This window comes from Phyllobacterium phragmitis, assembly GCF_002980495.1.
Lineage (GTDB): Bacteria > Pseudomonadota > Alphaproteobacteria > Rhizobiales > Rhizobiaceae > Paramesorhizobium > Paramesorhizobium phragmitis.
This window is the reverse complement of the sequence record NZ_PVBR01000007.1, coordinates 54,956-111,542: the sequence shown is the minus strand read 5'-3', so window position 1 is coordinate 111,542 and position 56,587 is coordinate 54,956. Positions and strand designations below refer to the sequence as shown.

The following is a 56,587-nucleotide window of genomic DNA, read 5'->3' as shown; positions in this document are numbered from 1 at the left end:
TCCGCGAATAGGTCAACGGGCGGGGTGTCCCGGTGTATCGCTTGCTTCGGGTGTTCTTCATTCGCTTTTCGGCATGCGTGCGCTTGAACATTCCCCGCCGCCATCATCGGGGATTTTGATGCGTACTGCCGGACTTCAAGCCAAAACGATCGCGGAACATCGTGATACCGCGCAAAAAACACCGGAAGATATCTTTCTCGCCTGGCTGCTGTGGTTGCCGAAAGAAGCCGACATGGCCGCCGCCGCCGCGGAAGAGGTGCGCAAGCTCGACCGCTATCGCGGCAATCTGGCCGGCCCGCATCAATTGCGGGCCATGTTCCTTGCCTTGATCGCCACGCTCGCGGGACCGCTGCGGAATTAGGGCATTCAGTGAGGGCGGTTCGCTTATTTTCCGCCCTCTTTGCCGCGCCCAGCAATCATGTTTCGTAGCGGAAACGACACTGTTGAGGAATCCTCGCCCTATCCACCGCGTAGACAGCGCAGAACAACTCATGCCACCCGATGCCATAAACAGGAACCACTGACAAAATTCCCCTGCTTCCCACCCACCTTTCTATCAAAGTGCGGGCCGCTCTGCCTCGCCCGGAATTTGGTCTGCTTATTTGACATAAACATATCTTTATGTCATTAAGTTAGTTCATCCGATCCGATTAGCAGGCACAGCGGGTAATTTGTTACAATGAGTTCCATTGACGATCTCTTCGGTCCCGAAGCGCCAAAGCCGGACGGTTCGGAAGTTCTCGCTGCGCTGACCGAGGCGGCGCGGGAGCGTATCCTCATTCTCGATGGCGCGATGGGGACGCAGATCCAGGGGCTCGGCTTCCACGAGGAGCATTTTCGTGGGCAACGCTTCGCCGCCTGCGAATGTCATTTGCAGGGCAACAACGATCTTCTCACCTTGACCCAGCCGGCGGCCATCGAGGAAATCCACTATGCCTACGCCATGGCGGGCGCGGATATCCTCGAAACCAACACCTTTTCCTCCACCTCCATCGCCCAGGCCGATTACGGCATGGAGGCGGAAGTCTATGATCTCAACCGCGACGGCGCGCGCCTTGCCCGCCGTGCTGCGCTACGTGCTGAAAAGACGGATGGCCGCCGCCGCTTCGTCGCCGGCGCGCTCGGGCCGACCAACCGCACCGCTTCCATGTCGCCGGATGTCAACAATCCCGGCTATCGCGCCGTCTCCTTCGACGAACTCAAGGTTGCCTACGCCGAACAGCTCCGGGGTCTGATCGACGGCGGCGCGGATATCATCCTGATCGAGACCATCTTCGACACGCTGAACGCCAAGGCGGCGGTTTTCGCATGCGAGGAAATCTTCACTGAGAAGGCCATGCGCCTGCCGGTGATGATCTCGGGCACCATCACCGACCTCTCCGGCCGCACGCTTTCCGGCCAGACGCCAACGGCATTCTGGTATTCGCTGCGTCATGCCAGCCCTTTCACCATCGGGCTCAATTGTGCTCTTGGCGCCAACGCCATGCGCGCCCATCTGGCGGAGTTGTCCACCGTCGCCGATACCTTCGTCTGTGCTTATCCCAATGCCGGCCTGCCCAACGAATTCGGCCAGTATGACGAAAGCCCCGAGGCGATGGCGGCGCAGATCGAGGACTTTGCCCGCGAGGGTCTGGTCAATGTGGTCGGCGGCTGCTGCGGCTCGACGCCTGATCATATCCGCGCCATTGCGCAAGCCGTCTCCCCTCACAAGCCGCGCGCGATTCCAGAAATTCCGCCGTTGATGCGGCTTTCCGGCCTTGAACCGTTCACGCTGACCAAGGACATTCCCTTCGTCAATATCGGCGAGCGCACCAATGTCACCGGCTCGGCCAAGTTCCGCAAGCTGATCACGGCGGGTGATTTTTCCGCCGCCCTCGATGTTGCCCGCGACCAGGTGGAGAACGGCGCGCAGATCATCGATATCAACATGGATGAAGGCCTGATCGATTCGCAGAAGGCGATGACCGAGTTTCTCAATCTCGTCGCCGCCGAGCCGGATATCGCGCGGGTTCCGGTGATGATCGATTCCTCCAAATGGGAGATCATCGAAGCGGGCCTGAAATGCGTTCAGGGCAAGCCGCTGGTCAATTCCATCTCGATGAAGGAGGGCGAGGAAGCCTTCCTGCATCATGCCAGACTCTGCCGCGCCTATGGGGCGGCGGTCGTCGTCATGGCTTTCGACGAGCAGGGCCAAGCGGACACACAAGCGCGCAAGGTCGAGATATGCACCCGCGCCTACAAGCTTCTGACCGAACAGGCTGGCTTCCCGCCGGAAGACATCATCTTCGATCCCAACATCTTCGCGGTGGCCACCGGCATCGAGGAGCACAACAATTACGGTGTCGATTTTATCGAAGCCACACGCGAAATCATCGCGACCTTGCCGCACGTCCATATCTCGGGCGGCGTGTCGAACCTCTCGTTTTCGTTTCGCGGCAATGAGCCGGTGCGCGAGGCGATGCACGCCGTTTTCCTCTACCACGCCATCCAGGCGGGCATGGATATGGGCATCGTCAATGCCGGCCAGCTCTCGGTCTATGAATCGATCGAGCCTGACTTACGCGATGCCTGCGAAGACGTGGTGCTCAACCGCCGTGAGGATTCGACCGAACGCCTGCTGGAACTTGCCGAGCGCTTCAAGGGCGTAGCCGGCAAGGAGGCCAAGGAACGCGATCTGAAGTGGCGCGAATGGCCGGTCGAAAAGCGGCTGGAACATGCGCTGGTCAACGGCATCACCGAATATATCGAGGCCGATACCGAGGAAGCGCGGCTTCAAGCCAAGCGCCCGCTGCATGTCATCGAAGGGCCGCTGATGGCGGGCATGAATGTGGTGGGCGATCTCTTCGGCGCGGGCAAGATGTTCCTGCCGCAGGTGGTCAAATCCGCCCGTGTCATGAAGCAGGCCGTGGCCGTTCTCCTGCCCTACATGGAGGAAGAGAAGCGCCTCAATGGCGGCGTCAGCGAGCGCCAGAGCGCCGGCAAGGTGCTGATGGCGACCGTCAAGGGCGATGTGCACGATATCGGCAAGAACATCGTCGGCGTCGTGCTCGCCTGCAACAATTATGAGATCATCGATCTGGGCGTCATGGTGCCCGCGACGAAGATTCTTGAGACCGCGCGTGCCGAGAACGTCGATATCATCGGCCTGTCCGGCCTGATCACGCCGTCGCTCGATGAAATGGCGCATGTGGCTTCAGAGATGGAGCGCGAGGGCTTCGACATTCCGCTGCTGATCGGCGGCGCCACGACCAGTCGCGTCCACACGGCGGTCAAGATCCATCCGCGCTATACCAAGGGCCAGACGGTCTATGTCGTCGATGCCAGCCGCGCCGTCGGCGTCGTCTCCAGCCTGCTATCGCTGGAGACCAAACAGAATTATGTCGAGACCGTGCGCGGTGAATACGCCAAGGTGGCCGCCGCCCACGCGCGCAACGAGGCCGACAAGCAGCGCCTCCCGCTCGCCCGCGCCCGCGCCAATGCGCAAAAGATCGACTGGGATGCCTACACGCCGCCAAGGCCGGCTTTCCTCGGAACCCGTACGTTTGAAAGCTGGGACCTGGAAGAGCTTTCCCGCTATATCGACTGGACGCCTTTCTTCCAGACATGGGAGATGAAGGGCCGCTACCCCGCGATTCTCGAAGACGAGAAACAGGGCGAAGCGGCGCGCCAGCTCTTTGCCGATGCGCAGGCGATGCTGAAGCAGATCATCGACGAGAAATGGTTCCGGCCAAGGGCGGTCATCGGCTTCTGGCCGGCCAATGCCGTTGGCGACGATATCAGGCTTTTCGCCGACGAGAGCCGGAAAGACGAACTGGAAACCTTCTTCACCCTGCGCCAGCAGCTTTCCAAGCGCGATGGCCGGCCGAACGTGGCGCTATCCGATTTCGTCGCGCCTCTCGATACGGGCAAGACGGATTATGTCGGCGGATTTGTCGTCACCGCGGGCATCGAGGAGGTGGCGATCGCCGAACGCTTCGAGCGCGCCAATGACGATTATTCCTCGATCCTGGTGAAGGCGCTTGCCGACCGTTTCGCCGAAGCCTTCGCCGAATTGATGCATGAGCGCGTGCGCAAGGAATTCTGGGGCTATGCCGCAGACGAGACGCTTGCGCCTACCGATCTGATCGGCGAATCCTATCGCGGCATCCGTCCGGCGCCGGGCTATCCCGCCCAGCCGGATCACACCGAAAAGACCACGCTCTTCCGCCTGCTCGACGCGGAAAACGCGACGGGCGTGACGCTCACCGAAAGCTATGCGATGTGGCCGGGCTCCTCCGTTTCCGGCCTCTATCTGGCGCAACCCGATAGCTATTATTTCGGCGTCGCCAAGGTCGAACGCGATCAGGTCGAGGATTATGCCGCGCGCAAGAACATGGACGTGGCCGAGGTCGAGCGCTGGCTTGGACCCATCCTCAATTATGTGCCGGCCAATCGCACCGCATCCGCGGAAGCGGCGGAGTGACACCAGCGATTTCGCGAAGCCCGCGACCCGCCACATTACCGATGTTTAATCCCGTCATTCATGTTCCATTCATTCCCCTGGAGCGATGTTGAGCACGTGAAATTCGTGGCATCAACAAAGGAAATCAGGATGAAAAATCTTGTCATAGCTGTCACCGCTCTCTCCATTCTCGCTCCCACGGCAGCCCTTGCGCAATACCAGCCGAAACACGGTTACGAGCATCGCGTCGAAAAATCCTATGGCAAGCGTCATGACGACCGCCGTGATATGCGCCGCCATAACGACAAGCGCGATATGCGCCGCCATGATGACAAGCGCCAACGCTGGTCGCGCGGCCGCTCGCTGCCACGCAACTATCGCCGCAATGTCGTGCGCGACTATGGCCGCCATCATCTGCGCAAGCCGGCGCGCGGACAACAGTGGGTGCGGGTGAACAATGACTATCTCCTGATCAGCATCGCCAGCGGCGTGATCGCTTCGATCGTGGCGGGGCGGTAATCACGCCTCCCAGGCGAATATGACGCAAGAGATGAAGGCGGTCCCGAAGACCGCCTTCATCCGTTTGGAGCCTTTCACTTTCAGGTGAAAACGACGCGTTCAGGCGGTCCTCAATCTCTACGGTGGCAAACATCCTCTTCCGACTGTAGCAACAGCGGCATCGCCATCTCCACAGTTCCGACGGTGCAGGATGCTGTAAGGCCAGGCGATTCCATTGAATTGGCAACCGCTCCAGCCATCAATGGTTTTTACCATTTCACCTTGAATCCGACATTTCCGGCGAACCTGTAGCTTTCGCCGATATTGGCGAGGCCTGTTCCTGCGGTGAGGGTTCCAAACAGCACGTAATGATCGTCATTCCAGTTGTAGGTGCCGCCGCCGCCGATTTCAGTCCACGTCCTCTCTTCATTGTTGGCGAGCCGATGGCCCTCGATCTTCATCTTGATCTCGTCGAGGAATTCCTGTTGGAGATTGATGACGCCGTAGAGGTCGGCGCGGCGCGCATAGCCGTACTGGTCCTGCCAGGCGGTCTGATAGTTGGCGGCAATGCCGATGCGCCCCGTCAGCTTGGCGTTGCGCTCATAGCTCACCCTTGCGCCATAGGGATCGGTGAAATCGTCGAGCAGGATCTGGGCATAGGTGAGTTGGGCCTGCGGCGTCAGCGTCCAGCTGTCGTCCATGCTGTAGCGGATGCCGGTTTCACTGCTCAGGGCATAACCGAGCGCCTTGTCGCCATCGAGGAGGGTGCGGTCCAGGGTCGACGAGTTCAGATCGCTGTCGAACCAGGTGACCTGGCCCTGCGCGTCGAGATAGTAGCCGGCATCGTCATACCATGTGAGCGCGCTGCCAAGGCCGTAGCCGTCGGTCTCGATCTTGCCGTCGCCGTAGAAGGCATTGATATCGGCGGAAGCATTGCCGTAACTGACCCAGACGCTGCCGATCAGCCGGCCGCGCTCGTCCTCGTAGAACTGACCGTCGATGCCCGTCTGCATCTTCCACATATCGATGTCGTATTCGGCGCCGGTGGTCGACGTGTCGGGCCGATGGTGCGCATGCGCGGCCTCGATGCGGTTCCAGATGATGAAGCCGGTTTCGATGAAGGCTTCGGTGCGGGTATCGGCCGGATCCTCGGGCGGGTAGGGGATGGGATCGATGGTTCCCGGCCCGTCGCCCTGTGCGATCGGGACATAGCCGGCACCGGCCCAGTAGCGGTTGCCGGTGCGCTCGCGCAGCGTCGGCAGCCTGTTGAGATGATTGAGCGTCTGGCCATAGACTTCGTAAAGCGGCGCACCGGGCTGGAAGATATATTCGCTGCGCAGGTACCAGTCGCCGTCACCCTTCTGGGTGGCGAGGCCGTTCTTGTGCAGCGTGTAGGCATAGGCGCCGCCGATGACCGCGCTCTTGCCGTCCTTGGTGGTATAGTCGCCGATAAGCGTGAAGCCGCCATCGGACTGGCCGCCGACATCGATCACCTTGATGCCCTTGTCGGTCTGGGCGCCGAGCCCGCCGCGGTTGATCACCCGGACATTGGTTTCGCCCGATGTGTTGCCGGCAATTGCCAGCATGTCGGTCGGCGAATCGTCGCCGCCGAGCACCGTGTTGAGCCGGATGAGACCGCCATCACCGGCATAATTGCCATTGATGGTCAGCGTGCCCAAGTCCTTGCCGCCATTGCCGGGCGCGATGGTGCCGGCATTGACAGTCGAACCCACCGTGCCTTCACCCTGCAGATGACCGCCGGCAAGCACATTCATCGTCCCGCCGAGCATTTGATCGACCTGCAGCGCCCCGGCGCGGATATTGGTGGTGCCGGTGAAGCCGGAATTGTCGGAGGTGAGCATAGTGGTGCCGCTGCCGATCTGCTCCAGCGTACCGCTGCCGAAAAGTGCATTATCGGCGGTGAACATATCGGAGCGGTTGAAGGCGAGCAGGCCGTCTATGGCAATGCCGCTCTTGACGCTGCCGCTGGTGCCGCCATTGCCGATCTGCAGCGCAGCATTCTGGGCGATATGGGTGCCACCGGTATAAATGTTATCACCCGACAGGATTTGCCCGCCGCCGGTGACGTCAAGGCCGCCATCGCCATCGATGACGCCCCGGAAGATATCGTTATCGGCGGCGGTAATGGTGAGCTCCTTGCCGCCGAGATGGACGCTGCCGTCCGACCCGCCCGACAGGCCCTTGATGCTGGTCATATCGGCAGCGATGCCCGAGATGTCGAATGTAGCGTCCGCCGTCACCCCGCCTGTCGCACTGATGTCGCCATCGCCGACCAGCGCCAGCGTACCTTGTTTGACGATGCTCCTGCCGGCATAAGTGCCGGTTCCCGCCAGGCTGAGCCGTCCCGTGCCGGTCTTGGTCAGCGAGCCCGGTCCGTCGATGCTGCCTGTCAGCGTGTTGTTGTTGGCTTGCGTGTCGATGGTGCTGTCGGCTGCGGCGAGCGTCACGGCGTGGCCCGTCTCGAAGGAAGCACCGGATTGCAGCGTGCCGCCATTGATCGTCACACGGCTCGCGATATCGCCGAGATTGCCGCTGGATGAGACGTTGAGAATGCCGGCAAGGATATCGATGCCGCCCTTGTAGCTGTTAGCGCCGGCAAGCTTCGTCGTGCCCGTCCCCGCCTGGACGAGCTTGCCGTCGCCCGAGATGATGCCACTGAGCGTCATCGCGTCCGAGCGATTGGCGACCAGTTTGGTACCGTCGGCAAGTGCCACGGCGCCCGAGATGCTGCCCGATGTGCCGCCATCGCCGAGTTGCAGCACACCTGCCGCAACCGACGTTCCGCCGCTATAGCTGTTTTCGCCGGTCAGGATCAGCGTGCCGAGATCCTGTTTGACCAGCTGCGCAGCGCCGGTGAGCCGGGAAGCGATGGTGGCATCGTAGCCGGCACCTTTCGCGGTGCCGTCGCCGACGCGGATCGTCGCCGGTTCGCCGCCGAGGGCGATATCGCCGCCAGTGATGACATAGCCGTCGACGGCGAACTGCATGCCCTCGGCGCGCACATCGCCCTTGCTGGTGTCGACCGTCACCGTGCCGGCCTTGCCGGTGAAGATGGCAAAGTTGCTGTCGGTGAACGGCACGTTGATCGTGCCGTCCTTGTCGGTCCAGTTGTCGTTGCCCCCGGCAGCCTGCCAGATGCCGTCGCCGCCTTCGATCCGCCTATTGTTGCGTGCGCCGCCCGCCCCGTCCCAGAAATTGGCGTCGATGCCGACATAAGAGACCAGATTGACCTGATGATCCACCGAGGTCTGCACGAAATAGTCGTTTGTCGTCGGGCGGGCACCGAGCACCACGCCATTATCGGTCAATGTGCCGGCATAGTTGATCAGCCGGTAGAGACCGGGCATCGGGAAGGCGGCACCCGAGCTGTTGTTGATGTTGATCGTGCCGTCAAGGGTCAGATCGCCGCCGACATTGACCGCCAGCACATTGGCCGGTACGCCGCCGGCCGTCTGGCCGTAGCCATAATCGATCGTCGAGGTCTGCTGCAGGGAAAGGCCGCCCTTGATGGTCAGCACCCGTGCCCCGCCCGCATCGCTGGAGACGCTCAAGGTGCCGCCATCGCCGATCGCGACATCGCCGCCGACGACCCCCTTGCCGGAAAGCGTCGCGCCGTTGGTGACGCTCACAAGCCCCGTCGCCGCCGAATGGTTGCCGTCGATGACCAGACCGCCGGCGTTGACGAGGGTTTCACCCTTGTAGCTGTTTTTCCCGGTCAGCGTCAGCGTGCCATTGCCGATCTTCGCCAGGCCGCCGGCACCGTCGATGGTGCCTTCGATCGCGCTGTCATTGTCCATCGTGTCGATCGTGCCATTGCCGGCTGCAAGCGTCACATCGTGCTTCATGGAGAAGGCCGCGCCGAATTGCAGCCCGCCGCCATCGAGCGTCACGCCGCCTGACAAAGCGCCGAGATTGTCGTCCGAGGACACGTTCACAAGCCCGGCTTTCACCAGCGTCCCGCCTGTATAGGGATTGACCCCCGTCAGCGTCAGCCGGCCCGCATCTTCCTTGATCATATGCCCCGTACCCAAAATGGAGCCCCCATAGGTTCCATCATCGGTCTGCAGGAAACGCACCGTGCCGTTGTTGTTGTGCACCGTCGACGGCAGGCTCTGGGCTCGCGCGGCCAGGAAAGCCCCGTCGTCGATGGTGATGACGCCGGCTGCATCGGAATTGTTGCCGGTCAGCACCAGCGTGCCTTCCTTGATCTCGACCTTGGTGAGGCCCGCGATCGTGCCGCCCAGTGTCCATGTGCCGGAGCCTCGCTTGGTGAATTCCTCGAAACCGTCGAGATTGCCGTCAAGGGCATCATCCCCGTCTCCTTCCAGGAATATCTGGTCGGTCCCGTCGCCGCCATTCATGTTGCCGGTAATCACCGAGCCGGCAAACAGATGCATGATGTCATCGCCGCCCGCGAAGAGCAGACTGCCTTCGATCCGGCCCTTGTTGGTGAATTCCGTGCTGCCGTCCTGGCTGGAACCAATCACATTGCCGCCTGCCACGGCCGTGCTGATCACGCCGGTCTCATTGTTGATGATGGTATTGCGCCCTGCAGTATCATTCTCGAACCAGATGGCTGCGGTGTACTCCGAATGGATCCGGCCGCTATTGACGATCGTGGTTCCTGCCCCTGTGTAGTTGATCGCTTCTGCATTTCCTGCGGTCCCCAGCGCCAGGACCTCGGCGCCTTCCTCTATCGTCATTGTCCCTGCGGTGAGGAAATCGATGGTGTTGGAGCCCAGCCAATTAGGGCCGACCCTTCCATCTGTATTTGTCGTACCGCTGACCTTCGCGCCGCTTTTGATGGTGATGTTGGCGTTGTCACCGAGCGATATCCCGACTTTTTCACTGACATTTATCTGCGAGCCGGTTTCAACGATAACGATTCTGTTGTCTTCGTCGTCCGGGGCGTCGATGCCGCCTATACCTATTGTTTCGGTCCAAGGATTGGGAGCGGCAGTGTCGCAGTTCGTCGTCAGTCCCGACGTGATGCAGGCCGCCTCGGCCGGCATTGGCAGGAAAACCGCGGCACCGATGACGGCTGAAACGGATGACAGTAATTTCTTTTTGGTAAACAGATAATGGGAAATCAAGGCAGCCTCCGACGGTGCTGGATTCAGGTTAAAAAAACGCGGAGAACAACTGGAAATAGCCACACAGATCGCGCCGCATATTGAGGGCGCTGATTCGGCTGAAACGCAGAACATGTTGATTAAGAAGGAAAAAATTCAGTGCCGTCTTTCTGGAAACGATGGCATTTCCAGAATTTGGACAGTGCTCATAAAGTTTTCGACTGCTGAAACCGCTTTATCTCGCCCTGGAGTTGCATATCCGCAACAGGCGGAGAACTGGTCCAGGAAAATGGGACTGCTTCTCTGTGGGGCCTTGTGCTACGGCATGCCGAGGGCGCGCTGCCGTGCGCCGAGGATGTGGCGTTCGAGCGCCGCCGCTGCTGCCGCCGGATCGCGTTTTTCAATCTCCGCGATGATCCCCAGATGTTCATGCATCACCGGCACGACATGACCGTCGATCCGGATCAGTTCCTGGCGGATGAGGCGGATCTTCAGCGAATTCACCCGGTAGGTGCTGGTGACGATGTCGTTGCCGAGCGATTCGATCAATATGTCGTGGAAGCCCCAGTCGACCGCCTGTGCTTCATTGACGATGTCGGCCGTCGCGCCCTCTGTCTCGACCCGCTGGAGGATGTTCTCATGGCTGGCCCTGATCGCGGCGATGGCCTCGTCGCCTGTCGTCGTGGTGAAATGCCGGATGGCTTCCTTCTCCAGGATCAGCCGGAACTGATAGGCGTCGCGGACGAGGCTGTAATCGATCGGCGCGACCTGCATGCCGCGCTGCGGAATGGTGGTGATCAACCCTTCCGCCTCGAGCCGCGGCACCAGCTCGCGGATCGCGCCGAGCGGCATCTGCGTCAACGCGACGAGCTCGCGCTGGGAAATGAACTGGCCCGGGCGGATGTCGCTCGCCAGGAGATGGCGCGTGAACGAACGGTACGCCTGATCGCGCTGTTTGGTGGACTCGCCGTCATTGTTGCGCATGCCGGTTCCCTGTTGGTTTTGATCAGGCCGCGTTCTGGGCCATGATGGCCTGCAAGCTCTTGACCAGCGTGTCGGCGCTCGCATCGGCATCGACCAGCGGCGCCCGCACCCTCGACCATCCCGCATGACCCGACATATGCGCCATCAGCACCTTGATGGCCGGAACCACGGGATAGTGCAAGACCAGTTCGACAAGCGCGCGGATGCGCGGGTCATCGCGACCGTCGATGGCAAGGCCGCGCATTTCCGCCGGGAAAAGATTGGCGATACCCGAGATCGCGCCCTGGCCGCCGCGCCTGACGGCGGCTGCAAGATGGCGCTCGTCGCCGACCAGAATGGCGATGTCGCCATGGGCGTCGAGCAGCCCTTCGGTGTATTTCCAGTCGCCGCCGGAATCCTTGACGCCGGAGATGACGCCGCCGAACGCCGCGCGCAGCCGCGCCAGCACATCCTGCGAAACGGTCACCGACGTGACGGAAGGAATGTTATAGAGGATGGCGTCGCGCGCATCCGGGCCGATCTTTTCCAGAAGGCCGGCATACCAGCCGAACACGCCGTCGTCGCTCACGCCTTTGAAATAGAAGGGTGGCGGCAGGAGCAGCGCCTTGCAGCCGAAGTCGAGCGCCTCGCGGCACTGCCACGCCGCATCGTCGATCGCCGTTGCCGCGATGCAGGCGACGACCTGTCCGGGCCTGATGGCGGTGCGGCCGATATGGTCGAGGATCTGACCGCGCTCGCCAGCACCGATCGACGCGCCTTCACCTGTCGTGCCGAACACGGTAATGCTGTCGCAGCCGCCTTCGATGCTGGCGGTCGCATGCTCGCCGAGCCTGATGAAATCGATGCTTCCATCGCGGTTGAAGGGGGTCGCCAGGGCGACGGAAAGGCCGAATCTCTTGCGTGCAGTCACGGTGCGTTTCCTGTTGAGTTGTGACTGACATGTTACTGTGTGTTTTTTATGTTGCAAGAGGGCGAATGCCGTGTAACATAAATTATCGAGTGATCGGCATCTCGGGTGGGAGACCCTTTGCCGGTTGTTGGAATAATGGTTTTGAAGCATTCAGGGAGGAAACGATGAACATAACCAGACGCATTGCGATGATCGCCGCCGCAGGCGCATTGATGGCAGGCGCCATGCCGGCTCTTGCCGCCGATGCGATCAAGCTGCGCATCTCCACACCGGCCGTCGAGTCCGACTGGCATGCCAAGATGCTGCCGGTATTCAAGGACGAGCTGGAAAAGCTGGCGCCGGGTCAGTTCGACGTCGAAATCCATCTCAATGCGACGCTGTTCAAGCAGGGCACCGAGCCGGCTGCCATGCAGCGCGGCAATCTCGATATGGCGATGATTTCCGCGCAGGACATTGCCAAGCAGATCCCCGAATGGTCCGTCTTCACGGCGGGCTATCTGATCCGCGATCCCGAGCACCAGAAGAAGGTGTTCCGCGGCGAGATCGGCAAGCAGTTCTATCGTCTGGTCGAGGATCAGATGGGCATCAAGATCCTCGATGTCGGCTATCTCGGCACACGCCAGCTCAATTTGCGCGGCGACAAGAAGATCGAAACGCCTGACGATCTGAGCGGCGTCAAGCTGCGTATGCCGGGCTCGGATGCCTGGCAGTTCCTCGGTTCCGCCCTGGGCGCGAACCCCGTGTCGATCGCCTTCGGTGAAATCTACACCGCACTGCAGACCGGCGTCGCCGACGGCCAGGACAATCCGCTGCCGACGGACAAGGCCGCGAAATTCTACGAAGTGACCAAGCAGATCGTGCTGACCAATCATCTCGTCGACGCCGTCTTCCTGTCCATGTCGTCGAAAACATGGGACAAGCTTTCCGACGATCAGAAGGCGAAGGTCGCGGAAGCGGCTGAGAAGGCTATCGCCTATAATGACGAGAACCGCATCCGGGACGAGGCGGAACTGGTCGCGTTCTTCAAGGAACAGGGGCTGTCCGTCTACGAGCCGAACCGCGATGCCTTCCGCGAGCGGGTGCAGAAGGCCTATCAGACCTCGGAATTCGCCAAGAGCTGGCCCGAGGGCATCGTCGACAAGATCAACGCCGTCAAGTAAAGGCGGGATAATGCTGTCCAGAGCGCGCAAGCTCGCCGAAATCGTGGCCGTGGCATTGCTCACGGCCATGTTCGCGGCTTTCCTCCTCCAGATATTCATGCGCTACATCCTCAACCATCCGCTCGGCTGGACGTCTGAGGCGTGCGTCATCCTCTATATCTGGACCGTCTTCTGGACCTCCGCCTTCCTGCTGGATGAAAGCGACCATGTCAGCTTCTCAATGCTGAGCGATGCAGTCAACGCGCGGACGCGCCGGGTGCTCACCATCATCGGCCATGTCATATTGGGGCTGGTCTTCGCCAGCGCGCTTCCCTCCATCATCGACTATATCAGCTTCATGAAGATCGATTCGACACCGGTGACGCGCATCCGTTTCGATCTCGTCTATTCCATCTTCCCGGTTTTCGTGGTGGCGGTCGTCATCCGCTCGGTGCTGGCGCTTTATCGTGCCTTCCGTGGCCGGGATGATGTCCACACGGCGCATACCCCGGAGGCTCTATGAGCACTGCCTTTCTTGTCGCGCTCGCGGGCTTCTTCATCCTCGCCGGCGCCAATGTGCCGATCGCCTTCGCCATGTTCGCGGCTGCCATCGCCTATCTCTTCGCCACCGGCCAGGACGTGGCGCTGGTTGCCGAGCAGAGCCTTAACGGGCTCTTCGATTCCTTCGTGCTCCTGTCCGTGCCGCTGTTCATTCTCGCCGCGAATTTCATGAATGCCGGCAGCATCAGCGACAGGCTGCTTGCCTTTTGCGTGGCGCTGGTCGGTCGCTTTCGCGGCGGCCTCGGCCAGGTCAATATCGTCGCCAGCCTCATCTTCTCCGGCATGTCCGGCTCCGCGATTGCGGACGCCGCCGGCATCGGGCGTGTCATCATCGACATGATGCGCAAGAACGACCGCTACCCCGCAGGCTATGCGGCGGCCCTCACGGCGGCGTCCGCCGTCATCGGTCCCATCGTTCCGCCGTCGATCCCGATGGTCCTCTATGCCCTGATCTCGGGCTCGTCGGTGGGCTATCTCTTCCTCGGCGGCATCATCCCCGGCCTCATCATCGCGCTGTGCCTGATGGCGCTCAACTGGTATATGGCGGTCAAGCGCGGCTTTCCCGCCGATGAAATCGTGCCGCTCAAGGCGATGCCCAAGACCACGGCTCGCGCCTTCCCGGCACTGTTGATGCCGGTAATCCTGCTGGCCGGCATCTATGGCGGCGCCACCACGCCGACGGAGGCGGCGGCGATCGCGGCGGCCTACGCGCTCATTCTGGCGGCGATCTTCTATCGCTCGCTGAGCCCGCGCGAATTCTACCGCATGGTGCTCGATTCCGCGAAGTCCACCTCCGTCGTCGGCATGATCATCGCCTCGGCGCTGGTGCTGAATTACGTCGTCGCCAGCGAAAACATCCCGAGCCTCGTCGCCGCAAAGCTGAGCGGTCTGGAGATGTCGCCGATCCTGTTCCTGATCGGCGTCAACATCATCTTCCTGCTGCTCGGCTGCCTCTTCGATGCCGCGACGCTGCTGCTCGTGGTGGTGCCGCTGTTCCTGCCGGCGGCGCGCGAACTGGGCATCGATCCCGTTCATCTCGGCGTGGTTCTGGTCGTCAACATCATGATCGGGTTGGTGACGCCGCCCTATGGCGTGTTGCTGTTCGTCATCAATGCGGTGACGGGGATACCGTTGGGCGAGATCATCCGGGAGATCTGGGCGTTCCTGGTCATCCTCCTCACAGCCCTCCTCATCATGATCCTGTTCCCGGAAACGGTGCTCTTCCTGCCCCGCCTGTTCGGCTATCAATGATGGTGGGTCTTCTCCCTCACGGGGCGATCCCCTGGCCTTCCAACTGCCGCTCGATGCCGAAACGCTTGCCATCGCTATGAAGGTCGATGGGGAACGTCGGCCCCGCCATATCGTTCCCATGCGAGACACCAGGCTTCGTCGGGATCAACGTCCGTCCGTTCTCGCCCATTCGATGATCCGGCGCAGAAGCGATCTTTTCAACACGCGGAGCGCTTCGTCACGGCTGATCCCCACATCGTCCAGCCAATGGTCGCCATGCTTGGCGAGAATATCGCCAAGCGCGCGACGCCTTTCCGCTTCCTCACGAAGAAATACCCACAAAGCCTTCATCCGCTCGGGCAGGGGAGCATTGCCGCGCCTTTTTCGCTTATCCATGTCGCTCTTCCGGGGCCCTCTCATCGGGCCATGATCGGGAAAATTTGACATCACACAAACGAATAGTGACAATGTCAGCCATATAAAAATCGAATGGCTCTTACCATGTACGCTCCCCTCGACAGCGATCTTCTCAGGACGTTTCTGGTCGTCGCCGAAACCGGCAATTTCACCAAAGCCGCGGAAGACGTCGGGCGCACCCAGTCGGCCGTCAGCATGCAGGTCAAGCGGCTCGAGGAGAGCCTGGGCGAGGCCTTGTTCGAGCGCGGGCCGCGCGGCGTCGTCCTGACCAGGCGCGGCGACCAGCTCGTGCCCTATGCACGCCGCGTCGTCGGGCTTCTCGAGGAGACGGCGGCCGCCATGCGTGTCAAGCCGCTCGATGGGCCTGTGCGTATCGGCATTCCCGAGGAATACAGCCAGACCGTGCTGCCACGGGCGCTCGCGGCCTTCGCCGAGCGCCACCCGGCGGTGGAGGTCACGGTCAGATGCGATTATACGTTCCGCCAGATGACGGCGCTGGAGAACGACGATCTGGACCTCGCCGTGGTGTTCGACTGGCACGAGCGGGCCGCCGGTGAGATCCTTCTCATCGATCCGACGGTCTGGGTGACCTCACTCGTCCACCGGCTGCATGAGCGCACGCCCCTGCCGATCGCCGTCTACGGAAACTCCGACTGGTGCACCGAATTCGCCATCCGCTCGCTGCAGCAGCACGGGCTTGAATACCGCATCGCCTTCACCTGCGACACCAGCGGCGGGTTGAAGATCGCCATCTCATCGGGTCTTGCCATCGCGGCGCTGTCGCGCAGCAACATCTCCGCGGATTGCCGGGAACTCTCCGCGGCCGACGGCTTCCCGATGGTCGATTCCTCGCGCGTCGTGCTGCGCCGCAACCCCTATCATTCGAGCCCGGCGGTTGAGGGGATGGCTGAAATGATCCGCGAGGCCTTCCGTCCGATGTCGCTGCTTCATCCGCGGTAGGGTTAGGATGCAACCTTCCAAAGCCTGACCGTTATCAGCCGAGCATGATGGTGGAGAGTTCGCTAGGTCGGTCGGCGCGAGCGGTAGGCGCGACCCCCACGATCCACGCACCACCCGATGAACAGCCCGACCGGTACGAACAGGATCAGGTTAGCCATGGGAGCAAAGAGCAGGCTGATCGGTGCGGTCGAATGGGTGGGGGCTATGAATACATCGTGAAATACGATCATGTCATCGATCAATGCGGCGAGCGCGCCGAAGAATCCCGCCAGAGGATTGATCAGAGCAGCGATGGTCCAGCAAATAACGTAGGAAAAACAGGAATAGAGGAATATCTTCCAAGAGAGGTAAGAATATCCTTCATGCATCACGAAGGCGGTATATCCGTGCAGCAGGATGCCGGCCAATGCGGGAGAGGAAGCAAGAAGACGAAAAAAATGTTTCATTGAAATTATATGCCTGCTGAAAACCGGCAGCGTACAACGTAAGGGAGCATGGAGAAAGAAAAAGGTTGCATAAGCACAGTTTTCGCTGACTGAAAGCAGGATGCGCCCTGCTTCGTGCGAAAGGCTGTGCCAGTCCTGCGAAACTCGAAGAGCGAAGCAGGATGGCGGAGAGAGCGGGATTCGAACCCGCGATACGGTTTCCCGTATACACACTTTCCAGGCGTGCGCCTTCAACCACTCGGCCACCTCTCCATTCATCTGTTTCCACAAGCCGTGAGGCCGAGGATACGGATAAATAAATGCACCGGAGAATCGAAGGCGCTGGTTAGTCGCCTATCATCCGGTGCGGCGCGCACTATAATCAGAAAAGCCGTGGGTTCAACCGCTATTTCGCATGAAACTGAAAACAGTATAATCCATGCGATGGCGATTGCTTCCCGCGCCGCCAATCCCTAATTCTAGGGAAGAACTTTACCGAAAGAATGCAGCGTTTTTCGGATAGGACCATGCGAGAATTGAACGATTGAAACGCTTATTGCGTTCCATGGAATGCAGGGTGCTCCAAACCGGACGGTAGGAGAAAAGCGTTTGCAGAAGCGCAACGTACCGGAAGTAAGTGCCGGAAATAGTGAGAGTGTAGAGGCATACGCCATGTTCCGTTTCATGTTTCGCGCGCTGGCCGTGGCGGCCCTGGCTCTCGCGGTCATCTCAGCGGTGCTGGATGCGGCGCGTTCCATCGGCGCATCGAAATTCATCGCGACGCCGCTCCTCGGCATATGGGCTTCCGCCTCGCCGCAGACGCTGGCCGATGCGAAAGCGCTGACGACGCACTATATCAGTGCCGTGGCATGGGATCCGGTGCTGATCTGGGTGCTCGGTCAGCCAGCCTGGCTGATCCTGGCGGTTCTGGCGCTGCTGTTCTATGCCGTGGGTCACCGCCGCGAACGAGGTTTTGGTCGTTTCGCCGCCAATTGAAGGTCCGATTGAAGGCCTTCTCAGGAGAAGATTGATGTCCCTGATCGAAAAACTCAGCAAGAAATTGAAGATGCCGGCGCCTGACGAGGCGTTGCCCGGCCGCCCCGAGCCGATCCCGACAGCTGCGACGAATTTTGTCACGGGAAGACCGCTCAAGGGCCCTTGGCCTGACAATATGCGGAAGATCATGTTCGGCATGGGCTGCTTCTGGGGTGTGGAGCGCCTGTTCTGGCAGGTGCCGGGCGTCCATGCGACAGCGGCCGGCTATGCCGGCGGCATCACGCCCAACCCGACCTATGAGGAGACCTGCACGGGCCGGACCGGGCACAATGAGGTGGTGCTGGTGGTCTATGATCCTGATATCGTCAGCCTCGGCGAACTCCTCAAGATATTCTGGGAGGAGCACGATCCGACGCAAGGCATGCGCCAGGGCAATGATATCGGCACGACCTATCGTTCCGGCATCTACACCTTTTCGCCCGAGGACCGGCAGGTCGCCGAAGAAAGCCGCGACGCCTATCAAAAGGCGCTCGATGCCAAAGGGCTGGGCCGGATCACGACGGAAATCCTCGATGCGCCGGAATTCTATTATGCCGAGGATTATCACCAACAATATCTGGCCAAGAACCCGAACGGCTATTGCGGCCTGCGCGGCACCGGCGTCGCCTGCGCCGTGCCCCAGTCGACAACAGCCTGATCTGGAGTCGGCGCATTCGGGTGGAGTCGCTGGCGGCTGCTTCACCCCCCTCTGGCCTGCCGGCCATCTCCCCCACAAGGAGGGAGATCGGCTGACATCAACTTTTATCACTCATCCTTCAACGTCTGCGATTGGTCTTCAACGTCGATGAAGATGCAATCTCCACCCTTGTGGGGGAGATGGCCGGCAGGCCAGAGGGGGGTGAACCCCGCAAGATTTTTCCAACCAGTCAAGATTCCGCGTGAAATTTGTTCGCCGGCATGCCAAATTGAAAAGAAGTGTGCGGGCGGGTTCTGCGCGCTGTGCATTCAGTAATCCAGAGGGTTCTTAAAAAAATGAAACATCTTGTCCTAGGCCTGATGGCCGCAACCGCCCTGTCCGTGGCCGGCATGTCGTCCGCCGCTGTGGCGGCCGATGAGAAGCCGGCCGTCGTCTATGATCTCGGCGGCAAATTCGACAAATCGTTCAACGAAGCGGCCTATGACGGCGCCGAGAAATACAAGGCCGACACCGGCATCGCCTATCGTGAATTCGAGATCCAGAACGAGGCCCAGCGCGAGCAGGCGTTGCGCAAATTCGCGCAGGACGGCAATTCGCCTGTCGTCATCGCCGGTTTCTCGGCGACCGCCGCCATCGAAAAGGTCGCCGACGAGTTCCCGGATACCAAATTCGTCATCATCGATGCCGTCGTCGACAAGCCGAATGTCCGCTCCGTCGTCTTTAGGGAAGAAGAGGGCTCCTATCTGGTCGGCTTGCTCGGGATCATGGCGTCCAAGACCGGCACTGTCGGCTTCGTCGGCGGCATGGATGTGCCGCTGATCCGCAAATTCGCCTGCGGCTATGTCGCTGGCGTCAAGGCCGGCAAGGAAGACGCCAAGATCATCCAGAACATGACCGGCGACACGCCTTCGGCATGGAACGATCCGGCCAAGGGTGGCGAGATTGCCAAGTCGCAGATGGATCAGGGTGCAGATGTCATCTATCACGCCGCCGGCGGCACCGGCATCGGCATGCTGCAGGCGGTTGCCGACGCCGGCAAGCTCGGCATCGGCGTCGATTCCAACCAGAACGGCCTGCATCCCGGCTCGGTGCTGACATCGATGGTCAAGCGCGTCGATACGGCTGTCTATAACGCTTTCAAGGACGTGGCCGACGATACGTTCACCGCCGGCGTCCAGGTGCTCGGCCTCAAGGAGAACGGCGTCGACTACGCCGTGGACGAGAACAACGAAAAGCTGATCAGCCCGGAAATGAAGCAGGCGGTGGAAGCCGCCAAGGCCGATCTCATCGCCGGCAAGATCACCGTTCACGATTACATGACGGACAATAAGTGCCCCTATTGATCGGCCGGCTTGCGTCCTGATTCTGCCAGATACTGAATGTGAAACCGCCGGGCGATTTTCCGGCGGTTTTGTTTTGGCTGCAAGGAAATGATCTAGGGCGGTTCCTGTTTTAATGGAATCGCGAGGCACCCCCCTCTGCCCTGCCGAACATCTCCCCCGCAAGGGGGGGAGATTGGCTGACGCGACCCTCTTGCCCATTCTGGAACATCTGCAATTGGCGCCGAACATCCATGAAGGCGTAATCTCCCCCCTTTGCGGGGGAGATGCCCGGCAGGGCAGAGGGGGGCGCTGTCCCGCCAGCGTTTCCACTTCAATGTGAAATGCTCTAACGCAAAGACTTGCTCATGATGAAGAGTTCGTCTTTCCCGTCGATCCAACTCTCATGGTTTTGCCAGCCGAAACGTTGGTAGTAGCCCGGCTTGGCGGTGTAGAGATGGGCTTCGCCGAAGCCGAAGCCATGTGCAGCGCGTTCTATGGCGGCGACCAGTTCGCGGCCGACGCCGCGGCCGCGGAAATCCGGCTGCACCAGAACGCTCGCGACCCATGGCTTGAGATGGCTATGGCTCGGCAGATCGCAATCGATCAGCAGAGCCATCCCGCATGGCACCGTATCCACCAGGGCCACCAGGGCTTCCTGCTTGTCGTCCATGATGATCTGCTGGAGGCCAGCGATCGACTCCTCCAGGCTCCGTCCGTCATGCTTTCCCCACTCTTCATGATTCCAGCGGGCGCATAGGGAAATCAATTCCGGATGCAGGCCCAAGGCCTCGATCTTGATCATCTTCATCCTACCAATGCGGCGGTTTCGTTATCGGAATATCCGGCGCCGCCTGCTCCTCCAGAACGAGGAAGCGGTCCGTCAGCGCATCGAGCTTCTTGCGCATCGCTTCGATGGTCTTCCACTGTTCGGTGATCTGGCCGGAAAGCTCCTCGATGGTCTTTTCCTGCTCCGCAACACGGATTTCCAGTTCGACGATTCGTTCCGCATCGGTCCCGCTCATCGGTTTCTCCTCACCAGGCAGCTTTGTAGATGGCGTAGGCGTCAGCCTCGCTGACATCACGCGGATTATTGACGAGAAGCCGCGTCTGTTTCATGGCGTCCGCCGCCATATCAGGCAGATCCGTTTCCGCGATGCCGACATCGCGCAGCCGGCTCTTCAGACCGAGCCTGGCCGAGAGTTCGGCAAGTCGGTCGATGAAGCGGGCGCAGACAGCCTGCATGCCGCTTTCGCCATCGGCGTCGAGATCAGGAAAGACATGCGGGGCAAGCGCCGCATAATGGGCGAAAGAGCCGTTCGCCGCATCGGCGGCGTTGAAGCGCAGCACATGCGGCAGCACCAGCGCATTGGAAAGCCCGTGCGGCACGTGGAAACGTCCGCCGATGGGATAGGCAAGCGCGTGCACGGCGGCGACCGGCGAATTGGCGAAGGCCTGTCCCGCCAGCATCGAGCCGATCAGCATGGCTGAGCGGGCGGCGCGGTTCTCGCCGTTGAAGACGGCATCTTCGATGTTGCGACCGAGAAGCCGCAGCGCCTCCACCGCGAGATTGCGCGACATCGGATTGTTGTTGGCGTTTTTCGAGGCGTAGGATTCGATGGCATGGACCATGGCGTCGATGCCCGTCGCGGCGGTGATGTGCGGCGGCAGGCCCGTCGTCAGCGCCGGATCGAGAACGGCCACGTCAGGGAGATTGAGAGGCGAGGAGACGCCGCGCTTTTCATCCTCTCCCACCGTGATGATGGCGACGGGCGTCACCTCCGAGCCGGTTCCCGCCGTCGTCGGAATCAGCGCCAGGGGCAGGCGCGGCCCCTTGGCGTTGTTGACGCCCCAGGCCGTGTCGATCGCCTGTCCCGAACCGGCGAAAAGCGCCGTGAGCTTGGCGACGTCCAGCGACGAACCGCCGCCGAAACCGATCACGCCGGTCGCGCCGAAATCAAGCGCCGTCGCAATGGACCGTCTCAATGTCACAAGCGACGGATCGGCCTCGACCTCGCCGAAGATCAGGACATCGGCGCCGGCATTTTTCAGCGAGCGGACCGCCGGCTCCGCCAGGCCGAGCCCGAGAATCCCGGGGTCGGTGACGATCAGCAACCGGTCCTGTGCCGTCGTGCCGAGATGATGCGCCAGTTCACGCGCCGCTCCCTCCGAGAAAACGATGCGCGGCGTGGTGTGGAACGAAAAGGAAGGAATAGCATGGGCCGTTGTCATCGCCGGACATTGCCAGAGACGGACCCGTGAATCCACCGCTCATTCCAGTCAATTCAGGTCTTTGATGTTGACACGGGCAGCGTCCCTGGATGATGCGTTTATAGGCTGGAAACCGCGGGTACACGTGCTAGGTTTGACCATCCGGAAAAGAAAATCATCAACGGATGGGGACATGGCGGAAGCTGCAATCGAACTGGTCGGCATCGACAAGCGTTTCGGGATGGTCCACGCCAACCGCGATATCCATCTGCGCATCGAGCGGGGCACCATTCACGGCATCATCGGCGAGAACGGTGCGGGAAAATCGACGCTGATGTCGATCCTCTATGGCTTCTATCAGGCTGATCGCGGCGAGATCCGCGTCGATGGCAAAAAGGTGGTCATCGCCGATCCCAATGCCGCCATCGCAGCCGGCATCGGCATGGTGCATCAGCATTTCATGCTGGTGGAGAATTTCACCGTTCTGGAAAATGTCATGCTCGGCGTCGAGGGCGCACCGCTGCTCTCCAAAGGCATTGCCAAAGTCCGCGCTGAACTGAAGCGGCTCGAGGAGGACTACGAGCTCGAGGTCGATCCCGACGCGCTGATCGAGGATCTGCCGCTCGGCCTGCAGCAGCGCGTGGAAATCCTCAAAGCCCTTTATCGCGGCGCCGATATCCTGATCCTGGACGAACCGACGGGCGTGCTGACGCCCGCCGAGGCCGATCATCTCTTTCGCATCTTGCGGCAACTCAAGGAGCAGGGAAAGACCATTGTCCTCATCACCCATAAGCTGCGCGAGATCAAGGCCGTGACCGACAATGTCTCGGTCATGCGCCAGGGCGAGATCGTCGCCACCCTGAAGACGGCGGATGCAAGTGTCGAGGAACTGGCCGAACTCATGGTCGGAAGGCGCGTGCTGCTGCGCGTCGAAAAGGGCGAGGCGAAGCCCGGCGCGGTCAAGCTGACGGTCGAAAATCTCAACGTGCGCGACTCCAGGGGGTGCCCTGCCGTCGATCATGTCTCCTTCGAGGTACGCGCCGGCGAGATCGTTGGCATTGCAGGGGTGGCCGGCAATGGCCAGTCGGAACTGATCGAGACGATCGCCGGCATCCGCCGTGCGGTTTCGGGAAAGGTGACGCTCGACGGCTTGGCCGTAGACGTCACCGGCAAAGCCAATCCGGCCGAGTTGCGTCAGCGTGGGCTCGCCCATGTGCCGGAGGACCGCCACCATATGGGGCTGGTGCTCGCATTCGACGAAAGCGAAAACGCCATCCTCGGCTATCAGGATGACAAGCATTTTCTAAAAGGACCGTTCCTCGACGTCGACGCGATCCGCGCCGATGCGGAAGCGAAGATCGCCCAATACGATATCCGCCCGGCCGATGCCCGCCTGAAGACCGCCAATTTTTCCGGTGGCAACCAGCAGAAGATCGTGCTGGCGCGGGAACTGGAACGCGATCCCTCGGTGCTGATCGTCGCCCAGCCGACGCGCGGCGTCGATGTCGGCGCCATCGAGTTCATCCACCGTCGCATCATCGAGATGCGCGATGCCGGCAAGGCCGTGCTGCTCGTTTCCGTCGAGCTCGACGAGATCCGCTCACTCTCCGACCGTATCCTGGTGATGTTCGCCGGCCGCATCGTCGGCGAATGCGGACCCGAGGCAAGCGAAGGCGAAATCGGCCTGCTGATGGCGGGTGTCGAGCAGAAAGCGGCTGCGGAATGATCGAAGGCCTATCACATATGACCTTCATCGTGCGCGATCTCGACCGGATGTCCGAAATCCTCGAAAATGTGCTGGGAGCAAGGGAAATTTATTCGAGCGACGGGGAGCAGTTTTCTCTTTCGCGAGAAAAATTCTTTCTCGTCGGGGATATCTGGATAGCGATCATGCAAGGCGAGCCGCTTCCGTCCCGCAGCTACAATCATATCGCCTTCAAGATCTCCGACGACGATTTCGACAGCTATGTGGAAAAGGTGGAGGCACTCGGTCTTGAGATGCGCGCGCCGCGTTCTCGCGTCGAAGGCGAGGGACGGTCGATCTACTTCTATGACGAAGATAACCATATGTTCGAATTGCATACTGGAACGCTTGCCGAACGGCTGGCGCGATACACGACAGGGCGGGTGACAGGATGACGGCTCCGATGCGGTATCTGGACCCTCATGTTCCTCGCCCTTCGAGGCTCGCTTCGCTCACACCTCAGGGTGAGGAACATGAGGTGCCTCCGCTGCCTTCTCAGGATGAAGAACATGAGGCGCCGCCGCAGCACCCTCATCCTGAGGTGCGAGCGAAGCGAGCCTCGAAGGGCGAGGGTGCGGGCAGGAATTGGAAGAAGAATGTTCCTCTTGTACCCGACAATAAAACAATTCCAATCGAGGCCCTGCCATGAGCCAGCCTTTCGCCAAATTGCCCGCATGGGCGGATTATGGCCTCATCCCGCTCGTCAATCTCGTCGTCGCCTTTCTCGTCGCGGGGCTGGTGGTGCTGCTTGTCGGCGAAAATCCGATCCAGGCGGCGGGACTGATGGTCAAGGGCGCCTTCGGTTCCGGCGAGGGCATCGGCTACACGCTCTATTACGCGACGAATTTCATCTTCACCGGCCTGTGCGTGGCGGTGGCGTTCCATTGCGGCCTGTTCAATATCGGCGGCGAGGGGCAGGCCTATCTCGGCGGCCTCGGCGTCTCGCTGGCCTGCCTCGCCTTCGGCGATTTCCTGCCGTGGTGGCTGACCTTTCCGCTCGCCATTTTAGGCGCAGCCCTTGCCGGCGCGCTGTGGGCGCTCATTCCCGCCTGGCTTCAGGCGCGGCGCGGCTCGCATATCGTCATCACCACCATCATGTTCAATTTCATTGCCGCCAGCCTCATGGTCTATCTGCTGGTCGGCGTCCTGAAGCCGCTCGCTTCACAAGCGCCGGAAACCCGCGTCTTCGGTGAAGGCGGGCAATTGCCGCAGCTCGGCTGGCTCCTGCAGATGTTCGGCCTTCAGGTGCGTTCCGCGCCGCTCAATGTGTCTTTTCTGCTGGCGCTCGCGTCGGCCTTCGTCGTATGGGTGCTGATCTGGCGCACGCGCATCGGCTATGAGATCCGCACCATGGGCTTCAGCCCGCGCGCCGCCGATTATGCCGGCATCAGCCAGACCAGGATCATCGTCATCACCATGATGATCTCCGGCGCGTTGGCCGGGATGATGGCGCTCAATCCGGTGATGGGCGCGCAGCACCGCATGCAGCTCGATTTCGTCTCCGGCGCGGGCTTCGTCGGCATCGCGGTCGCGCTGATGGGCCGCTCGCATCCGGTCGGCATCGTGCTGGCCGCCATCCTGTTCGGCATGCTCTATCAGGGCGGCGCGGAAATCGCCTTCGACATGCCCAACATCTCGCGCGACATGATCGTCATCATCCAGGGGCTGGTGATCCTGTTCGCCGGCGCGCTCGAACATATGTTCCGCCCGGCGATCCAGAGATTGTTCGGGCGCCTCAGTGGCTCCGATCTGCGCGCGACGCCCATCGCCACCGGGGAGAGCCACTGATGGATTATTACGTCACGCTCGTCCAGCTCCTGGATTCCACCATCCGCCTTTCCGTGCCGTTGCTCTTCGCCTGCCTTGCCGGGCTCTATTCGGAGCGCGCCGGCATTTTCGATATCGGCCTCGAAGGCAAGATGCTGGCCGGCGCCTTCGCCGCCGGCACCGCCGCCTATCTCACGGGCTCGGCCATGGTCGGGCTTCTCGCCGCCGTTCTGGTTTCGGTGCTGCTCGGGCTGGTGCATGGCTTTGCCTCGATCACGCATCGCGGCAACCAGATCGTCTCCGGCGTCGCCATCAATTTCATCGCAGCCGGCACCACGGTCATTCTCGGCCAGGCCTGGTTTCGGCAGGGCGGGCGCACGCCGTCGCTGCCGGCAGGCGCGCGTTTCGGCGCTCTGCACTTGCCGGGAGCGGAAGCGTTGCGGGATGTGCCCGTCGCGGGCTATCTCTATTCTGAGTTGATCTCCGGTCATTCCATACTGGTCTACCTCGCCTTCCTCATGGTGCCGTTCACCTGGTGGGTGCTCCAGCGCACCCGTTTCGGCCTGCGGTTGAGGGCGGTCGGTGAAAATCCGGCGGCGGTGGATACCGCCGGCATCTCCGTGACCTGGCTGCGCTATCGCGCGGTGATCTGCTGCGGCATCCTCTGCGGCCTTGCCGGCGCCTATCTGGCGCAGGCGCAAGGCGCGGGCTTCGTCAAGGACATGACGGCCGGCAAGGGCTATATCGCGCTCGCCGCGCTGATCTTCGCCAAATGGCGTCCGGTCCCCGCAATGCTCGCCTGTCTGCTTTTCGGCTTTCTCGATGCGCTGGCGATCCGCATGCAGGGCCATCCGCTGCCGCTGATCGGCGAGGTTCCGGTGCAGTTCATGCAGGCGCTGCCCTATGTGCTCACCGTCATCCTGCTCGCAGGCTTCATCGGCAAGGCCATCCCTCCCAGAGCGGGCGGCGTGCCTTATGTGAAGGAACGCTGAAGGAATGGTGGTGCATCGGTCCTTCTGGAATGCCTTTCACCCTCGTCCTTCGAGGCTCGCTGCGCTCGCACCTCAGGATGAGGGTGAAAGGCGCGTCGCTCCAGTAGCCCTCATCCTGAGGTGCGTAGTGGACCCTGAGCTTGTCGAAGGGGGAACGAAGCCTCGAAGGACGAGGGCGCTTGGTGTCGTTTTCATAAGAAATCTTAACCACATCAGGAAGGACCACCATGTCCAAGGACCTGTTTGACGCAGCCCATGCCGCAATGCAGAAATGCCATGCGCCCTATTCGAAATTTCCGGTAGGCGCCGCATTGCGCACCAGGGACGGACGCATCTATTCTGGCTGCAATATCGAGGTGATTTCTTTCCCTGAGGGCTGGTGTGCGGAAACCACCGCGCTCTCGCATTTCGTCATGGGAGGTGGCGGCGAGATATCCGAGATCCTCGTCGTCGCCGAGAAGCTCGAAAAATGCCCGCCCTGCGGTGGCTGCCGCCAGCGTCTGGCCGAATTCGCCGGACCGGAAACGCCGCTGCATCTGTGCGACGACAAGGGAGTGGTCGAGACCGTGCTGCTGAAGGACCTGCTTCCCCACGGTTTCAAGACGGATGTGATCGGAGGTTAGATGAACGAAGCCGCCAACCGCATAAAGGCAAGGCTCGATGGGTCGATGCCGAAACTGGCTTTCGTGCTCGGTTCCGGCCTGGGCTCCCTTGTTGACGCGGTGGAGGATGCGGTGCGTATTTCCTATGCCGAGCTGCCGGGTTTTCCGGCAAGCGGCGTCACCGGCCATGCGGGCGAACTGGTGGCGGGGCGGCTTTCGGGCAAGCCCGTGCTCATCCTGTCGGGCAGGGCGCATTATTACGAGCATGGCAACGCTTCCGCCATGCGCCCGGTTCTGGAGACGCTTAAAAGCCTCGGCATTGAAACATTGATCCTGACCAATGCCGCGGGCTCGGTGCGCGAGGATCTGGCGCCGGGCAGCGTCATGCTGATCGACGACCATATCAATTATTCCGGCCTCAATCCGCTGATCGGCGAGCCGTCGGATGCGCGCTTCGTCGGCATGACCGCCGCCTATGATGCCGGCCTCAAGGATGCTTTCGAGGCGGCTGCACGCAAAGCCGGCGAGGCGCTGCCGCGCGGCGTCTATATGTGGTTTTCAGGCCCGTCCTTCGAAACGCCGGCCGAAATCCGCATGGCGCGGGTGCTCGGCGCCGATGCGGTGGGCATGTCGACCGTGCCGGAAGTCATCCTCGGCCGTTTTCTCGGCCTGCGCATCGCCGCCTGCTCCGTCATCACCAATTTCGGCGCGGGGCTAACCGGAAACGAGCTGTCGCATCAGGAAACCAAGGATATGGCCCCCGTTGGGGGGAAACGCTTGCAAAAAATATTGGAGCATTTCTTAGCTGCCTACTGAGCCGTCATTCTCGGGCTTGTCCCGAGTATCTGCGACGAGGAAAAGAGAAGCAATTACGGTTCTGACAGAACATGCGTTGCAGATTCTCGGGACAAGCCCGAGAATGACGATGTTTCAACGTGGCTCTGACAGATTTGAGAGTGGGGAGAGATCGCATGAAACAAGCCGACCGCAGATTGGCGGCGCTTCGCGTGCTGCCGCTGATCGACCTGACCGATCTCGACAAGAATTCGTCGCCGCTGGCCGTCGCCGCGCTGAGCGCCAAAGCGATTACCCCGTATGGCCCCACGGCGGCGATCTGCATCTGGCCGCATTTCGTCGAGACGGCCAAATCGCTTTTGCATGGGACCGGCGTGCGGATTGCCGCTGCCGTCAATTTTCCCGATGGCGGCACCGATATCGACGGGGTTCTGGCCGACACGGAGAAGGCGATCGCCGATGGCGCCGATGAGATCGACCTGGTGCTGCCCTGTCGCGATTTCGTCGAGAACGGCGTGATCATCTCCAGACAGATGATCAAGTCGGTGCGAAAGCTCTGCGGCCGCAATAACAGGCTCAAGGTCATCATCGAAGCTGGCGAATTGGGCAATGATGCCTTGATCGAGGCCGCATCCGAAGTGGCCCTCGAAGAGGGCGCGCATTTCATCAAGACCTCGAGCGGCAAGGCCGGAATCAACGCCACGCCGCAGGCCGCGCGCATCATTCTCGAAACCATCAGGGAGTTTCGCCGCGGTGCCGGGATAAAGCCCGCCGGTGGCATCCATACCCTGGAAGATGCAAGATATTATCTCGATCTTGCCGACGAGATCATGGGTGAAGGATGGATCACGCCGGAAACCTTCCGCTTCGGCGCTTCGGGCCTTCTCGATGACGTGCTCGCGGCATTGGGCGGCAACGGCCGAAGCGCCGCGCCGTCAGTGGGTCATTGACATGCTGCCGCAGGAGATCATTCGCGCCAAGCGCGACGGCAGAGTGCTTGGCTCCGACGAGATCGCCTTTTTCGCCGAGGGGATCGCCTCGGGCGCGGTCAGCGAAGGCCAGATAGCCGCCTTCGCCATGGCCGTGTTCTTCAACGGCATGAGCCGCGACGAAGCGGTGGGGCTGACGCTCGCCATGCGCGATTCCGGCGATGTGCTCGATTGGTCGGCGCTTCCTGGCCCGGTGATCGACAAGCATTCAACCGGCGGCGTCGGCGACAATGTTTCGCTGATGCTGGCGCCGATTGTGGCCGCCTGCGGCGCTTATGTGCCGATGATCTCCGGTCGCGGCCTCGGCCATACCGGCGGCACGCTCGACAAGATGGATTCGATCCCTGGCTATATCAGCCAACCCGACAAGACGCGCTTTGTCAGGGCGGTGCGCGAGGCCGGCTGCGCCATCATCAGCCAGACCGCCGATCTGGCGCCCGCCGACAAGCGCTTCTATTCGATCCGCGATGTTACGGCGACGGTCGAATCCATCCCGCTCATCACAGCGTCCATCCTGTCGAAGAAGCTCGCCGCCGGCTTGCAGGGGCTGGTGCTCGACGTCAAGGTGGGCAACGGTGCCTTCATGGCCAGGACGCGCGATGCGACGGCGCTGGCCGAAAGCCTCGTCGCGGTCGCCAATGGCGCCGGCCTTCCCACCACGGCGCTCCTCACCGATATGAACCAGCCTCTGGCGCTGGCCGCCGGCAATGCCGTCGAGGTCGGGAACGCCGTCGATTTCCTCACCGGCGACCGGCGCGATGCGCGGCTCGAAGAGGTGACGCTGGCGCTCGCCGCCGAAATGCTGGTGACCGCTGGACTGGCGCAAACGCCGCGCGAAGCCATGGAAAAGGCGCGAGCCACGCTTGAGAGCGGCCGGGCGGCGGAAATATTCGGGCGCATGGTGGCGCTTCTCGGCGGGCCGAATGATTTCATCTCGCGGGCCGCGCATTACCTGCCCGCTGCGCCGATCGTGCGGGACGTGCCATCGCCGCAAAAGGGCTTTGTCGGTTCCATTGAGACCCGCACGCTGGGCTTGGCCGTCGTCGCGCTCGGCGGTGGCCGCACGCGGCCAGAAGATACAATCGACCACGCGGTCGGCCTCACCGCGCTTCAACCGATTGGCGCGGAAATGGAACGGGGCGACCCGCTGGCGCTGGTTCATGCTCGCGATGAGGCGGCAGCAGAGGCGGCAATCCGCGCGGTTCAGACCGCCTACGGCTTTGTGCCGCTCCGTCCGCGTGCCATCCGGCCGGTCAAGCGCCGCATTGGGGTGTAGAACAACAGTTCCTGTTTTAACGGAATCGCCCGCACACCCCTCATCCGACCGCTTCGCGGCCACCTTCTCCCACAAGGGGAGAAGGAAAGAACGTGGCATCGGCCTTACTGCCAATCACAAACGTCAGCGGTTGGCGGACACCTTTATGCAGCGCCTCCCTTCTCCCCTTGTGGGAGAAGGTGGCCGCGAAGCGGTCGGATGAGGGGTATGCCTGAAATGTTCATTTCGTCCCATACATCCGATCACCCGCGTCACCCAGACCTGGAATAATATAGCCCTTCTCGTTCAAATGGCTGTCGATTGCCGCCGTGAAGACCGGCACATCGGGATGCGCCTTGGTGAAGCGTTCGATGCCTTCGGGCGCTGCGAGAAGGCAGAGGAAGCGGATATTGGTCGCGCCGCGCTCCTTCAGCTTGTCGATCGCCGCGATTGCCGAATTGGCGGTGGCGAGCATCGGATCGACCACGATGATCAGGCGGTTGACGATATCGTCCGGCGCCTTGAAATAATATTCGATCGGCTGCAGCGTGTCGTGGTCGCGGTAGAGCCCGATATGGGCGACGCGCGCCGCCGGCACCAGATCGAGCATGCCTTCCAAGAGACCGTTGCCGGCGCGCAGGATCGAGGCGAAGACCAGCTTCTTGCCTTCCAGCGTCGGCGCGTCCATCGTCGTCATCGGCGTTTCGATCCGCGTCGTCGTCAATTCCAGGTCGCGCGTCACTTCGTAACACAGCAACAGCGAGATCTCCCTGAGCAGCCGCCGGAAGCTCGCAGTCGAGGTTTCCTTCTTGCGCATGATGGTGAGCTTGTGCTGGACAAGCGGATGACCGACGACTGTGACGCCCATGACTGCTACTCTCTCTACGCATTTTTCCGGGATATTAGCGGCAGGCGGCAGGCGTGGAAACGCCTGCGTGCATCACACGCACAGTTTTATGCCTTCGGAAACATGGCCGCGCCCGCTTGTATCGCCCGGTGCAAGCTTTATATCGATGTCACGCACATGGTCCCGAAGTTGACAGGCCATCGGGAAAAGATCATGCGTTGAGACGAGGACGAACAAGCAGGTGACGATATGAGCCAGGAACAGGGCAGTTCGGACCGCGTCGGCGCCAGGGGCGGCATGGAGAAATCCTTTGGCTTCCGCGATGTCGGCGAGAGCGAAAAGCAGGGGCTGGTCAACGAGGTGTTCCACCGCGTCGCCTCTCGCTATGACGTCATGAATGATCTGATGTCGGCCGGGCTGCACCGCGTCTGGAAAGACGCGATGGTCACCTGGCTTTCGCCGCCCAAGCGCGAGGACTGGCAGGTGCTCGATGTCGCTGGCGGCACCGGCGATATCGCCTTCCGCATCCTGGAAGCCTCGGGACGCAAGGCCCACGCCACCGTTCTCGACATCAACGGATCGATGCTTGCCGTCGGCCATGACCGGGCGGTCAAGAAGGGGCTTGCCGATAATGTCGAGTTCGTCGAGGCCAATGCCGAGGAACTGCCTTTCGATGCCGACCGTTTCGATGCCTATACCATCGCCTTCGGCATCCGCAACGTGCCGCATATCGACCGGGCGCTGTCGGAAGCCTATCGCGTGCTGAAGCCGGGCGGGCGCCTGCTTTGTCTCGAATTTTCCGAGGTCGACATGCCGCTGCTCGACCGCATCTATGATGGCTGGTCGTTCAACGCCATTCCCCGCATCGGCCAGATGGTCGCCGGCGACGGCGATTCCTACCGTTATCTGGTCGAATCCATCCGAAAATTCCCCAAGCAGCCCGATTTCGCCGCGATGATCCGCGCCGCCGGCTTCGAGCGCGTGACATGGCGCAATTATTCCGGCGGCATCGCCGCGCTCCATTCCGGCTGGAAGCTTTAGTTTCGATGGAAATGGTTCGTCGCGCTCAACGAAACACCCCCCTCTGGCCTGCCGGCCATCTCCCCCACAAGGGGGGAGATTACGCCTTCATTGATGACGGTGCATCCTTTGCAACGATGGCGATTGGCGAAAGCGGAACTCATAGCCAATCTCCCCCCTTGTGGGGGAGATGCCCGGCAGGGCAGAGGGGGGTATTGCCGCCCGCCAGCCTACCAAGCATGAGTATCATTGCATGAGCAGTCTCGCCGCCGCCTTCCGGCTGATCCATGCCGGGTGGATCATGACGCGCGAGGGCGTCATCACCGCACTGCCCGCCGAGGGGTTGACGGGGCTGCCCGCCTTCGGCCACCGCATCGCCGGCCTTTTGGCGCGCCGCCGCGTCCGCTCGACCAAACGCTCCGAGCGCATGTCGCGCGCGATGAACCGGCTCGGCCCGTCCTATGTCAAGCTCGGCCAGTTCCTGGCCACGCGCCCCGATATTGTCGGGCGTGACGTGGCGCTCGATCTGGCGCTGTTGCAGGACAAGCTCGACCATTTTCCTCAAGGTGCCGCGATCAAGGCGGTGGAAGGATCGCTCGGCCGCCCGATCGGCGATCTCTATGTCAGCTTCGGCATGCCGATCGCGGCTGCCTCCATCGCCCAGGTCCATCCGGCGGAAGTCATGCGCGACGGTGTGCCGCACAAGGTCGCGGTCAAGGTGATTCGACCGGGGGTTCGCCCGCGCTTCGCCCGCGATCTGGAAAGCTTTTTCATGCTGGCGCGGCTGCAGGAGCGCTATATGCCGGCGGCACGACGTCTGCGCCCGGTGCAGGTCGCCGAAACGCTCGCCCAGACGACGCGCATCGAGATGGATCTGCGGCTCGAAGCGGCCGCCCTTTCGGAAATCGCCGAGAATATCAAGGATGATGCCGGCTTCCGCGTCCCGACGGTGGATTGGGAGCGCACCGGCCGCGACGTGCTGACCCTCGAATGGATCGACGGCGTCAAGATGTCGGATGTGGAAGGCCTGCGTGCCGCCGGCTACGATCTGGTGAAGCTCGCCGAAACGCTCATCCAGTCCTTTCTGCGCCAGACGTTGCGCGACGGCTTCTTCCATGCCGACATGCATCCGGGCAATCTTTTCGTCGATCCGCAGGGCATCATCGTTGCCGTCGATTTCGGCATTACCGGCCGCCTCGGCAAGAAGGAGCGCCGCTTCCTCGCCGAAATCCTCTATGGCTTCATCACGCGCGACTATCGCCGCGTCGCCGAAGTGCATTTCGAAGCCGGCTATGTACCGCACCGTCACGATGTCGCGAGTTTCGCCCAGGCGATCCGGGCCATCGGCGAGCCGATTCACGGCCAGTCGGCCGAAACCATTTCCATGGCCAAGCTCCTGACCCTGCTTTTCGAGGTGACCGAGCTCTTCGATATGCAGACGCGGCCGGAACTGCTGCTCCTGCAAAAGACCATGGTGGTGGTCGAGGGCGTGTCTCGCACGCTCGATCCGCATTTCAACATGTGGAAGGCGGCCGAGCCGGTGGTGGGCGACTGGATCAGGGACAACCTCGGACCGTCCGGGATCGTGGCCGATGCGCGCGACAGCGGCTTTGCGCTCGTACATCTGCTGCGCCAGACACCTGACCTTGCCAAGCGTTTCGAGCGGATTTCCTACGAGCTCGACCGGATGGCTGAAAGCGGCCTGCGCTTCGAGCTCGAAACGTCGGAGGCCATCGGCAGGGCGGCAGCGCGCGGCTCGCGCTGGGGCCGGATCGCTCTCGCACTGATTGCACTCGCCGTCGTTGGGGTGGCTTTTGGCTTTCATTTATAGGGAAACTGGCCTAATATGATTGCAATGATTGCGCTTATGCAGCGTTCTTTCAGGAGGATTGCAATCAAATGGCCAGCATCACCATCCGCAATCTCGATGATGAGGTAAAGGAGCGGCTGCGCCTGCGTGCCGCCCGCAATGGCCGCTCGATGGAGGAGGAGGCTCGGGTTCTGTTGAGCCACACCGAGCGCCCAAGCGGGGAGAAGGAAGAGGCGACAATTTCTATGCCCCCCTCGCCCCGCTTGCGGGGAGAGGGTAAGGGTGAGGGGCATCTCTCCGGCGGAACGCTGGCGGGAAAGCGCCTGTTGCTCATCATCGGCGGCGGCATCGCTGCCTATAAGTCTCTCGATCTCATCCGCCGCCTGCGCGAGCGTGGCGCTTGCGTGCGCCCTGTCATGACCAAAGCGGCGCAGCAATTCGTCACGCCGCTTGCCGTCGGCGCGCTTGCCGCCGATCATGTCTTTACCGATCTCTTCTCCCGCGAGGACGAGCAGGATGTCGGTCATATCAGGCTGTCGCGCGAGGTGGATTTGATCGTAGTCGCGCCTGCCACCGCCGATCTGATGGCGAAAATGGCCAATGGCCTTGCCGATGATCTGGCCTCCGCTGTGCTTCTCGCCACCACAGCGCCGGTGCTTGTCGCCCCTGCCATGAACCCGCTGATGTGGAACCACCCGGCGACGCGGCGCAATCACGCCACGCTGTTGCAGGATGGCATTCGTTTCATCGGTCCCAGTCGCGGCGAGATGGCGGAAAGCGGCGAGGCGGGCACTGGCCGCATGGCGGAACCGCTCGAAATCGCCGCCGCCATCGAAGCTTTCTTTAAGCCGGCTTATCTTCCGTTAGCCGGCAAAGCAATTATCGTGACTTCAGGTCCGACCGTCGAGCCGATCGACCCCGTACGCTATATCGCCAACCGCTCGTCGGGCAAGCAGGGCCATGCCATCGCGGCAGCCCTTGCGCGGCTCGGCGCCACCGTGCGCCTCGTTTCCGGCCCGGTATCGATACCCGATCCGCAAGGCGTATCGGTCATCCACGTGGAAACGGCGCGCGAGATGAAGGATGCGGTCGAGCAATTGCTGCCGGCCGATGCGGCGGTCATGGTCGCCGCCGTCGCCGATTGGCGCGCCGAGAGTGAAGCGGGGCAGAAGATCAAGAAACGGCCGGGCGGCGCGCCCCCGGCGCTGCAGATGGTGGAAAACCCCGACATTCTCGCCGGCATTGGCCATCATGCCGAGCGCCCGCGCCTTGTCGTCGGCTTTGCCGCGGAAACCCAGGACCTTCTCGCCAATGCTCAACTGAAGCTCGAGAAGAAGGGCGCGGACTGGATCGTCGCCAATGACGTGTCGCAGACAAGCGGCGTCATGGGCGGCGACCGCAACACGGTGCGCATCGTCTCGAAGCTGAATGTCGAGGAATGGCCCGACTTGACCAAGGAAGAGGTAGCGGCGCGTCTCGCGCAAAAGATCGCCGAGGCGCTTGAGACCATCGCGACATGAGCCGATGAAAGACGAACAGGTGGCCCTGCATATGCCACGTTTTCACCCCCCTCTGGCCTGCCGGCCATCTCCCCCACAAGGGTGGAGATTGGCTATCATTGATGACGGCATATCACCTGCTGCGTTGACGATTAGCGAAAGCGGAAATCAAAGCCCAATCTCCACCCTTGTGGGGGAGATGGCCGGCAGGCCAGAGGGGGGTGTGACGAAGCTCAACCTCGCCGTCTGCCGGAATAACCCGGTTCTTCGGCAATGATCGCTCAAAGCCAAGCGATTCCATCAAAACAGGAACCGCTCCAGAGGTGGCGGCATCTGCTTGTCTAGCCGGCATCAGGCAGCCCCGTTGCCCACTCGGTCGTCCCCACTCTGCCGCCTGACACGACCGGGCGGGCAATCCGTCTACCCGGCGGGCTGTCTGGTCTTGCGCAGGTAGGGCAGCACCCGCTCGAAGCCGCCGAAGCGCTTTTCCGCGTCCTCGTCGGAAACGGCGGCGGTGACGATGACGTCCTCGCCTTGCTTCCATTGCGCTGGGGTCGCCACCTGATGCTTCGCCGTCAACTGGATCGAGTCGATGGCGCGCAGGATCTCGTCGAAATTTCGGCCCGTCGTCATCGGGTAGCTGATGGTCAGCTTCACCTTCTTGTCCGGGCCGATGATGAAGACCGTCCGCACCGTGGCATTGTCGGCGGGCGTGCGGCCTTCAGAGGTATCGCCCGCCTCTGCCGGCAGCATGTCATAGAGCTTGGCGATCTTCAGCTCCCTGTCGCCGATCAGCGGATAATCGACGTCATGGCCGGTCGCAGTCTTGATGTCGGCTTTCCATTTGGCGTGGCTTTCCACCGGATCTATCGAAATGCCGATGATCTTCGCATTACGCTTGGTGAATTCCGGAGCAAGGCCGGCCATATAGCCGAGTTCGGTGGTGCAGACCGGGGTAAAGTTCTTGGGATGGCTGAAGAGCACGGCATAGCCGTTGCCGATCCAGTCGTGGAAGCGGATTTCGCCCTGTGTCGTCTCGGCGGTGAAATCCGGTGCTGTGTCATTGATACGAAGGCCCATGGCAACTCTCCTGTTCGCTGGAATTTTATCCGATCATAGAACAAAGCGCCATCGGATCGAAGCGGGAGATTGCTCGCCCGCATCGTCACGCGGCTTTGCCTCGATCATATCAAGTCAGCGCGCGTGCACCGGGAAATCTATCCCGGCACATGGCTGCCCGAGCCGGTGGAGGACGAGGACGACGATCTCACCTTGACGCTGATGATGGTGCTGGAGCGCCTTTCGCCATTGGAGCGCACGGCCTTTCTTCTGCATGATGTGTTCGATGTGAATTTCGAGGAGGTGGCGCGCATTCCGGATCGCGACCCGGCCTCCTGCCGCCAGCTCGCCAGCCGCGCGCGATCATGTGCATGAGAGCCGCTCGCGCTATCCACTGCCTGAAGATCGCGGAAGCTTTCTTCTGGGCCTCGCCATCTCCATTGCACCGCAATGCAGAAATGACCTGGCCCAGAAGCAAATCACGCCGCCTTGTCGCGCACCTGGTAATCCTTGATGGTGGCGAAACGGATTGCCTTCCAGCGCTCGGCCTCGTAATTGAGCGAGAAACCGTTCTGCGCCAGGAACACCGGATCGCCGTCGAGATCGTGGGCGATGTCGGCGCGATGCGACGCGATGAAGCGGGCGAGTTCTGCCGGGTCGTCCGCCGATATCCAGCGGCAGATTGAAAAGCGCGCCTGTTCGAAGCCGACCGGCAGCGTATATTCGACCCTCAGCCGCTCGGTCAAAACGTCGATCTGCAGCGCGCCGACGACGCCGACGATGGCTGGCGAACCGTCATCGGGCAGGAACAGCTGCACCACGCCTTCCTCGGCCATCTGCTGCAGGGCTTCCTTCAGTTTCTTCGCCTTCATCGCATCATCGAGGCGCACGCGGCGCAGGATTTCGGGGGCAAAATTCGGCACGCCGCGGAAGAGAATATCCTCACCCTCGGTCAGCGTGTCGCCGATCCGCAGCGTGCCGTGGTTGGGTATGCCCACCACGTCGCCGGCGAATGCCTCGTCGGCGATCTGGCGGCTGCGGGCGAAGAAGAATTGCGGCGCCGAAAGGCTCATCGGCTTGCCGGTACGCACCAGCTTCGCCTTCATGCCGCGCGAAAGCTTGCCCGAGCAGACGCGCAGGAAGGCGATGCGGTCGCGATGGTTGGGGTCCATATTGGCCTGGATCTTGAAGACGAAGCCGGTCATCCGCTCCTCCGTCGCCTCCACCCTGCGCGTATCGGCATCCTGCGCGCGCGGGCTCGGCCCGAAATCGCAGAAGGCTTCGATCAGGTCGCGCACGCCGTAATTTTTCAGCGCCGAGCCGAAATAGACCGGCGTCATGTGCCCCTCGCGGAAGGACTCCAGGTCGAAGGGACGGCAGACGCCTTGCGCCAGTTCAGCGCTGTCGATCCACGCCTGGCGCTCGTTTTCAGGCAGTAGTTTCGCCGCTTCCTCAGGGCCGCCGACCTTGGTCGGCTGCTCCTCGGAATCCTTCTGGCGCAGGGTATTGTTGTGGAGGTCGTAAGTCCCGGCAAAGCTTTTGCCGGAGCCGATCGGCCAGGTGATGGGTGCCGTATCGAGCGCCAGCTTCTCCTCGATCTCGTCGAGGATTTCGAGCGGGTCGCGGGCTTCGCGGTCCATCTTGTTGATGAAGGTGACGATCGGAATGTCGCGCATCCGGCAGACTTCGAAGAGCTTCAGCGTGCGCGGCTCGATGCCCTTGGCCGCATCGATGACCATGACCGCGCTGTCGACGGCCGTCAGCGTGCGATAGGTATCGTCGGCGAAATCCTCGTGGCCGGGCGTATCGAGCAGGTTGAAGATATGGTCCTTGTATTCGAACGTCATCACCGAGGTGACGACCGAGATGCCGCGCTCGCGCTCGATCTTCATCCAGTCCGAACGCGTCTGGATGCGGTCCTTCTTGGCCTTCACCTCGCCGGCAAGCTGGATCGCGCCGCCGAACAAAAGCAGCTTCTCCGTCAGCGTCGTCTTGCCGGCGTCCGGGTGCGCGATGATCGCGAAGGTGCGGCGTCTGGAAACGGGATGGTCGGCTGCGGGCATGGAAGGGCTCGTTTCGGGTGTCGGGTCGAAAAATATCAGGATTGCGGGCTTCTACCAGCCCGCGACCCTTCCGTCGACTATCAATTGCATGCCACAGCCCCGACCTGCTCTCGCCTGTCGCTCAGCTCGCCTTTGCTGGACCCGTCTTTGCGGGTTTTGAGGGAACCGTTCCGCCCGCTGTTTTGATGCCGAGGCCGAAGGCGATGAACGCCCAGCCCTGGAAGATCAGATCGATGGCGAGGAACGCACCAAGGATCCACAGGCTGTTGACCGGCCAGCCGAGCGCGATGACGATGCCTGCCAGCGCCGTCAGCACGCCCGCCGCGACGAGCCAGCCCCAGCCCTTTGCGGGCTTGCTCTGGACACCGCTCCAGGCGCGCAGGAGACCGGTGGCGATCAGGGCCGCGGCGAGCAGGAAGGTCAGGACCGCAGAGGCGAGAATCGGATTGATGAAGGCGACGACGCCGGCGGCGGCATAGAGCAGCCCGCTCAGCGCCCAGAACAGGAAGCTCTTCCAGTCCTTGACGCCGAAGGCATGGATGATCTCGATGATGCCGCCGATCAGCATCAGCATGCCGATGAAATAAACCGAAGCGACGGTGGCGATGAAGAGATTGCCGAGCGCGATCCCGCCGAGGATGAGCAGCAAGACCCCGATCCCGACGAACCAGCCCCATTTGCTTCTCAGTTCTGCTGGAATTTTTACCTGCGAAATCTGCTGCGGTGCTGTCGCCATCTTGTTTCTCCTGAAAAATCTTAAAGTATTCGCAGTATACATGTGTTTTCCGGTGGATACCAGAGATGGGGCAAACCGTCCTTTCGCCGCTCCGCCATTGTGGGTCCCCTCATGCTCTTTCCAAAGCCATTGATTTCGCGGATAAAGTCGGGTTGTCATGCTTGAAACCATTTCCACCCATTGGGCTCAGGTCCTCGCGGTCCTCTCGATCATCATGGGCACCGTCGCCGCCATCCACGCGACGATGACCAAGGAGGAGGTCCGCTCGGCGATCGGCTGGGTCGGCGTCATCGTGCTGTCGCCGATCATCGGCACGCTGATCTATGCGATCGCGGGCATCAATCTCATCCGCCGTTCGACGCTGAGCATGCAGCGCGCCGGCATGACGGAGGTCGAGCGGCATCATCTCGCCGAATATGACGTGACCGGCGATGTCGTGGAGCGCGATTTCGGCGGCGCCTTCGCAGCCATGAAGATATTGGGCGATCGCGTCAGCCGCTGCAAGCTGACCTCCGGCAACAGCATCGATATGCTGGAAACCGGCGACGAGGCCTATGCCGCCATGCTCGCCGCCATCAAGGATGCCAGGCGCAGCATCCTTCTCGAAACCTATATTTTCGACAAGGACGTCATCGGCATCCGCTTTGCCGATGCGCTGGTGGATGCGGTCAAGCGCGGCGTCCAGGTCCGCGTGCTGATCGATGCCGTCGGCGCACGCTATTCGATCCCCAGCATCGTCGGCTATCTCCAGAAGGGCGGCGTGCCGGTCGATGTCTTCAACGGCAATATCATCATGGGCTTGAGATTGCCCTACGCCAATCTGCGCACCCACCGCAAGATCCTCATCATCGATGGAGGGGTGGCCTTCACCGGCGGCATGAACATCAGGGCGGGCTTTGCCGCCGAGACCGTCGGCGATGGCGTCGCCGGCGATACCCATTTCCGGATCTCCGGTCCCGCCGTCGCCGATCTGTTCCATACCGCGCTGGAGGACTGGCGCTTCGCCACCGGCGAGTTGCTCCAAGGTGAGTCCTGGGCCGTCGTCGCGCCCGATGGCGAACCGGGCACCGGCGTGCTGGCGCGCGTCGTGCCTTCCGGGCCGGACAGAAGCCTTGAAGCCAATCACCGCATGATGATGGGGGCCTTTTCCGTCGCCAAGGATTATATCCGCATCATGTCGCCCTATTTCCTCCCCGATCGCGAGTTGATCAGCGCCCTGGTCACGGCGTCGCGGCGTGGCGTCGCCGTCGATATCCTCGTGCCCGGCGTCAACAATCTGACGCTGGTCGACCATGCCATGACGGCGCAATTCGACCAGCTCCTCCGAGATGGCTGCCGCATCTGGCGGGCGACGGGCCATTTCAATCATTCCAAGCTGATGGTGATCGACGGCTCCTGGGCCTATATCGGCTCGTCCAACCTCGACCCACGGTCGCTGCGGCTGAATTTCGAGGTGGATGTCGAAGTGTTCGACAAGGGTTTCGCCGCAAAGGTCGATGCACGTATCCGCGCCGCGATGCAGGGCGCCAAGCCCGTCATCCTCAAGGATTTGCGCGCCCGCCCATTCCCCAGGCGCCTCCTGGAGCGTATCATATGGCTTGGTTCACCCTATCTCTGAGTGGTTCTCCTGTCGAAAGAAGCGATGCCAGATCGATATGCGCCTTGATCGGCAGATGATCCGAGGCGATGCGGGCGAGCGGCGTATCGTGCACCTCGACCGCCGTGACGAGATTATGCGGGTGGCCGAGCACCCGGTCGAGCGCCAGCACGGGGAAGCGCGAGGGAAAGCTCGGCACCGCGCCGGAGGACGGGTCGAAGATCGGCAATAGCGAGGCGAGCGACGAACGCTTGCCGACGCGCCATTCATTGAGATCGCCGATGAGCAGCGTCGGTAGCACTTCCTCTGTCTCGAACGCAGCCATGATCGCCTCCGCCTGCTGCTCGCGCGAGCGCCTGAGGAGGCCCAGATGCGCCGCGATGATGCGCAATTGCCCAGCCGCGAAATCGATGTCGACGACGAGTGCTCCGCGCGGCTCGACACCGGGCAGCTTGAGCTGGTGGACATGGCGCACCGTTCCCTTGCGCGACAAAAGGAGATTGCCGTGCCAGCCATGGCCGGTGGGCGACATGGCGTTGATCGGCACCGGCACGAGACCACTTTCGCGTTCCAGCCAATCGAGATCGAGCAGCCCGGAACGCTGGCCGAAACGCTTGTCCGCCTCCTGGATGGCGATCACATCCGCATCGATCTCGGTGATGACGCGCGCGATGCGCTCCGGGTCGAACTGCTTGTCGATGCCAACGCATTTATGCACATTGTAGGAAGCGATGATCGTATCGCCGGCGCGCGTATTGGCGGCAAGCGGCCTGTGGCCGGGTCTGTTCCGGATGGCCGTGAGAATGCTTGCGGAGAGCTTCTTCTCTTTCAGCTTTCTTCCCACCAACGCTTCCTTTTTTGCCATCCGCAGGACCTGTCAATATGCCGCCGGAAACCCCGGCACGAACCATGACGCCGCTGTTCAGGATAATCGTTTCCGGTCGCGTGGCGCAAGTTTGATGGCAAGACAGCGGATTAATTCGGCCAGACGGATATGTTGATACGTCTGAACACCCCTGGCCGGCAGGCTAGAGGGGGTTACGACGGCGCCAACGTTTACCTGCCTTAGAACACCCGGATCGCCGATGTGGCGATGATGACGATGGCCACTGCGATCATCAGCGGGCGGGTCGGAACGCGGTTGACCACATAGGCGCCGAAGGGCGCCGCGATGACACCGCCGACGATCAGCCCGATGGCCGCGTTCAATTCCGACCACCCCAGCGTCAGGACGAAGGTGATGGAGATCGACAGCGTCACCAGGAATTCGGTCAGGTTGGTGGAGCCGATCACCTTTTTCAGATCGTGGCCGCGTCCGACGAGCGAGGTCGTCACGATCGGTCCCCAACCGCCGCCGCCCGCTGCATCGAGAACGCCGCCGCCGAAGCCCACATAGGGAATGATCCAGTCGCGCACGTCGCGCGGCCATAATGGCTGGAACGCCTTGAACAGGATGTAGAGGCCGATGGCCATCAGATAGGCCGAGACCAGCGGCTCGATCGCCTTGCCGTCGATCTGCGTCAGGAGGTAGGCGCCGATGATGCCGCCCGCAATCCCGGCCGGCGCCAGCCGCGCCACGAAATGCCAGTTCACATTGCGATGATAGGCGTGGGAAAGGCCGGACGCGGCAGTCGTGAAAACCTCCGCCACATGCGTCATGGCACTCGCCGCCGCCGGCGGAACCCCGATGGCGAGAAGGCTGGTCGTCGACAGCACCCCAAACGCCATGCCAAGCGCCCCATCGACCATCTGCGCGCAAAACCCGATGAGGACGAAGATGAGAAAATCGGATGATAAAAAATCAAATGACATGAATCCCCCCTGCCGCTGAAACCGGTTTCGCAAAACTCTCGGCGTTGGGAAAAGGTTCCTTCATGATGAAGCTGGAGGCAAGGAGCGGTTTAGAGTTGCGCATTAATTGAAAGGAAAAAAGCCCACGGATGCGGGCTTTTTGATGATCATGGACCTAGGCGAAAAAGAACAGGCGCTCAAAAGAGTCGTACTGCTCATAGGCGCAGCAATAAAATGCCTTTAAAAACAATTAGATTCGAAGAAGTCTGTTGCCCGAAATATTACTCGGACGGCGTTTGTGATCGACTAGACAAAGAAGTCAAAATCTCCGGCAGAGCGGCGAACACGCCAATTGCTGAACTCGCTCCGATTACATATCGCTCTCTCAGCTCTAAGTCGCCGACCCGCACATCGCGGTACCGATCGTCGCCCGCAAATGTGAATCGCGTATCTTCGTTGAGTTGCGAAGCGGCTCTGGTCACAGCTCCCCAAAGTTCGCCAACCTGTGTCTGACTTATGCGATCTTGGCCGTCGTGAGCAAACTTGTTGCGATGCCTATTGATATATCGCAAGGGTTCAAGGTGAAGAGCCTCGAGCCCAATGATCTCCAATAGGTCAAGTTTGTCGGACAGATATTGGTGCCTGCGGCTACCCTTCTGACCAAATCTGCCTGCTGTCACAGCATCAAGAACATGGATTGCTGCGCGCTCGGCCTCAAAATGACAGCGAATCATCACGCCAATGTCATCTTCGCTCAATAGCGCTGCCTTCAGTCGATCCGTATCAATGTCGAAGGAAAAGGTAACACTACCAATGTCGGTCATTTCTTGCCCTAGTCTCTGGTGAGGCAGTAGTTGGCATCACAATGCGGGCTTCTCAATTCCCGATCTGTTGCCAAAACCAGCGAGCAAGATGAGGAACAACCAAATTCAAAAAAATACAGTACAAACAATTAGGAAGAAAGGCTGGTGCCCAGAAGAGGACTCGAACCTCCACACCCTTTCGAGTACCAGCACCTGAAGCTGGCGCGTCTACCAATTCCGCCATCTGGGCAACGGGGTCCCATGTAAGGGGCGGGCGGCGCTCTGTCAATCGGGTTCGGATAATATTATCCGGCTTTTATCCAGAGCATGATCCCGAAAAGTTGGCACGCTTTTCAGATAAGATCATGCGGCCAAAAAAAGAGCCCGTTCGACAGTCGCCCCAACAAGCCCTTATCCCTGCAGCACCTCTTTCGAGGCGATGGTGGAATCGGCGTTGAACTTGTAGATGATCGGCACGCCGGTGCCCACTTCGCGCTCCAGGATCTCCTCGCCCGAAAGCCCTTCGAGCGCCATGATCAGCGCGCGCAGCGAATTGCCGTGGGCGGCGATGAGAACCGTCTCGCCGCGCAGCACATGCGGCTGCACGTCGTGCATGTAATAGGGCCAGACGCGGGCGCCGGTATCGCGCAGGCTCTCGCCGCCGGGCGGCGGCACATCATAGGAGCGGCGCCAGATATGGACCTGCTCCTTGCCCCATTTCGCCCGCGCATCGTCCTTGTTGAGACCGGCGAGCTCGCCATAGTCGCGCTCGTTCAGCGCCTGGTCGCGGATGGTCTTGAGATCCGGCTGGCCGACCTCGTCGAGAATGTGCTGGCAGGTGGTCTGGGCCCGCGAAAGCAGCGAGGTGAACGCGATGTCGAAATGCATGCCGGCGGCCTTCAGGCGCTGGCCGGCGTCCTTGGCCTCGGCGTGGCCGAGTTCGGTGAGACCCGGATCACGCCATCCGGTGAAAAGGTTCTGCAGATTCCATTCGCTCTGGCCGTGGCGGACGAGGACAAGTGTGCCGGACATCGCATATGCTCCGTGTTGATGATTGGTATGGGATTAGAGTCTGGCAGAACGACCTGAAACAGCACCCCCACTGGCCGTCATTCTCGGGCTTGTCCCGAGAATCTGCCATAAGGAAAAAGAAAAGCAATTGCCGTTCTGACAGTCATACTGTCGTAGATTCTCGGGACAAGCCCGAGAATGACGGCCAGGGGGGAGCCATTTTAAGCCAGTTCTGCCACACTCTAGTCGTTGAGATTAAGAACGTCGAGCATCGAATAGAGGCCGGGCTTGCGCCCGCGCGCCCACAGCGCCGCCTTGACCGCGCCGCGCGCGAAGATCGTGCGGTCATCGGCATGGTGCGAAAGCGTGATGCGTTCGCCCGTGCCGGCCAGGATGACCGAATGGTCGCCGACGACCGAGCCGCCGCGTAAGCTGGCAAAGCCGATCGTGCCGTTTTCGCGCCCGCCCGTATGGCCGTCGCGCACGCGCACGCTCTGTGCGGCCAGATCGATGCCGCGCCCCTCGGCCGCCGCCTCGCCGAGGAGGAGTGCTGTGCCCGAAGGCGCGTCGACCTTGTGCTTGTGGTGCATTTCCAGGATCTCGATGTCGAAATCGTCGGGGCCGAGCGCCTTCGCCGCCTTCTCCACCAGAACGGCGAGAAGATTGACGCCGAGGCTCATATTGCCGGATTTGACGATAATGGCGTGGCGCGCCGCGGCGTGGATCTTTTCCTCGTCGGCGGCCGAGCAGCCCGTGGTGCCGATGACATGGACGATACGCGCCTGCGCCGACAGCATGGCGAATTCAACGGTCGCGGCAGGCGAGGTGAAGTCGAGCACGCCTTCGGCCGCCGCGAAGGCCGGCAGCGGATCGTCCGATATGGTGACGCCGAGGAGGCCGACGCCCGCCACTTCGCCCGCGTCATGCCCGATATGCGGCGAGCCGGGACGCTCGATCGCGCCGGCAAGCCGTGCGCCGTCGATGGCATGGATGGTCCGGATCAGCGTCTGGCCCATGCGTCCGCCGGCACCGACGACCACCAGGTTCATATCCCCGGGTGAAGAGACTTCATCCCCCGATGCTTCCATATCCGATATCAATGGTTCTGTTTTGCTCATGCCTTGCTTCCCGCCTTTCCGCGCGCCCGAACAACAGCTTTCCTCCGGGGCTCAGGGGCTTTTTCGCCTGTTTCGCCCATCTCGTCCACTATGAGATCGTCCAGCACCTGCCAGTCGGCGCCGCCCTGCAGCTTGTGGAAGCGGGCATAGATGCTGTGCGGATTGGCGATCAGCGTTTCGTGACGGCCTTCCTCGACGACACGGCCGGCCTCCATGACGACGATATGTTCGGCATTGACGATGGTCGACAGGCGGTGCGCGATGACGATGGTGGTGCGGCCCTGCATGATGCCGTCGAGCGCCTGCTGCACGCGCTTTTCCGATTCATTGTCGAGCGCCGAGGTTGCCTCGTCGAGCAGCAGGATCGGCGCATTGCGCACGATGGCGCGGGCGATCGACAGGCGCTGGCGCTGCCCGCCGGAAAGCGTCACGCCATTCTCGCCGACCGGCGTGTCATAGCCCTGCGGTTGCTGCAGGATGAATTCATCGGCATGCGCCAGCCTGGCGGCGGCGATGATCTCGTCCATCGTCGCATCCGGCCGCCCGTAGCGGATATTGTCCGCGATGCTGCCCTCGAAGAGATAGGGCTGCTGCGAGACATAGGCGATGGAATGGCGCAGCGACTGGTTGGTCACATCAGCGATGTCCTGGCCGTCAATGAGAATGCGCCCCTTCTCTATATCGTAGAAACGCTGCACCAGCCCGATCAGTGTCGATTTGCCGGCGCCCGATGCGCCGATGATGGCCGTCGTCTTCCCCGGTGCCGCAACGAAACTGACGCCGTGGAGCACGGGTGCTGCCTCGGAATAGGAAAAATATACGTCCTCGAAGCGGATTTCGCCCTTTTCGACATGAAGCGGCACGGCGCCGGGCACATTGCTCTGCCTCGGGTTGATGTCGAGAATTTCATAGATCATGCGCGCATTGACCAGCGAGCGCTCCAGCCCGACCTGAAGGCGGGCGAGGCGGCGCGCCGGATCATAGGCGAGAAGCAGCGCCGTGATGAAGGCGAACATCGCGCCGGGCGGCTGCTGGTTGAGGATGGCGCGGTAGCTGCCATAGGCGAGAACGCCGGCGACGGCGAAGCCGGCGAGGATTTCGGCGATCGGCGTCGTGCGTTCGGACACCTTGGCAATCTTGTTGCTGCGCCCTTCGGCCTGGTCGATCAGCTTGCCGATCTTGGCGCGCAACTGGTCCTCCATGGTGAAGGCCTTGACGATGGCGATGCCCTGCACGGATTCCTGCATTGCGCCCAGAAGATGCGAATTGAGATGCACGAGATCGCGCGTTACCGAACGGATACGGCGCGAGATATAGGCCACCGCCAGCACCAGCGGCGGCCCGATCAGGAAAACGATCGCCGACAGAACCGGGTCCATATAGAACATGGTGGCGACAAGGCCGATCAGCGAGACCATGTCGCGGGCGATCGACGAGATCGTCATGTTGAGAAGATCGCGTATGCCCGAAACGTTCTGGTTGATCTGTGCGGCGAGATGGCCGGAGCGCGTGTCGTTGTAGAAGTTGAGGCCGAGCCTCATCAGATGATCGAAGATGCGCTTCTGGTAGCGCGCCACCAGATTGTTGCCGATCTTGGCGAGTTCCACCGCCTGCACATAACCGGACAGGCCACGAAAAACAAAGATACCGAAGAGCGCACCGCAGATGATCGGTACGAGGCCAAGTTTCTGCTCGTAGAAGATCTTGTCGATCATCGGCTTCATCAGATAGGCGAGAGCGCCGTTTGAAGCACCGACGACCAGCGATGCCGTGATGGCGATAATATAATTCTTCTTATATTCGCGCAAATTCTCCGACATCATGCGGCGGATGACGCGCGTCGCCTCGGCGGGATCGATCTTCTTCTTGGTATTGCTCACGGTCAGGATAGTCCCGAATATCTGCGCTCGACGCGAACGCTTGCGTTCTCGCCCGCCCCTATAGCCCTATTGCGCCGCCTTGCCTATGCCTGCCGGGAAATCGGGCTCAGGCGTCCTTGCGCCAGCGCCGTCCTTCGGTCGGCACGCCGAAGCGCGATGGGGTGCGGGCATAGGCCGAAAGTCCGCTCAGCGCCGCCAGCGGATGGGTGATGACATAAACAGGCACGGTTTTGAGGATATCCTCGTGCGGCGCCTTGTCCTCGAAGGCTTCGCGGAACGAAGGGTCTTTCAGCGCCGGGATGATACGCTGCACGATGCCGCCCGCCAGATAGATCCCGCCCAGCGCCATGAAGGTGAGCGCGAAATCGCCCGAAAGCCGTCCGAGATAGACGACGAAGAGCTGCAGCGTCTCCCTGGCTTCCTTGGACGAGTCGTCCAGCGCGGCACCGGTGATCTCGGCCGGCGTTGCGAGTGCCGGCGCGACGCCATTCGCCTTGCAGACGGCGTGGTAGATGTTCTGCAGCCCGCGTCCGCACAAAAGCTGTTCGGCCGAGATGCGCCCCTCGATGCGCTCGAGATGCGGGAATATCTCGAAATCGCGTTCGCTGCGCGGTCCGAAATCGACATGGCCGCCTTCGCCGGGAACCGGCACCCATGTCTGCCGGGTGCGGATCAGTCCCGCCACGCCAAGGCCCGTGCCGGGGCCGAGCACGACACGGCTGCCGTTCGGCTCACCCTCGCCGCCGCCGATCTTTTCCAGATACTCGCTCTCCAGCGAGGCGACGGCCAGCGCCTGCGCCTCGAAATCATTGACGACGATGATGTCCTCCAGCCCGAGCGTCTCCATCATCTGCTTGGGCTTCACCACCCAGGGGCAGTTGGTCAGATCGATCTCGTCGCCCTCGACCGGTCCGGCAATGGCCAGCACCGCCGAGCGTGGCTGGATCGATGTGTGGTCGAGGACGGCGCTCTGGATCGCATCGTCGATCGTTTCGTAATCCGCCGTCTGCAGGGTCGGGAACTGCTTCGGCTCGGCATAGGAATCGACGAGGATGGCAAACCGCGCGTTGGTGCCGCCGATATCGCCGACAAGAACCGGGAAATGCAGTATGCTGTCGGTGTCGATGTTGGAGATCATTTTATCTTCCCGTTCTGCTTCGGAGCCAGCCTCCGTCTTTGACGGAACTGCTCTATTTCGCATGCGCCAGCTTTTCCACCAGCATTTCCGCCGTGGCACGGTTCAATGCCATCGGTATGTCGTAGACGCTGCCGAGCCGCGTCAGCGCCTTGACGTCGACATCGTGCGGCATCGGCGATAGCGGATCGATGAAGAAGATCATCGCCTGGACCACGCCCTCGGCGATCATTGCGCCGATCTGCTGATCGCCTCCGAGCGGTCCGCTCTTGACCCGGTGCACGACAAGCGAAGGACACGCCTCCTGCACCAACCCGCCGGTGGTGCCGGTCGAGACGATCTCGAACCGCGAAAGCCGGCTTTCATGGGCGCGGACAAAGGCGACCATGTCGTCCTTCTTCTGGTCATGCGCGATCAGCGCTAGACGTAATGGCTTCGACACGAGAAATCCATATTGGGAACAGTGCTAAATCGGTTGAAATCTATAACGAAACCATCCCCGCCTGAAAAGGGCCGATTGCTCTTTGCCTGGTGGGTGCGTCCATGAATCTGTCAGTTCCCCGGCCGTGGGATCGGCAGCGGGATGCTTGTCGCGGCCGGCGGCGCGGCAAAAGCCGCTGCCGGGACTGGTGGAGAACCGGGAGTGGCATCCGTGGCGGCGCCGCCACCGCTGCCGAGACCAAACGTCACATCCGCGATGGAAGCGGGCGCGGGCTCGTTCAATATGCGTGCACAGGCAGATGGCAGGTCCGATAGCATCGCCGGCTTTTTAGGTTTTTTCGGCGTGGAAGGCTTGGCCGGCTTCCACGGCTCGTCCGTGAACCACCAGGCGAGTGATTTGCCGCAGCCGTCATCCCTGCCTGTCGGCGCTTGCGGTTTGCAGCCGGGCGAGCCGGGCTGGCACGACATGCGTATGTGGAAATGATAGTGGTGGCCCCAATAGGGGCGGATCTTGGCCATCCAGCTGCGGTCGCCGGTCACGGTGTCGCAGAGCTTCTTCTTGATGCCGGGATGGACGAAGATGCGTTCCACTTCCGGATAGCTCGCCGCCCGCTTCAGGAGCGCGGCATGGGCCGGGGACCAGATTTTGGGGTCGACATAGAGCGTATCCCCCTTCAGTACCGAGATGGCGCTGACATTCTCGCGTTCCGCGTCGCTGAGGCGGCGTTTCGGCATCGGCGTCAGCCAGACATCGGCGTCGAGACCGATCTGGTGCGAGGCGTGCCCGCTCAGCATCGGCCCGCCGCGCGGCTGCGAGATATCGCCGACGAGCAGGCCCGGCCAGCCGTCCTGCGCCGCCTCGCGCGAAAGCCTTTCGAGCAGCGCGATCATGCGCGGATGACCCCAGCGCCGGTTGCGTGACAGGCGCATCACCTGCCAGTTCGGCCCGTCCACGGGAATGGCGATGCCGCCGGCAAGACAGCCCTTGGAATAGAAGCCGACCGATTCCGGCTTGGCCACGGCAGGCAGTTTCTGGCCGCCGAATGCCTGCTTCGCCGGCTGATCGGCAAACGCATTTGTCGCACCGATCATCTCCAGCGCCGTTGCCGCGCAGAGAAGGGCGGTTAGCCCGATGCGGGTGAGGAAAGTCGCAGACATCGGGAGTCCCCCAATTGGACCTCGTCGAGAATGAAGTGATTCGGCAAGCTTGCCCTCATGTCAGTGGCATTATGATGGCAGCGGACTCCTGCGGCAATGCTTTGGAAATGCGGAAAAACGGAAAGGCGTGGTATTCAGCCTTTCCAGTTGCCTTCCCGCCACAGCGCGGTCAGGCCCTGCCGGTAGTCCGGATGGCGGAAGCGGTAGCCGAGCTTCTTGATCCTGGCGTTGGAGACCCGCTTGTTCTCGCCGTAGAAGGAGCGCGTCATCGGCGAAAGATCCGCCGTCTCGAAAACGATCTCCGGCGGCGGTTCGACGCCCATCATCTCCGCCGCGCTGGCTACCACGTCCTGCGGCGGCGCGGGTTCACCATCGGTGATGTTGTAGATGCCTTCCGCGCTGCGTGAGGCGAGAAGCGCCAGGCTTCCGGCGATATCGTCGACATGGACGCGGTTGAACACCTGCCCCGGCTTGACCAGCCGCCGCGCCGTACCGTTCTCGATATTGACGAAAGGGTTGCGTCCCGGCCCGTAAATGCCGGAAAGCCGCAGCACGGCCAGCGGCACGCCATGCGTATCGGCCAATTCCTGCCATCTCCGTTCCGCCGTGAGACGCTCGACGGAACGCGCCGAGATTGGCTTGGGCGGCGTTTCCTCGCTCACCCACGCGCCGTCATGATCGCCATAGACGCCGACTGTCGAGAGATAGCCGATCCATTCGAGCGCGGGCGAGGCGTCCCGCAACATCTCGCCGAACAGCGAGAGAACCGGATCGCCCGTCCTGGCGGGCGAGATGGAAACGACGAGATGCGTCGTGCCGGCGAGCTCCTCGACGATCTCGGCGGGAGCCGATGTGCCGTCGAAGAGAAAGGGAACGATACCCGCCTGTTCGAGGGCGGTAAAATTATCTGCCGCCCGCGTCGTGCCGGCGATTCGTTCGGCGGTTTCGCCGATTTCGCGCGCAAAGGCTTGTCCGCAATAGCCCGCGCCGAAAATGAATATATGCATTCTACCGCTCTTCTCCTGTCTCTTGCTGATAAGCCAGCCACCATTCGGCAAGAACCGTATCATCCCTTTCCGAAGCCGTCAGTTTTTTGCGCAATTTTCTGAAATATTTAGGCTCTGACAGTTGGCTGAGCGCCCAGGTCGCGGCGCCGCGTACCAAAGGCGAGGGGTCGCAGAGAAGCTGCTCCACCCGGGCGAGCAAACCCGCATCGTCCGAGTTGCCGGCGGCGATCAGCACATTGCGCAGGAACCGGTCGCGCCCGATGCGCTTGACCGGCGAGCCGGAGAAGAACGCGCGGAACGCAGCGTCGTCCAGCGCCAGAAGCGTTTCGAGCGGTGGTGCCTTCAGATCGTCGCGCGCCTTAAGCTTCGTCTCATGCGCCTCTTCGGCGAATTTGTTCCAGGGGCAGACGGCGAGGCAATCGTCGCAGCCATAGATGCGGTTGCCCATCGCCTTGCGGAATTCGGGCGCGATCGGCCCCTTGTGCTCGATGGTGAGGTAGGAGATGCAGCGCCGTGCATCGAGCCGGTAGGGCGCGGGAAAGGCGTCGGTCGGGCAGATGTCGAGGCAGGCCCGGCAGGAGCCGCAATGGTCCGTCTCCGGCATATCAGGCATGATTTCGGCGGTGGTGAAGATCGAGCCGAGGAACAGCCATGAGCCATGGCTGCGGCTCACCAGATTGGTGTGCTTGCCCTGCCAGCCTATCCCGGCCGCTTCGGCGAGCGGCTTTTCCATGACAGGCGCGGTATCGACGAAAACCTTGACGTCACTGCCGGCGCGCGCGGCCAAGCGACCGGCGATCTGCTTGAGCTTGCCCTTGATGACATCGTGATAATCGCGGTTCTGCGCATAGACGGAAATGGCGGCGCGATCCTTGGCGGAAAGCACCGGCAGCGGATCGCTCTGTGGGCCGTAATTCATCGCCAGCATGATGACGGAGCGTACCTCCGGCCACAGCGCGCGCGGGTCTGCGCGCCGTTCGGCGGTTTCCTCCAGCCATACCATGGTCCCGTGATGCCCTTGGGCCAGATATTGCCGCAGCCGTGCGCCGGCTTGCGGAATGGCGTCAGGCGTCGTGACGGCCATGATGTCGAAGCCCTCGGCTTTCGCCTCCTCGGCGAGGAAGCGCTTCAGCTTCGCCGCGCCCGTATCAGAAATCGAGATCGCCATAATGTGCGACCGGAGAAAGCCCGCGCACCCGGTCCGTGAGCAGCGGGCGGAAGGACGGGCGTGATTTCATGCGCGTATACCAGTCGCGCGCTGCCGGGTGGTCCGGCCATTCGATTTCGCCCAGATAATCGAGAATGGAAATGGCGGACGCCGCGGCCATATCGGCATAGCTCGGCAGCGTGCCGCCCAGCCAGTCGCGCGTCGCCGCCAGATAATCGACATATTTCATGTGCTGGCGGATATTGCTCCGCGCGGCGCGGATCGCCGCCGAATCCGGTGAGCTGCCGCCCGATTCCGCCGACATCTGCAATTTGAAGATGCGTTCGCGCGCGATATGACGCGTCACCTCATTGTCGAGCTTGCCGAGGAACCAGTCGACCAAGCGGCGCACTTCGGCGCGTTCGATCGGGCTTTCGGGCAGGAGCCGGCGGCTGCGTTTCAGCGCCCCCCGGGTCTCGTCGAGATATTCGGCGATCACCGTCGGCCCGACGATCGGCACGTCGTTTTCCGCCAGCAGCACCGGCAGCGTGCCCGCCGGATTGAGCGCCAGGAATTCCTTGCGCCGCGCCCATGGCTTTTCCTCGATCAGTTCGGCCTCGACGCCGTATTCGTTGAGGATCAGCCGCGCATAGCGCGAGCCGGTGGACATGGGATGATGAAAAAGCGTCAGCATGGTTGCGCGTGAAATATCTTCCAAGGTGAAGTATTACCAAAATCGGGCGGAATCGCTGCTTCTCGCGATCTATGCCCTGCCGGGCTGGCATTTCATCGGTCAGCGGCGTATTTCTTCCGCTGTCTGATTCCCGGCCAGTCCTTATCGGCCAAACCTATAGGGGTAACGGATGCGGGAAACAAGCGATCCCTGGCTGTCCTAATTCTGCCGCTGTCAATCTGGCACATTCCCATCACCACCCAGTTTCAAGCGAAGGTTCCCCCGCATGGATATAAAGACCCTCTTTGATGCCCTGTTTCTGGGCCTGCTCGAAGGCTTGACCGAGTTCATCCCCGTTTCCTCGACGGGGCATCTGTTGCTGGCGGGCCATTTCCTCGGATTTCAATCGACGGGAAAGACCTTCGAGGTGCTGATCCAGCTGGGTGCCATCCTCGCCATCCTCAGCGTCTATTTCGGCAGATTATGGAAGATGCTGGTCAGCCTGCCGCACGATCCGCGTACCAGGCGTTTCGTCCTCGGCATCCTCATCGCCTTCCTGCCCGCTGCCGTCATCGGTGCATTCGCGCATGATTTCATCAAGACGGTACTCTTCGAAACGCCGATGCTCGTCTGCATCATGCTGATCCTGGGCGGTTTCGTCCTTCTCTATGTCGACCGCCTCGATCTCAAGCCGCGCTATCACGACGTGATGGACTATCCGCTGTCGCTCTGCCTGAAGATCGGCTTTTTCCAGTGCCTTGCGATGATCCCCGGCACGTCGCGTTCGGGCGCCACCATCGTTGGCGCGCTGATGATGGGCACCGACAAGCGTTCGGCGGCCGAATTCTCCTTCTTCCTCGCCATGCCCACCATGGCCGGCGCCTTCGTCTACGATCTCTTCAAGAACCGCAATATCCTGAGCATGGACGATGCGGCGATCATCGGCGTCGGCTTCGTCATGGCCTTCATCTCAGGCGTCTTCGTCGTGCGCCATCTCCTCGATTACGTCTCGCGCCACGGTTTCGCGCTTTTCGCCTGGTGGCGGCTGATCGTCGGGGCGGTCGGGCTCGCGGCACTGCTCATCTGGGGCTGATCTTTTTCCCTTCCTTCTCCCCTTGTGGGAGAAGGTGGCCCGAAGGGTCGGATGAGGGGTATTCACCGCCTTATATATATGCGCGCTACGCCCGCCATCGAGGCGGCTTGCTCTCGCCACCCCTCATCCGCCTTCGCTTCGCTCAGGCACCTTCTCCCACAAGGGGAGAAGGAAGGGCGAGGCCTCACGCCATGCCCTTCTTGGTGAACTGCCCCTGTTCGCGGAAGCGCCAGAGATAGGTCGGCAGCACCACATCGGTCCCCGTCGGGCGGATGCCGATGCCCTCGAATGTGCGGCCTTCGCTTGCAGCTTCTGATGAAACCACATTGTCGTGCTGCAGCAGCAATACCTGGTCGCGGGTCAGCGGCGGCTTGGGCAGCAGCCCCGCCACCGAGCCGATGATTTTCGCCGCGGACCACGGAATGGGCAGGAGAACGCGCTTGCGGTCGATCACCTCAAGCATTTCCTCCATGCAGCGCCGGAAGCTCATCACTTCAGGGCCGCCGAGCTCATAAATCTTGCCCCGTTCGAGCGTGCCGTCCACGGTGCGCGCCACGACTTCCGCCACGTCGCCGACATAGACCGGCTGGAACTTGGTCTTGCCGCCGCCGATCAGCGGCAGGAACGGCGAGAAGCGCGCCATATTGGCGAATTTGTTGAAGAAGCTGTCCTCCGGCCCGAAGATGATCGAAGGGCGCAGGATGATGGCGTCGGGCAGCGTCTCGCGCACGGCCTTCTCGCCCTCGGCCTTGGTGCGGCCATAGGCGGAAGCCGATTGCGGGTCGGCGCCGATGGCCGAGATATGGGTAAGCGGAATGCCCTCCGCCCGTGCGGCTTCCGCGAGCGCGCGTGCGCCTGAGGCCTGGATGGCGTTGAAACGCTGGCTCCCGCCCTCGGCGAGGATGCCGACCAGATTGATCACATGATCGGCGCCCCTGACCGCCCGGTCGATCGACCAGCGATAGCGCAGATTGGCCTGGACGGCCTGGATCTGGCCCATATTGCCGAGTGGCTGCAGATAGGGCGCGAGTGTCGGACGGCGCACCGCGACGCGCACCCGGTATCCGCGCTGCGCCAGCGCCGCCACCACATGGCGGCCGACGAAACCCGAACCGCCGAAGACGGTGACGAGCTTCGGTTTGTTGAGAATACCCGTTTTCTCGACGGCCATGGCAATCTCCTGCAAGAGCATCTGCCGCCAAGCGCAATCACTTGGCATCGCATAATGCGGCTAAAATAAAGTCCGGCGGCGCCAGCACTTCGACACCGCCCTTTTCAGCGGTGGTGTAATGGGTTTTTTCGCGGGCGCAAAGGGGGCATGATGATGCAGGCGCAAAACAGGCGCTTTTGCCGCCGCGTTCCCCAATCTTCTGGCGTATTACCTCTTTGCGTTTTCGCGTCCGCCTGCTAAATCGCGCGCATGAGCACACCATTGGACCATATCCGCAATTTTTCCATCGTCGCCCATATCGACCACGGGAAATCCACGCTTGCCGACCGCCTGATCCACCTGACCGGCGGGCTCGATCTGCGCGACATGAAGGAACAGGTGCTCGACTCGATGGATATCGAGCGCGAGCGCGGCATCACCATCAAGGCCCAGACCGTCCGCCTGCATTATCACGCGAAGAACGGCGAGGACTATGTGCTCAACCTGATCGACACGCCCGGCCATGTCGACTTCGCCTATGAGGTTTCCCGCTCGCTCGCCGCCTGCGAAGGCTCGCTGCTGGTGGTTGATGCCTCCCAGGGCGTCGAGGCGCAGACGCTGGCCAATGTCTACCAGGCGATCGACAACAATCACGAAATCATCGTGGTTCTGAATAAGGTCGATCTGCCCGCCGCCGAGCCGGAGCGCGTCCAGGAGCAGATCGAGGATGTGATCGGCATCGACGCATCGGATGCGGTGCTGATTTCCGCCAAGACCGGCCTCGGCATCTCCGATGTGCTGGAGGCCATCGTCAACAAGCTGCCGCCACCGCGTGAAGGCGACCGCAACGCACCCTTGAAGGCCATGCTGGTCGATAGCTGGTACGATACCTATCTCGGCGTCATCGTCTTGGTGCGCATCATCGACGGGGTGCTCAAGAAGGGCCAGACCATCCGCATGATGGGCACCGGCGCCAAATATCCGGTCGAGCGCACCGGCGTGTTCACGCCGAAGATGGTGCAGATGGACGAGCTTGGCCCCGGCGAGCTCGGTTTCATCACCGCCTCGATCAAGGAAGTGGCCGACACCCGCGTCGGCGATACCATCACCGAAGACCGCCGCCCGACCGAAAACATGCTGCCGGGCTTCAAGCCGGCGCAGCCCGTGGTGTTCTGCGGCCTCTTTCCCGTCGATGCCGCGGATTTCGAGGATCTGCGCGCCGCCATGGGCCGGCTGCGCCTCAACGACGCCTCGTTTTCGTTTGAGATGGAAACCTCCGCGGCGCTGGGCTTCGGCTTCCGCTGCGGCTTCCTCGGCCTGCTGCATCTGGAAATCATCCAGGAGAGGCTGGAGCGCGAGTTCAACCTCGACCTCATCGCCACCGCACCTTCCGTCGTCTACCGCATGAAGATGAACGACGGTTCGGTGAAGGAACTGCACAATCCCGCCGACATGCCCGATGTGGTCAAGATCGCGGCAATCGAGGAGCCGTGGATCCGCGCCACGATTCTGACGCCGGACGAC

The 56,587-nt window shown here is 61.6% G+C and carries 53 protein-coding genes and 2 tRNA genes (1 of these 55 only partly in view); 26 read left to right on the top strand and 29 right to left on the bottom strand.

Going from position 1 to position 56,587, the window contains the following annotated elements; translation table 11 throughout:
- Window positions 1-118: 118 nt before the first annotated feature.
- From C5748_RS11510 to C5748_RS11500, 3 genes are all read left to right on the top strand, one after another.
- Complete coding sequence (locus C5748_RS11510) at window positions 119-361, top strand: hypothetical protein (RefSeq protein ID WP_105742081.1); 243 nt, start codon at window positions 119-121, stop codon at window positions 359-361.
- Window positions 362-679: 318 nt separating this feature from the next.
- Complete coding sequence (metH, locus tag C5748_RS11505) at window positions 680-4,462, top strand: methionine synthase (protein ID WP_105742080.1); 3,783 nt, start codon at window positions 680-682, stop codon at window positions 4,460-4,462.
- 129 nt (window positions 4,463-4,591) lie between these two features.
- Window positions 4,592-4,960 carry an RcnB family protein gene (locus C5748_RS11500; protein ID WP_105742079.1) on the top strand — a complete coding sequence of 123 codons (369 nt, stop codon included), beginning with the start codon at window positions 4,592-4,594 and terminating at the stop codon, window positions 4,958-4,960.
- 248 nt (window positions 4,961-5,208) lie between these two features.
- Here the strand turns inward: C5748_RS11500 and C5748_RS11495 are convergent, their stop codons facing one another.
- The 3 genes from C5748_RS11495 to C5748_RS11485 all read right to left on the bottom strand — a co-directional run bounded on the left by C5748_RS11495 (window position 5,209) and on the right by C5748_RS11485 (window position 11,926).
- Complete coding sequence (locus C5748_RS11495) at window positions 5,209-10,053, bottom strand: autotransporter outer membrane beta-barrel domain-containing protein (RefSeq protein ID WP_158259851.1); 4,845 nt, start codon at window positions 10,051-10,053, stop codon at window positions 5,209-5,211.
- 297 nt (window positions 10,054-10,350) lie between these two features.
- The gene (locus tag C5748_RS11490; RefSeq protein ID WP_105742077.1) at window positions 10,351-11,016 is read right to left on the bottom strand and encodes a GntR family transcriptional regulator; all 666 of its coding nucleotides are present in this window, start codon (window positions 11,014-11,016) and stop codon (window positions 10,351-10,353) included.
- 22 nt (window positions 11,017-11,038) lie between these two features.
- Window positions 11,039-11,926: a dihydrodipicolinate synthase family protein gene (locus tag C5748_RS11485; protein WP_158259850.1), complete on the bottom strand. Its 888-nt coding sequence runs from the start codon at window positions 11,924-11,926 to the stop codon at window positions 11,039-11,041.
- 164 nt (window positions 11,927-12,090) lie between these two features.
- On the opposite strand from C5748_RS11485, the gene C5748_RS11480 reads away from it, so the two are divergent.
- Genes C5748_RS11480 through C5748_RS11470 form a run of 3 tightly spaced genes read left to right on the top strand, consistent with a single transcriptional unit; the run spans window position 12,091 to window position 14,877 of the window.
- Window positions 12,091-13,086, top strand: a complete 996-nt coding sequence (locus tag C5748_RS11480; protein ID WP_105742075.1) for a sialic acid TRAP transporter substrate-binding protein SiaP — start codon at window positions 12,091-12,093, stop codon at window positions 13,084-13,086.
- Between the two features lie 10 nt (window positions 13,087-13,096).
- Window positions 13,097-13,588, top strand: a complete 492-nt coding sequence (locus C5748_RS11475; protein ID WP_158259849.1) for a TRAP transporter small permease — start codon at window positions 13,097-13,099, stop codon at window positions 13,586-13,588.
- Complete coding sequence (locus C5748_RS11470; RefSeq protein ID WP_105742073.1) at window positions 13,585-14,877, top strand: TRAP transporter large permease; 1,293 nt, start codon at window positions 13,585-13,587, stop codon at window positions 14,875-14,877. Before C5748_RS11475 ends, C5748_RS11470 begins: the two co-directional genes overlap by 4 nt.
- Window positions 14,878-14,893: 16 nt before the next feature.
- On the opposite strand, the gene C5748_RS28185 is transcribed toward C5748_RS11470, so the two are convergent.
- On the bottom strand, window positions 14,894-15,046 hold the full coding sequence (locus C5748_RS28185; protein WP_158259848.1) for a hypothetical protein: 153 nt from the start codon (window positions 15,044-15,046) through the stop codon (window positions 14,894-14,896).
- The gene (locus C5748_RS11465) at window positions 15,022-15,252 is read right to left on the bottom strand and encodes a hypothetical protein (protein WP_105742072.1); all 231 of its coding nucleotides are present in this window, start codon (window positions 15,250-15,252) and stop codon (window positions 15,022-15,024) included. Before C5748_RS11465 ends, C5748_RS28185 begins: the two co-directional genes overlap by 25 nt.
- Window positions 15,253-15,357: 105 nt before the next feature.
- On the opposite strand from C5748_RS11465, the gene C5748_RS11460 reads away from it, so the two are divergent.
- On the top strand, window positions 15,358-16,233 hold the full coding sequence (locus tag C5748_RS11460; protein ID WP_105742071.1) for a LysR family transcriptional regulator: 876 nt from the start codon (window positions 15,358-15,360) through the stop codon (window positions 16,231-16,233).
- 62 nt (window positions 16,234-16,295) lie between these two features.
- Here the strand turns inward: C5748_RS11460 and C5748_RS11455 are convergent, their stop codons facing one another.
- Together C5748_RS11455 and C5748_RS11450 are read right to left on the bottom strand one after the other, a co-directional pair.
- Window positions 16,296-16,679, bottom strand: a complete 384-nt coding sequence (locus C5748_RS11455; protein ID WP_105742070.1) for a hypothetical protein — start codon at window positions 16,677-16,679, stop codon at window positions 16,296-16,298.
- 162 nt (window positions 16,680-16,841) lie between these two features.
- Window positions 16,842-16,931, bottom strand: a tRNA-Ser gene (locus C5748_RS11450).
- 399 nt (window positions 16,932-17,330) lie between these two features.
- Here C5748_RS11450 and C5748_RS11445 point away from each other — a divergent pair.
- The gene (locus C5748_RS11445; RefSeq protein WP_105742069.1) at window positions 17,331-17,654 is read left to right on the top strand and encodes a hypothetical protein; all 324 of its coding nucleotides are present in this window, start codon (window positions 17,331-17,333) and stop codon (window positions 17,652-17,654) included.
- A 34-nt stretch (window positions 17,655-17,688) separates the two neighbouring features.
- Window positions 17,689-18,351 (top strand): peptide-methionine (S)-S-oxide reductase MsrA, encoded by a 663-nt coding sequence (gene msrA, locus C5748_RS11440; RefSeq protein ID WP_105742068.1) that lies wholly within the window; start codon window positions 17,689-17,691, stop codon window positions 18,349-18,351.
- A gap of 107 nt (window positions 18,352-18,458) precedes the next feature.
- Here the strand turns inward: msrA and C5748_RS11435 are convergent, their stop codons facing one another.
- Window positions 18,459-18,659, bottom strand: a complete 201-nt coding sequence (locus C5748_RS11435; protein WP_105742067.1) for a hypothetical protein — start codon at window positions 18,657-18,659, stop codon at window positions 18,459-18,461.
- A gap of 27 nt (window positions 18,660-18,686) precedes the next feature.
- Here C5748_RS11435 and C5748_RS11430 point away from each other — a divergent pair, with 27 nt between their 5' ends.
- Window positions 18,687-19,694: a BMP family lipoprotein gene (locus tag C5748_RS11430; RefSeq protein WP_105742066.1), complete on the top strand. Its 1,008-nt coding sequence runs from the start codon at window positions 18,687-18,689 to the stop codon at window positions 19,692-19,694.
- Window positions 19,695-20,019: 325 nt separating this feature from the next.
- Here C5748_RS11430 and C5748_RS11425 read toward each other — a convergent pair whose 3' ends face one another.
- From C5748_RS11425 to C5748_RS11415, 3 genes are read right to left on the bottom strand one after another with little or no spacing between them, the layout of a single operon-like run.
- Window positions 20,020-20,475 carry a GNAT family N-acetyltransferase gene (locus C5748_RS11425; RefSeq protein ID WP_158259847.1) on the bottom strand — a complete coding sequence of 152 codons (456 nt, stop codon included), beginning with the start codon at window positions 20,473-20,475 and terminating at the stop codon, window positions 20,020-20,022.
- A 7-nt stretch (window positions 20,476-20,482) separates the two neighbouring features.
- Window positions 20,483-20,695 (bottom strand): SlyX family protein, encoded by a 213-nt coding sequence (locus C5748_RS11420; RefSeq protein ID WP_105742064.1) that lies wholly within the window; start codon window positions 20,693-20,695, stop codon window positions 20,483-20,485.
- Window positions 20,696-20,705: 10 nt separating this feature from the next.
- Entirely contained in the window at window positions 20,706-21,884 is a 1,179-nt protein-coding gene (locus C5748_RS11415; RefSeq protein WP_105742209.1) for an iron-containing alcohol dehydrogenase, read from the bottom strand.
- A 190-nt stretch (window positions 21,885-22,074) separates the two neighbouring features.
- Here C5748_RS11415 and C5748_RS11410 point away from each other — a divergent pair, with 190 nt between their 5' ends.
- The 8 genes from C5748_RS11410 (at window position 22,075) to deoA (ending at window position 30,046) form a co-directional block, all read left to right on the top strand.
- Complete coding sequence (locus C5748_RS11410; RefSeq protein WP_105742063.1) at window positions 22,075-23,607, top strand: ABC transporter ATP-binding protein; 1,533 nt, start codon at window positions 22,075-22,077, stop codon at window positions 23,605-23,607.
- A complete protein-coding gene (gene fosX / locus C5748_RS11405) occupies window positions 23,604-24,020 on the top strand; it encodes a FosX/FosE/FosI family fosfomycin resistance hydrolase (RefSeq protein ID WP_105742062.1) in 417 nt (138 codons plus the stop codon). The genes C5748_RS11410 and fosX overlap by 4 nt, the downstream gene beginning before the upstream one ends.
- Before the next feature lie 250 nt (window positions 24,021-24,270).
- Window positions 24,271-25,413 (top strand): ABC transporter permease, encoded by a 1,143-nt coding sequence (locus C5748_RS11400; RefSeq protein ID WP_105742061.1) that lies wholly within the window; start codon window positions 24,271-24,273, stop codon window positions 25,411-25,413.
- A complete protein-coding gene (locus C5748_RS11395) occupies window positions 25,413-26,384 on the top strand; it encodes an ABC transporter permease (RefSeq protein ID WP_105742060.1) in 972 nt (323 codons plus the stop codon). The genes C5748_RS11400 and C5748_RS11395 overlap by 1 nt, the downstream gene beginning before the upstream one ends.
- Before the next feature lie 227 nt (window positions 26,385-26,611).
- A complete protein-coding gene (locus C5748_RS11390; RefSeq protein ID WP_105742059.1) occupies window positions 26,612-27,007 on the top strand; it encodes a cytidine deaminase in 396 nt (131 codons plus the stop codon).
- Entirely contained in the window at window positions 27,008-27,802 is a 795-nt protein-coding gene (locus C5748_RS11385; protein ID WP_105742058.1) for a purine-nucleoside phosphorylase, read from the top strand.
- Between the two features lie 155 nt (window positions 27,803-27,957).
- Complete coding sequence (gene deoC, locus C5748_RS11380; RefSeq protein WP_105742057.1) at window positions 27,958-28,731, top strand: deoxyribose-phosphate aldolase; 774 nt, start codon at window positions 27,958-27,960, stop codon at window positions 28,729-28,731.
- Window position 28,732: 1 nt separating this feature from the next.
- The gene (gene deoA / locus C5748_RS11375) at window positions 28,733-30,046 is read left to right on the top strand and encodes a thymidine phosphorylase (RefSeq protein WP_105742056.1); all 1,314 of its coding nucleotides are present in this window, start codon (window positions 28,733-28,735) and stop codon (window positions 30,044-30,046) included.
- 220 nt (window positions 30,047-30,266) lie between these two features.
- On the opposite strand, the gene upp is transcribed toward deoA, so the two are convergent.
- Complete coding sequence (upp, locus tag C5748_RS11370; RefSeq protein WP_105742055.1) at window positions 30,267-30,893, bottom strand: uracil phosphoribosyltransferase; 627 nt, start codon at window positions 30,891-30,893, stop codon at window positions 30,267-30,269.
- A 228-nt stretch (window positions 30,894-31,121) separates the two neighbouring features.
- Between upp and ubiE the strand changes: the two genes are divergently transcribed.
- The 3 genes from ubiE to coaBC all read left to right on the top strand — a co-directional run bounded on the left by ubiE (window position 31,122) and on the right by coaBC (window position 35,222).
- On the top strand, window positions 31,122-31,913 hold the full coding sequence (ubiE, locus tag C5748_RS11365) for a bifunctional demethylmenaquinone methyltransferase/2-methoxy-6-polyprenyl-1,4-benzoquinol methylase UbiE (protein ID WP_105742054.1): 792 nt from the start codon (window positions 31,122-31,124) through the stop codon (window positions 31,911-31,913).
- 232 nt (window positions 31,914-32,145) lie between these two features.
- Window positions 32,146-33,723: a 2-polyprenylphenol 6-hydroxylase gene (gene ubiB, locus C5748_RS11355; protein WP_105742052.1), complete on the top strand. Its 1,578-nt coding sequence runs from the start codon at window positions 32,146-32,148 to the stop codon at window positions 33,721-33,723.
- A 68-nt stretch (window positions 33,724-33,791) separates the two neighbouring features.
- A complete protein-coding gene (gene coaBC / locus C5748_RS11350; protein WP_105742051.1) occupies window positions 33,792-35,222 on the top strand; it encodes a bifunctional phosphopantothenoylcysteine decarboxylase/phosphopantothenate--cysteine ligase CoaBC in 1,431 nt (476 codons plus the stop codon).
- Window positions 35,223-35,621: 399 nt separating this feature from the next.
- Here coaBC and C5748_RS11340 read toward each other — a convergent pair whose 3' ends face one another.
- Window positions 35,622-36,281 carry a peroxiredoxin gene (locus tag C5748_RS11340; protein WP_105742049.1) on the bottom strand — a complete coding sequence of 220 codons (660 nt, stop codon included), beginning with the start codon at window positions 36,279-36,281 and terminating at the stop codon, window positions 35,622-35,624.
- A 69-nt stretch (window positions 36,282-36,350) separates the two neighbouring features.
- On the opposite strand from C5748_RS11340, the gene C5748_RS11335 reads away from it, so the two are divergent.
- Complete coding sequence (locus C5748_RS11335; RefSeq protein ID WP_342588356.1) at window positions 36,351-36,635, top strand: sigma factor-like helix-turn-helix DNA-binding protein; 285 nt, start codon at window positions 36,351-36,353, stop codon at window positions 36,633-36,635.
- A gap of 104 nt (window positions 36,636-36,739) precedes the next feature.
- Here the strand turns inward: C5748_RS11335 and C5748_RS11330 are convergent, their stop codons facing one another.
- Window positions 36,740-38,323: a peptide chain release factor 3 gene (locus C5748_RS11330; protein WP_105742048.1), complete on the bottom strand. Its 1,584-nt coding sequence runs from the start codon at window positions 38,321-38,323 to the stop codon at window positions 36,740-36,742.
- A gap of 121 nt (window positions 38,324-38,444) precedes the next feature.
- Window positions 38,445-39,059 carry an HdeD family acid-resistance protein gene (locus tag C5748_RS11325; protein ID WP_105742047.1) on the bottom strand — a complete coding sequence of 205 codons (615 nt, stop codon included), beginning with the start codon at window positions 39,057-39,059 and terminating at the stop codon, window positions 38,445-38,447.
- Window positions 39,060-39,216: 157 nt separating this feature from the next.
- Here C5748_RS11325 and C5748_RS11320 point away from each other — a divergent pair, with 157 nt between their 5' ends.
- Window positions 39,217-40,677, top strand: a complete 1,461-nt coding sequence (locus C5748_RS11320; protein ID WP_105742046.1) for a phospholipase D-like domain-containing protein — start codon at window positions 39,217-39,219, stop codon at window positions 40,675-40,677.
- Here the strand turns inward: C5748_RS11320 and C5748_RS11315 are convergent.
- The 13 genes from C5748_RS11315 to C5748_RS11255 form a co-directional block, all read right to left on the bottom strand.
- Window positions 40,649-41,500 (bottom strand): endonuclease/exonuclease/phosphatase family protein, encoded by an 852-nt coding sequence (locus C5748_RS11315; RefSeq protein WP_199194772.1) that lies wholly within the window; start codon window positions 41,498-41,500, stop codon window positions 40,649-40,651. The two genes, C5748_RS11320 and C5748_RS11315, sit on opposite strands and share 29 nt — an antisense overlap.
- A 221-nt stretch (window positions 41,501-41,721) precedes the next feature.
- The gene (locus C5748_RS11310) at window positions 41,722-42,468 is read right to left on the bottom strand and encodes a sulfite exporter TauE/SafE family protein (protein ID WP_105742044.1); all 747 of its coding nucleotides are present in this window, start codon (window positions 42,466-42,468) and stop codon (window positions 41,722-41,724) included.
- A gap of 260 nt (window positions 42,469-42,728) precedes the next feature.
- Entirely contained in the window at window positions 42,729-43,271 is a 543-nt protein-coding gene (locus tag C5748_RS11305; RefSeq protein ID WP_105742043.1) for a hypothetical protein, read from the bottom strand.
- A 142-nt stretch (window positions 43,272-43,413) separates the two neighbouring features.
- Window positions 43,414-43,500, bottom strand: a tRNA-Leu gene (locus C5748_RS11300).
- A 161-nt stretch (window positions 43,501-43,661) separates the two neighbouring features.
- Window positions 43,662-44,282 carry a 2,3-bisphosphoglycerate-dependent phosphoglycerate mutase gene (locus tag C5748_RS11295; protein WP_105742042.1) on the bottom strand — a complete coding sequence of 207 codons (621 nt, stop codon included), beginning with the start codon at window positions 44,280-44,282 and terminating at the stop codon, window positions 43,662-43,664.
- Window positions 44,283-44,503: 221 nt separating this feature from the next.
- Window positions 44,504-45,310 carry a 4-hydroxy-tetrahydrodipicolinate reductase gene (dapB, locus tag C5748_RS11290; RefSeq protein ID WP_199194778.1) on the bottom strand — a complete coding sequence of 269 codons (807 nt, stop codon included), beginning with the start codon at window positions 45,308-45,310 and terminating at the stop codon, window positions 44,504-44,506.
- A gap of 65 nt (window positions 45,311-45,375) precedes the next feature.
- The gene (locus C5748_RS11285; RefSeq protein ID WP_105742207.1) at window positions 45,376-47,202 is read right to left on the bottom strand and encodes an ABC transporter ATP-binding protein; all 1,827 of its coding nucleotides are present in this window, start codon (window positions 47,200-47,202) and stop codon (window positions 45,376-45,378) included.
- 163 nt (window positions 47,203-47,365) lie between these two features.
- Window positions 47,366-48,397 (bottom strand): glucokinase, encoded by a 1,032-nt coding sequence (locus C5748_RS11280; protein WP_105742041.1) that lies wholly within the window; start codon window positions 48,395-48,397, stop codon window positions 47,366-47,368.
- A 52-nt stretch (window positions 48,398-48,449) separates the two neighbouring features.
- A complete protein-coding gene (locus tag C5748_RS11275) occupies window positions 48,450-48,836 on the bottom strand; it encodes a methylglyoxal synthase (protein ID WP_105742040.1) in 387 nt (128 codons plus the stop codon).
- Between the two features lie 110 nt (window positions 48,837-48,946).
- Window positions 48,947-49,993 carry a penicillin-insensitive murein endopeptidase gene (mepA, locus tag C5748_RS11270; protein ID WP_245429011.1) on the bottom strand — a complete coding sequence of 349 codons (1,047 nt, stop codon included), beginning with the start codon at window positions 49,991-49,993 and terminating at the stop codon, window positions 48,947-48,949.
- 134 nt (window positions 49,994-50,127) lie between these two features.
- Entirely contained in the window at window positions 50,128-51,000 is an 873-nt protein-coding gene (locus C5748_RS11265; protein WP_105742039.1) for an SDR family oxidoreductase, read from the bottom strand.
- Window position 51,001: 1 nt separating this feature from the next.
- On the bottom strand, window positions 51,002-52,168 hold the full coding sequence (queG, locus tag C5748_RS11260; protein WP_105742038.1) for a tRNA epoxyqueuosine(34) reductase QueG: 1,167 nt from the start codon (window positions 52,166-52,168) through the stop codon (window positions 51,002-51,004).
- The gene (locus C5748_RS11255; protein ID WP_105742037.1) at window positions 52,149-52,841 is read right to left on the bottom strand and encodes a glutathione S-transferase family protein; all 693 of its coding nucleotides are present in this window, start codon (window positions 52,839-52,841) and stop codon (window positions 52,149-52,151) included. The genes queG and C5748_RS11255 overlap by 20 nt, the downstream gene beginning before the upstream one ends.
- On the opposite strand from C5748_RS11255, the gene C5748_RS29215 reads away from it, so the two are divergent.
- A complete protein-coding gene (locus tag C5748_RS29215) occupies window positions 52,840-52,968 on the top strand; it encodes a hypothetical protein (protein ID WP_280953480.1) in 129 nt (42 codons plus the stop codon). The two genes, C5748_RS11255 and C5748_RS29215, sit on opposite strands and share 2 nt — an antisense overlap.
- Before the next feature lie 138 nt (window positions 52,969-53,106).
- Complete coding sequence (locus C5748_RS11250) at window positions 53,107-53,913, top strand: undecaprenyl-diphosphate phosphatase (RefSeq protein WP_105742036.1); 807 nt, start codon at window positions 53,107-53,109, stop codon at window positions 53,911-53,913.
- A gap of 184 nt (window positions 53,914-54,097) precedes the next feature.
- Here the strand turns inward: C5748_RS11250 and C5748_RS11245 are convergent, their stop codons facing one another.
- Window positions 54,098-55,099, bottom strand: coding sequence for a complex I NDUFA9 subunit family protein (locus C5748_RS11245; RefSeq protein WP_425350238.1), 1,002 nt, complete (start codon window positions 55,097-55,099; stop codon window positions 54,098-54,100).
- 234 nt (window positions 55,100-55,333) lie between these two features.
- Here C5748_RS11245 and lepA point away from each other — a divergent pair, with 234 nt between their 5' ends.
- Window positions 55,334-56,587: the 5' portion of a translation elongation factor 4 gene (lepA, locus tag C5748_RS11240; protein ID WP_105742034.1), read on the top strand. It continues 555 nt past the right edge of the window; the window shows 1,254 of its 1,809 coding nt (coding positions 1-1,254); its start codon is at window positions 55,334-55,336; its stop codon lies off the right edge, out of view.

Excerpts from the sequence above, each read along its gene's own strand:
- C5748_RS11510 (WP_105742081.1), top strand. The coding sequence starts at position 119 with ATGCGTACTGCCGGACTTCAAGCCAAAACGATCGCGGAACATCGTGAT.
- metH (WP_105742080.1), top strand. The coding sequence starts at position 680 with ATGAGTTCCATTGACGATCTCTTCGGTCCCGAAGCGCCAAAGCCGGAC.
- C5748_RS11500 (WP_105742079.1), top strand. The coding sequence starts at position 4,592 with ATGAAAAATCTTGTCATAGCTGTCACCGCTCTCTCCATTCTCGCTCCC.
- C5748_RS11490 (WP_105742077.1), bottom strand. The coding sequence starts at position 11,016 with ATGCGCAACAATGACGGCGAGTCCACCAAACAGCGCGATCAGGCGTAC.
- C5748_RS11480 (WP_105742075.1), top strand. The coding sequence starts at position 12,091 with ATGAACATAACCAGACGCATTGCGATGATCGCCGCCGCAGGCGCATTG.
- C5748_RS11475 (WP_158259849.1), top strand. The coding sequence starts at position 13,097 with ATGCTGTCCAGAGCGCGCAAGCTCGCCGAAATCGTGGCCGTGGCATTG.
- C5748_RS11470 (WP_105742073.1), top strand. The coding sequence starts at position 13,585 with ATGAGCACTGCCTTTCTTGTCGCGCTCGCGGGCTTCTTCATCCTCGCC.
- C5748_RS28185 (WP_158259848.1), bottom strand. The coding sequence starts at position 15,046 with ATGGGCGAGAACGGACGGACGTTGATCCCGACGAAGCCTGGTGTCTCG.
- C5748_RS11465 (WP_105742072.1), bottom strand. The coding sequence starts at position 15,252 with ATGGATAAGCGAAAAAGGCGCGGCAATGCTCCCCTGCCCGAGCGGATG.
- C5748_RS11460 (WP_105742071.1), top strand. The coding sequence starts at position 15,358 with ATGTACGCTCCCCTCGACAGCGATCTTCTCAGGACGTTTCTGGTCGTC.
- C5748_RS11455 (WP_105742070.1), bottom strand. The coding sequence starts at position 16,679 with ATGAAACATTTTTTTCGTCTTCTTGCTTCCTCTCCCGCATTGGCCGGC.
- C5748_RS11445 (WP_105742069.1), top strand. The coding sequence starts at position 17,331 with ATGTTCCGTTTCATGTTTCGCGCGCTGGCCGTGGCGGCCCTGGCTCTC.
- msrA (WP_105742068.1), top strand. The coding sequence starts at position 17,689 with ATGTCCCTGATCGAAAAACTCAGCAAGAAATTGAAGATGCCGGCGCCT.
- C5748_RS11435 (WP_105742067.1), bottom strand. The coding sequence starts at position 18,659 with ATGCACAGCGCGCAGAACCCGCCCGCACACTTCTTTTCAATTTGGCAT.
- C5748_RS11430 (WP_105742066.1), top strand. The coding sequence starts at position 18,687 with ATGAAACATCTTGTCCTAGGCCTGATGGCCGCAACCGCCCTGTCCGTG.
- C5748_RS11425 (WP_158259847.1), bottom strand. The coding sequence starts at position 20,475 with ATGATCAAGATCGAGGCCTTGGGCCTGCATCCGGAATTGATTTCCCTA.
- C5748_RS11420 (WP_105742064.1), bottom strand. The coding sequence starts at position 20,695 with ATGAGCGGGACCGATGCGGAACGAATCGTCGAACTGGAAATCCGTGTT.
- C5748_RS11410 (WP_105742063.1), top strand. The coding sequence starts at position 22,075 with ATGGCGGAAGCTGCAATCGAACTGGTCGGCATCGACAAGCGTTTCGGG.
- fosX (WP_105742062.1), top strand. The coding sequence starts at position 23,604 with ATGATCGAAGGCCTATCACATATGACCTTCATCGTGCGCGATCTCGAC.
- C5748_RS11400 (WP_105742061.1), top strand. The coding sequence starts at position 24,271 with ATGAGCCAGCCTTTCGCCAAATTGCCCGCATGGGCGGATTATGGCCTC.
- C5748_RS11395 (WP_105742060.1), top strand. The coding sequence starts at position 25,413 with ATGGATTATTACGTCACGCTCGTCCAGCTCCTGGATTCCACCATCCGC.
- C5748_RS11390 (WP_105742059.1), top strand. The coding sequence starts at position 26,612 with ATGTCCAAGGACCTGTTTGACGCAGCCCATGCCGCAATGCAGAAATGC.
- C5748_RS11385 (WP_105742058.1), top strand. The coding sequence starts at position 27,008 with ATGAACGAAGCCGCCAACCGCATAAAGGCAAGGCTCGATGGGTCGATG.
- deoC (WP_105742057.1), top strand. The coding sequence starts at position 27,958 with ATGAAACAAGCCGACCGCAGATTGGCGGCGCTTCGCGTGCTGCCGCTG.
- deoA (WP_105742056.1), top strand. The coding sequence starts at position 28,733 with ATGCTGCCGCAGGAGATCATTCGCGCCAAGCGCGACGGCAGAGTGCTT.
- upp (WP_105742055.1), bottom strand. The coding sequence starts at position 30,893 with ATGGGCGTCACAGTCGTCGGTCATCCGCTTGTCCAGCACAAGCTCACC.
- ubiE (WP_105742054.1), top strand. The coding sequence starts at position 31,122 with ATGAGCCAGGAACAGGGCAGTTCGGACCGCGTCGGCGCCAGGGGCGGC.
- ubiB (WP_105742052.1), top strand. The coding sequence starts at position 32,146 with ATGAGCAGTCTCGCCGCCGCCTTCCGGCTGATCCATGCCGGGTGGATC.
- coaBC (WP_105742051.1), top strand. The coding sequence starts at position 33,792 with ATGGCCAGCATCACCATCCGCAATCTCGATGATGAGGTAAAGGAGCGG.
- C5748_RS11340 (WP_105742049.1), bottom strand. The coding sequence starts at position 36,281 with ATGGGCCTTCGTATCAATGACACAGCACCGGATTTCACCGCCGAGACG.
- C5748_RS11330 (WP_105742048.1), bottom strand. The coding sequence starts at position 38,323 with ATGCCCGCAGCCGACCATCCCGTTTCCAGACGCCGCACCTTCGCGATC.
- C5748_RS11325 (WP_105742047.1), bottom strand. The coding sequence starts at position 39,059 with ATGGCGACAGCACCGCAGCAGATTTCGCAGGTAAAAATTCCAGCAGAA.
- C5748_RS11320 (WP_105742046.1), top strand. The coding sequence starts at position 39,217 with ATGCTTGAAACCATTTCCACCCATTGGGCTCAGGTCCTCGCGGTCCTC.
- C5748_RS11310 (WP_105742044.1), bottom strand. The coding sequence starts at position 42,468 with ATGTCATTTGATTTTTTATCATCCGATTTTCTCATCTTCGTCCTCATC.
- C5748_RS11305 (WP_105742043.1), bottom strand. The coding sequence starts at position 43,271 with ATGACCGACATTGGTAGTGTTACCTTTTCCTTCGACATTGATACGGAT.
- C5748_RS11295 (WP_105742042.1), bottom strand. The coding sequence starts at position 44,282 with ATGTCCGGCACACTTGTCCTCGTCCGCCACGGCCAGAGCGAATGGAAT.
- dapB (WP_199194778.1), bottom strand. The coding sequence starts at position 45,310 with ATGAACCTGGTGGTCGTCGGTGCCGGCGGACGCATGGGCCAGACGCTG.
- C5748_RS11285 (WP_105742207.1), bottom strand. The coding sequence starts at position 47,202 with ATGATGTCGGAGAATTTGCGCGAATATAAGAAGAATTATATTATCGCC.
- C5748_RS11280 (WP_105742041.1), bottom strand. The coding sequence starts at position 48,397 with ATGATCTCCAACATCGACACCGACAGCATACTGCATTTCCCGGTTCTT.
- mepA (WP_245429011.1), bottom strand. The coding sequence starts at position 49,993 with ATGTCTGCGACTTTCCTCACCCGCATCGGGCTAACCGCCCTTCTCTGC.
- C5748_RS11265 (WP_105742039.1), bottom strand. The coding sequence starts at position 51,000 with ATGCATATATTCATTTTCGGCGCGGGCTATTGCGGACAAGCCTTTGCG.
- queG (WP_105742038.1), bottom strand. The coding sequence starts at position 52,168 with ATGGCGATCTCGATTTCTGATACGGGCGCGGCGAAGCTGAAGCGCTTC.
- C5748_RS29215 (WP_280953480.1), top strand. The coding sequence starts at position 52,840 with ATGGTTGCGCGTGAAATATCTTCCAAGGTGAAGTATTACCAAAATCGG.
- C5748_RS11255 (WP_105742037.1), bottom strand. The coding sequence starts at position 52,841 with ATGCTGACGCTTTTTCATCATCCCATGTCCACCGGCTCGCGCTATGCG.
- C5748_RS11250 (WP_105742036.1), top strand. The coding sequence starts at position 53,107 with ATGGATATAAAGACCCTCTTTGATGCCCTGTTTCTGGGCCTGCTCGAA.